At 63.3% G+C, this 52221-nt stretch carries 44 protein-coding genes and 1 tRNA gene; 28 read left to right on the plus strand and 17 right to left on the minus strand.

The genetic code is table 11. The features are described 5' to 3' along the window. Positions 1 to 240 precede the first annotated feature (240 nt). Positions 241 to 1707 carry a redoxin domain-containing protein gene (locus tag CU669_RS17590; RefSeq protein ID WP_112146909.1) on the plus strand — a complete coding sequence of 489 codons (1467 nt, stop codon included), beginning with the start codon at positions 241 to 243 and terminating at the stop codon, positions 1705 to 1707. Between the two features lie 123 nt (positions 1708 to 1830). Here CU669_RS17590 and CU669_RS17595 read toward each other — a convergent pair whose 3' ends face one another. Further along, a complete protein-coding gene (locus tag CU669_RS17595; protein WP_192884633.1) occupies positions 1831 to 3015 on the minus strand; it encodes an E22 family MetX-like putative esterase in 1185 nt (394 codons plus the stop codon). Between the two features lie 159 nt (positions 3016 to 3174). Here CU669_RS17595 and CU669_RS17600 point away from each other — a divergent pair, with 159 nt between their 5' ends. Then, on the plus strand, positions 3175 to 3480 hold the full coding sequence (locus CU669_RS17600) for a hypothetical protein (RefSeq protein ID WP_112146910.1): 306 nt from the start codon (positions 3175 to 3177) through the stop codon (positions 3478 to 3480). 99 nt (positions 3481 to 3579) lie between these two features. On the opposite strand, the gene CU669_RS21190 is transcribed toward CU669_RS17600, so the two are convergent. Both CU669_RS21190 and CU669_RS21195 read right to left on the minus strand, forming a co-directional pair. After that, positions 3580 to 4017 carry a hypothetical protein gene (locus CU669_RS21190; protein ID WP_146747778.1) on the minus strand — a complete coding sequence of 146 codons (438 nt, stop codon included), beginning with the start codon at positions 4015 to 4017 and terminating at the stop codon, positions 3580 to 3582. Further along, complete coding sequence (locus CU669_RS21195) at positions 4014 to 4688, minus strand: hypothetical protein (RefSeq protein WP_161539712.1); 675 nt, start codon at positions 4686 to 4688, stop codon at positions 4014 to 4016. The genes CU669_RS21190 and CU669_RS21195 overlap by 4 nt, the downstream gene beginning before the upstream one ends. Positions 4689 to 4907: 219 nt before the next feature. Between CU669_RS21195 and CU669_RS17605 the strand changes: the two genes are divergently transcribed. Continuing rightward, a complete protein-coding gene (locus CU669_RS17605) occupies positions 4908 to 6284 on the plus strand; it encodes an aspartate aminotransferase family protein (protein ID WP_112146943.1) in 1377 nt (458 codons plus the stop codon). Positions 6285 to 6378: 94 nt separating this feature from the next. Continuing rightward, entirely contained in the window at positions 6379 to 7617 is a 1239-nt protein-coding gene (gene hemA / locus CU669_RS17610) for a 5-aminolevulinate synthase (protein WP_112146911.1), read from the plus strand. Between the two features lie 79 nt (positions 7618 to 7696). Here the strand turns inward: hemA and CU669_RS17615 are convergent, their stop codons facing one another. Next, complete coding sequence (locus CU669_RS17615) at positions 7697 to 9178, minus strand: hypothetical protein (RefSeq protein ID WP_112146944.1); 1482 nt, start codon at positions 9176 to 9178, stop codon at positions 7697 to 7699. Between the two features lie 225 nt (positions 9179 to 9403). Then, a complete protein-coding gene (locus CU669_RS17620; RefSeq protein WP_112146912.1) occupies positions 9404 to 10384 on the minus strand; it encodes an SDR family NAD(P)-dependent oxidoreductase in 981 nt (326 codons plus the stop codon). 202 nt (positions 10385 to 10586) lie between these two features. Here CU669_RS17620 and CU669_RS17625 point away from each other — a divergent pair, with 202 nt between their 5' ends. After that, entirely contained in the window at positions 10587 to 14018 is a 3432-nt protein-coding gene (locus CU669_RS17625; RefSeq protein ID WP_112146945.1) for an indolepyruvate ferredoxin oxidoreductase family protein, read from the plus strand. 49 nt (positions 14019 to 14067) lie between these two features. Continuing rightward, positions 14068 to 17664 (plus strand): tetratricopeptide repeat protein, encoded by a 3597-nt coding sequence (locus CU669_RS17630; RefSeq protein ID WP_112146913.1) that lies wholly within the window; start codon positions 14068 to 14070, stop codon positions 17662 to 17664. A 48-nt stretch (positions 17665 to 17712) separates the two neighbouring features. Here CU669_RS17630 and CU669_RS17635 read toward each other — a convergent pair whose 3' ends face one another. The 4 genes from CU669_RS17635 to CU669_RS17650 all read right to left on the minus strand — a co-directional run bounded on the left by CU669_RS17635 (position 17713) and on the right by CU669_RS17650 (position 24194). After that, positions 17713 to 19263, minus strand: a complete 1551-nt coding sequence (locus tag CU669_RS17635) for a SpoVR family protein (RefSeq protein ID WP_112146914.1) — start codon at positions 19261 to 19263, stop codon at positions 17713 to 17715. Further along, the gene (locus CU669_RS17640) at positions 19260 to 20576 is read right to left on the minus strand and encodes a YeaH/YhbH family protein (protein ID WP_112146915.1); all 1317 of its coding nucleotides are present in this window, start codon (positions 20574 to 20576) and stop codon (positions 19260 to 19262) included. Before CU669_RS17640 ends, CU669_RS17635 begins: the two co-directional genes overlap by 4 nt. Before the next feature lie 146 nt (positions 20577 to 20722). Beyond that, entirely contained in the window at positions 20723 to 22669 is a 1947-nt protein-coding gene (locus CU669_RS17645; protein WP_112146916.1) for a PrkA family serine protein kinase, read from the minus strand. A gap of 817 nt (positions 22670 to 23486) precedes the next feature. Then, on the minus strand, positions 23487 to 24194 hold the full coding sequence (locus CU669_RS17650; protein WP_112146917.1) for an SDR family oxidoreductase: 708 nt from the start codon (positions 24192 to 24194) through the stop codon (positions 23487 to 23489). Positions 24195 to 24347: 153 nt separating this feature from the next. Between CU669_RS17650 and CU669_RS17655 the strand changes: the two genes are divergently transcribed. The 6 genes from CU669_RS17655 (at position 24348) to CU669_RS17680 (ending at position 30059) form a co-directional block, all read left to right on the plus strand. After that, positions 24348 to 25328: a GNAT family N-acetyltransferase gene (locus tag CU669_RS17655; RefSeq protein WP_112146918.1), complete on the plus strand. Its 981-nt coding sequence runs from the start codon at positions 24348 to 24350 to the stop codon at positions 25326 to 25328. 178 nt (positions 25329 to 25506) lie between these two features. Then, the gene (locus CU669_RS17660) at positions 25507 to 25770 is read left to right on the plus strand and encodes a hypothetical protein (protein WP_112146919.1); all 264 of its coding nucleotides are present in this window, start codon (positions 25507 to 25509) and stop codon (positions 25768 to 25770) included. Positions 25771 to 25874: 104 nt separating this feature from the next. Then, on the plus strand, positions 25875 to 26789 hold the full coding sequence (locus tag CU669_RS17665; protein ID WP_112146920.1) for a LysR family transcriptional regulator: 915 nt from the start codon (positions 25875 to 25877) through the stop codon (positions 26787 to 26789). Between the two features lie 175 nt (positions 26790 to 26964). Further along, positions 26965 to 28821, plus strand: a complete 1857-nt coding sequence (locus tag CU669_RS17670) for a thiamine pyrophosphate-dependent enzyme (protein WP_112146921.1) — start codon at positions 26965 to 26967, stop codon at positions 28819 to 28821. 109 nt (positions 28822 to 28930) lie between these two features. After that, the gene (locus tag CU669_RS17675) at positions 28931 to 29563 is read left to right on the plus strand and encodes an indolepyruvate oxidoreductase subunit beta (protein WP_112146922.1); all 633 of its coding nucleotides are present in this window, start codon (positions 28931 to 28933) and stop codon (positions 29561 to 29563) included. Between the two features lie 88 nt (positions 29564 to 29651). Next, positions 29652 to 30059 (plus strand): response regulator, encoded by a 408-nt coding sequence (locus CU669_RS17680; protein WP_112146923.1) that lies wholly within the window; start codon positions 29652 to 29654, stop codon positions 30057 to 30059. Here CU669_RS17680 and CU669_RS17685 read toward each other — a convergent pair whose 3' ends face one another. After that, positions 30060 to 30692, minus strand: a complete 633-nt coding sequence (locus tag CU669_RS17685) for a COQ9 family protein (protein WP_112146924.1) — start codon at positions 30690 to 30692, stop codon at positions 30060 to 30062. Positions 30693 to 30869: 177 nt separating this feature from the next. On the opposite strand from CU669_RS17685, the gene rpsU reads away from it, so the two are divergent. Then, complete coding sequence (gene rpsU / locus CU669_RS17690; RefSeq protein WP_002726599.1) at positions 30870 to 31073, plus strand: 30S ribosomal protein S21; 204 nt, start codon at positions 30870 to 30872, stop codon at positions 31071 to 31073. Between the two features lie 189 nt (positions 31074 to 31262). Further along, positions 31263 to 33311 carry a methyl-accepting chemotaxis protein gene (locus tag CU669_RS17695; protein WP_112146925.1) on the plus strand — a complete coding sequence of 683 codons (2049 nt, stop codon included), beginning with the start codon at positions 31263 to 31265 and terminating at the stop codon, positions 33309 to 33311. Positions 33312 to 33314: 3 nt separating this feature from the next. Here the strand turns inward: CU669_RS17695 and CU669_RS17700 are convergent, their stop codons facing one another. Both CU669_RS17700 and CU669_RS17705 read right to left on the minus strand, forming a co-directional pair. Next, positions 33315 to 33836, minus strand: a complete 522-nt coding sequence (locus CU669_RS17700; protein WP_112146926.1) for a hypothetical protein — start codon at positions 33834 to 33836, stop codon at positions 33315 to 33317. A gap of 108 nt (positions 33837 to 33944) precedes the next feature. Further along, complete coding sequence (locus CU669_RS17705; RefSeq protein WP_112146927.1) at positions 33945 to 34526, minus strand: YajG family lipoprotein; 582 nt, start codon at positions 34524 to 34526, stop codon at positions 33945 to 33947. Between the two features lie 399 nt (positions 34527 to 34925). Here CU669_RS17705 and CU669_RS17710 point away from each other — a divergent pair, with 399 nt between their 5' ends. From CU669_RS17710 to CU669_RS17745, 8 genes are all read left to right on the plus strand, one after another. After that, a complete protein-coding gene (locus CU669_RS17710) occupies positions 34926 to 36026 on the plus strand; it encodes a YeeE/YedE family protein (RefSeq protein WP_112146928.1) in 1101 nt (366 codons plus the stop codon). A 16-nt stretch (positions 36027 to 36042) separates the two neighbouring features. After that, a complete protein-coding gene (gene soxY / locus CU669_RS17715; protein ID WP_112146929.1) occupies positions 36043 to 36498 on the plus strand; it encodes a thiosulfate oxidation carrier protein SoxY in 456 nt (151 codons plus the stop codon). 21 nt (positions 36499 to 36519) lie between these two features. Next, on the plus strand, positions 36520 to 36840 hold the full coding sequence (gene soxZ, locus CU669_RS17720) for a thiosulfate oxidation carrier complex protein SoxZ (protein WP_112146930.1): 321 nt from the start codon (positions 36520 to 36522) through the stop codon (positions 36838 to 36840). A gap of 40 nt (positions 36841 to 36880) precedes the next feature. Then, positions 36881 to 37174 carry a c-type cytochrome gene (locus CU669_RS17725; protein ID WP_112146931.1) on the plus strand — a complete coding sequence of 98 codons (294 nt, stop codon included), beginning with the start codon at positions 36881 to 36883 and terminating at the stop codon, positions 37172 to 37174. Between the two features lie 10 nt (positions 37175 to 37184). Continuing rightward, entirely contained in the window at positions 37185 to 38456 is a 1272-nt protein-coding gene (locus tag CU669_RS17730) for an FCSD flavin-binding domain-containing protein (protein WP_205119493.1), read from the plus strand. Between the two features lie 59 nt (positions 38457 to 38515). After that, positions 38516 to 39211, plus strand: a complete 696-nt coding sequence (locus tag CU669_RS17735; protein ID WP_112146932.1) for a c-type cytochrome — start codon at positions 38516 to 38518, stop codon at positions 39209 to 39211. 11 nt (positions 39212 to 39222) lie between these two features. Beyond that, positions 39223 to 39771 carry a NapC/NirT family cytochrome c gene (locus CU669_RS17740; protein WP_112146933.1) on the plus strand — a complete coding sequence of 183 codons (549 nt, stop codon included), beginning with the start codon at positions 39223 to 39225 and terminating at the stop codon, positions 39769 to 39771. Positions 39772 to 39839: 68 nt separating this feature from the next. Then, positions 39840 to 41162, plus strand: coding sequence for a methyl-accepting chemotaxis protein (locus CU669_RS17745; protein ID WP_239988769.1), 1323 nt, complete (start codon positions 39840 to 39842; stop codon positions 41160 to 41162). Positions 41163 to 41166: 4 nt separating this feature from the next. Here CU669_RS17745 and CU669_RS17750 read toward each other — a convergent pair whose 3' ends face one another. Both CU669_RS17750 and CU669_RS17755 read right to left on the minus strand, forming a co-directional pair. Continuing rightward, on the minus strand, positions 41167 to 42312 hold the full coding sequence (locus tag CU669_RS17750) for a PP2C family protein-serine/threonine phosphatase (RefSeq protein WP_112146934.1): 1146 nt from the start codon (positions 42310 to 42312) through the stop codon (positions 41167 to 41169). After that, positions 42309 to 42914 (minus strand): ATP-binding protein, encoded by a 606-nt coding sequence (locus CU669_RS17755; protein ID WP_161539713.1) that lies wholly within the window; start codon positions 42912 to 42914, stop codon positions 42309 to 42311. Before CU669_RS17755 ends, CU669_RS17750 begins: the two co-directional genes overlap by 4 nt. A gap of 144 nt (positions 42915 to 43058) precedes the next feature. On the opposite strand from CU669_RS17755, the gene CU669_RS17760 reads away from it, so the two are divergent. The 3 genes from CU669_RS17760 to CU669_RS21460 all read left to right on the plus strand — a co-directional run bounded on the left by CU669_RS17760 (position 43059) and on the right by CU669_RS21460 (position 46018). Continuing rightward, positions 43059 to 43406, plus strand: a complete 348-nt coding sequence (locus CU669_RS17760; RefSeq protein WP_112146936.1) for an STAS domain-containing protein — start codon at positions 43059 to 43061, stop codon at positions 43404 to 43406. A gap of 49 nt (positions 43407 to 43455) precedes the next feature. Further along, positions 43456 to 43791 carry a PilZ domain-containing protein gene (locus CU669_RS17765; protein WP_112146937.1) on the plus strand — a complete coding sequence of 112 codons (336 nt, stop codon included), beginning with the start codon at positions 43456 to 43458 and terminating at the stop codon, positions 43789 to 43791. Positions 43792 to 43957: 166 nt separating this feature from the next. Next, positions 43958 to 46018, plus strand: a complete 2061-nt coding sequence (locus CU669_RS21460) for a flagellar hook-basal body complex protein (RefSeq protein WP_161539714.1) — start codon at positions 43958 to 43960, stop codon at positions 46016 to 46018. A gap of 7 nt (positions 46019 to 46025) precedes the next feature. Here the strand turns inward: CU669_RS21460 and CU669_RS17775 are convergent, their stop codons facing one another. Both CU669_RS17775 and CU669_RS17780 read right to left on the minus strand, forming a co-directional pair. After that, positions 46026 to 47228, minus strand: coding sequence for a pyridoxal phosphate-dependent aminotransferase (locus CU669_RS17775; RefSeq protein WP_112146938.1), 1203 nt, complete (start codon positions 47226 to 47228; stop codon positions 46026 to 46028). After that, a complete protein-coding gene (locus CU669_RS17780) occupies positions 47228 to 48856 on the minus strand; it encodes a gamma-glutamyltransferase (RefSeq protein WP_239988770.1) in 1629 nt (542 codons plus the stop codon). Before CU669_RS17780 ends, CU669_RS17775 begins: the two co-directional genes overlap by 1 nt. Between CU669_RS17780 and CU669_RS17785 the strand changes: the two genes are divergently transcribed. Both CU669_RS17785 and CU669_RS17790 read left to right on the plus strand, forming a co-directional pair. Continuing rightward, positions 48849 to 50219: a M48 family metalloprotease gene (locus CU669_RS17785; protein WP_112146940.1), complete on the plus strand. Its 1371-nt coding sequence runs from the start codon at positions 48849 to 48851 to the stop codon at positions 50217 to 50219. The two genes, CU669_RS17780 and CU669_RS17785, sit on opposite strands and share 8 nt — an antisense overlap. 91 nt (positions 50220 to 50310) lie before the next feature. Next, positions 50311 to 50386, plus strand: a tRNA-Phe gene (locus CU669_RS17790). Positions 50387 to 50419: 33 nt separating this feature from the next. On the opposite strand, the gene CU669_RS17795 is transcribed toward CU669_RS17790, so the two are convergent. Continuing rightward, positions 50420 to 51553 (minus strand): tyrosine-type recombinase/integrase, encoded by a 1134-nt coding sequence (locus CU669_RS17795; RefSeq protein WP_205119495.1) that lies wholly within the window; start codon positions 51551 to 51553, stop codon positions 50420 to 50422. 273 nt (positions 51554 to 51826) lie between these two features. Here CU669_RS17795 and CU669_RS17800 point away from each other — a divergent pair, with 273 nt between their 5' ends. Further along, complete coding sequence (locus CU669_RS17800) at positions 51827 to 52177, plus strand: DUF262 domain-containing protein (protein ID WP_205119497.1); 351 nt, start codon at positions 51827 to 51829, stop codon at positions 52175 to 52177. Positions 52178 to 52221 lie beyond the last annotated feature (44 nt).

A 52221-nucleotide genomic window follows, 5' to 3' on the forward strand; every position in this document is an offset into this window, starting at 1 on the left:
CCTCACCACCGCATTTCCTTGCGAAAACGCCGCAGCGAGGCGCGGGTTGTAGTCCCTTCCATACATACCGTCAAGCCTATTGTGAAAGGCCGATGACAGCAATTTTGCGGTCGGGACGAAGAACCATCTTATCCCCAGGGCATCTTTCCCGCAATCAGCTTCTGCTCCCCCCTTGTATCCAGCGCCTCTGGCAACCTTATACACTGAACGGCGGAATGAACGGGGGCGGAAGCGAGCGAAATGTTTGGCATAACCCATGCGCCCGACTTCGATCATCCCGGCCTGATCTGGTTCAACACCCGAGGCCCTATTTCACTGGCCGACCTGCGCGGGCGTCTCGTCATATTGGATTTCTGGACCTTCTGCTGCGTCAACTGCCTGCATACTTTGCCGGTCCTCCGCCTGATCGAGGACACCTTCGGCGAGAATGTGGCGGTGATCGGCGTCCACAGCCCAAAATTCACCCATGAGTGCCACGCGGAGTCCGTGGCCAAGGCCATCCAGCGCTACGACATCCGCCATCCCGTGGTGCACGATCCCCAGACCATTCTATGGGACGAGTATTGTGTCCGGGCCTGGCCGTCGCTGGTTTTCATCTCGCCCGACGGCATGGTGATCGGCCAACTGACGGGAGAGCCCGACCCCGACATGCTGCTGAACGGGGTCGCCGCCATGCTGGAGCAATTCCGTCACGAGGGGCAATTGTGCCACACGCCGCTCGGCCAGATCCTGGCCGCCTCGCTGCATCAAGGCGGAGCGCTGCGCTTTCCCGGCAAGATCAAGCCCTGCCCTGATCGGGACGGCACCAAGCGTTGGGCCATCGCCGACAGCGGCCATCACCAGATCGTATTCCTGGATGACGGCGGCCGGGAATTGCGGCGCTGGGGGTCTGGTCGTCCCGGATTCGCCGATGGAAGCATCGACGCCTGTTTCAACGGCCCGGAAGGATTGATCTGCGACGAAGCCGCCATCTATGTCGCCGACACCCGCAATCATGCCATCCGCCGGATCGACATCGCTAGCGGCTTCATCACCACCCTAGCCGGTGACGGACGGCGCGGTGGAGCGCTTTGCATGGAGGGCGCACCACCGGAAACGTCCCTGGCATCGCCCTGGGATCTTGCCTTGTGGCAGGGCTCGGTCTATTTCGCCAATGCGGGCAGCCATCAGATCGGCCGCCTGGACCTGGCCGACGGCATCATTCATCTGGTGGCGGGAAGCGGGGCCGAGGACATCGTCGACGGCCCCGGCGAGCATGCCCTGCTGGCCCAGCCCAGCGGCCTCGCCCTGTGCCCCAGTGGCGACTGCCTTTATCTGACCGATGCCGAGACCTCTTCGGTGCGTCGGCTCAGCCTGGACGGCAGCGCCCGCATCAGCACCGTCACCGGCAGCGGATTGTACGAATACGGCGATGCCGATGGGGATTGCGACCATGCCAGCTTCCAGCATCCGCTGGGCCTGACCATGGCGGGCGAGCGGCTGCTGGTGGCCGACAGCTATAATTCGGCGCTGCGCATGGTGGATCTGGCCGCCGCCACCGTCACCAGCATAAAGCCCCGCTGCCGCGACGATGTCTGCATCCCCTGGGCGGAACCGGCGGGCATCGCCGCCGACGGCCCCGATCGGCTGCTGCTCAGCGACACCAACAATCACCGCATCGTCGAGATCAACCTCGCCGATCTGACCTCGCGGACCTGGTTCGGGTAAATTCTATAAATTGCCCCTCAATCGCCGGGCGCTCACTCCGCTCGCTTGGCTCCCGCGCCACGAGGCGCGCGCGCTCAACGCGCCAACTCAGTGCCAGTGAGTGAACTCACTGGCACGTCGAGACTACTGCGCCAGGAACCGGGCGATACGGTCATTGGCCTGAGCGATGCCGCCCACCCCATTGAGATGCCCCATCGGCCCGTCCAATTCCTGATACGCCACCGGCGTGCCCTGGGCGGCCAGCAGATCGCGGACCTTACGGGTCGCCTCGGCATAGAGCAGTTGGTCATTGCGCGAGGGCAGCAGCAGGGTCTTGGCGCGGATGGCGCGCAAGCCCTCTTCCAGGCTGGACTTGCCGCCCACCTGGAACAGCTCGCAGGCCCGCGCCAGATAAATCAGGTGGTTGGCGTCGGACAGAGCGGCCCGCGCCCCGGCGGCCTTGTCGAACCAGCCCTGCACCGCGTAAGCGTTGCCCATGGCCTTCGCCGGATCCTTGTCCGCCTCGGCCCATTTGCGCCCTTGGGACTCGCCCCATTCGGGCGCCAGGGCATCCAGGGTGATCAGGCGAAGCGCCATGGTCAGCCCGTCCATCGGTTCCGGCCCGCCGTAATAGTCGCCGCCGTTCCATTTGGGATCGAGGGTGATCACCTGGCGCCAGTGGCGCAGCCGCTCGATGCCGTAGGCGTCCTGGGTGGCGCCGGGAATGACGGCGATGATGCGGTCCACCATCCCCGGATAGGCCGCCGCCCATTCATAGGCCTGCATGGCCCCCATGGAAGCCCCGATCACCGCGTGCAGCTTCCTGACCCCCAGCTTGTCCAGCAGGGCCTTTTGCACATTGACGAAATCGCGGATCTGAACCTGGGGAAAGCGCATGCCGTAAGGCTTGGCGGTGGCGGGATCGATGCTGGCCGGGCCGGTGGTGACGGTGATGCCGTCCTTGGTGTTGAGATTGGCCAGGGAATCGACGCCGATCAGGAAGTATTTGTCGGTATCGAGCGCCTTGCCCGAGCCGACGATGGCGTCCCAATAGCCGCGCGCCTTGTCATCGTCCTTGTAGCGTCCCGCGAAATGGGAACTGCCCGAGAAGAAGTGCGGTACCAGGATGGCGTTGTCGCCCGCCGCATTGAGATTGCCGATGGTCTCGAAACCCACCCGGACCTTGGCGATGGTCTCGCCGCCCACGGTGGTGTAGGGGCCGTCCATCTCGAAGCTCTGCTTGGTGATAAGTCCCTCATAGGCCGAGGCCGGTGCCGCCAGCACAAGTCCCGCCACCACCGACAAAGCCGCCATCAACGAACGCGCCATTGCCCCCTCCCCCGATAAACCAGATGCGGGAAAACTATGGCCGAAGAGTTCACCCGGGTCACTCATTCGAAAGCATAGGCCGCCCATATGGGGCAAGTGCCCGATTGAAGACGGCGGAAATCCGCCCATACTGAATGGAATGGGTTCAGGGAGCAGACCATGGCGGCGAAATCACGCACCGAGATCATCGACGATATCGAAGACTGCATCGGCCGCAACGGCGGCAATTTCGGCGAATGGTATGTGGGCTTCACCGGCAGCCCCAAGGCCAAGCTGTTCAACCAGCACAAGCTGAAGGACAAGGGCGACGCCTGGATCTCGCGGCTGGCCAAGGACGAATACGAGGCCCACGAGGTCGCCGAGTTCTTCCGCACCAACCGCAAGACCAAGGGCCCCGGCGGCCAGCCCGGCGACAACGATCTCTACGTCTATGCCTATAAGATGAAGTCGCACACCAAGCCGTAGAGGCCAATTAACTATAAAAATACACAGAAAAAACACTCATATCATTAGAAGTTGACCTGCCATTGCAATGCCTCCACTCAGAGACGTGGAACTTTATGCTCAATCTCCCTCTTCAATAGCATCATCAATCATATCTTTATATGTCTTTGGAGAGGGTTCCCCACCACCCATACTAATCGAGCGGGAAACCCGTAAAGCTAGACTATGATAAATGTGCTTTTTCTGCGCAAGACCGAGCTTCCCACGCTCAACTAACTCATCTATTACATCTAGATTTTCTCTTTTAAAATCAGCAATCCGCCTCCATCCTCTAAGAGATTGGATTAGCATCATAATACCAGTACCTAACATTGCCCATTCATAATGATCAAGCGAAGATGGGTTAATAACACCTATGAAATTTGTTCGTATCAGAGGGTCAAACAACTTAAAAATTCCATAAATTGACATTCCGAGAAATGCGCCAGAAATAACCGTATTGGTGAACTGGGCGACGCCGAATGAAAGACGGAGAAAAAGGCGAAGCTGCTCCATCATGCCCCCCTTACACCAACACCATTTGAAACATTAATACTCTCCGCACTATGTGACAGATCGTCATACACCTCCTTGTAGCCACCACTTGGACCGCCACCTGATCTTTTCTGACGCACTAGAAAATCGAACACCTCCATCATTTCGTAAGAATTAGATCCGAATTCCTGAGACTTCACCCCAAGATAGACCAAACCAGCATCAGCTACCAATAAAGCTGAAATTCCAGCAAAAAACAAACACAATATATAGTCGTAAAAAAACACATCACTCCAAATAATAACACAAATTGTCATGAACAATCCCGCTCGACGCAATCTGATTCTAATAATATCATGTGTAACAGCGCACATTAATCTCTTTGTCGCCTCATCGTCATTTCTTCCCATTTCATCACAACTCCACTCCACTACAGCGCCATCTATGACTTCTCCAATATACTTGAAAATATCACCTAAATAATGCCCAACAAAAACCACATACACGGGAAATATATATAAAAACACCGATACATACAGACCAACGCGTCCCCCTTCCGTGCCCAATGCCTTTATTACAACAATAACGAGCGAGACAACTCCAGCTATTGCAAGCAATATTATCGCCAAGCCGCTTGCTTTTTTTAAGGACGACAACACGACCCTTATTAGCTTTATGATAAAGTCATCCATCATTAATCTCTTGTATTTACAAAGCCGCAACACTTAGATGTGCCACAACTGCTTATGGCAGCCCATCATCTATGCATGATTAGCAAAAACACCACTAATTGGCAATATGTTTTGGGCACGCTATCAGGGTGTGGGAAATCTGGGTGCCTTAGCCACCTCCCCCTTGCCCTCCCCTCCCCCCGGCGGTCTATGCTGCGCTCCTTCGTCATTCCGGGAGGCCCCATGGAGCCGCGCCACAGCAACCGCACCACCGCCGAACGCGACATCGATTCGGTGCTGCATCCCTATACCAACCTGATCCGCCACAAGGAGGTGGGGCCGTTGGTGATCACCCATGGCCAGGGTGTGCGGGTGTTCGACGAGGCGGGCAAGGATTACATCGAGGGGCTGGCGGGGCTGTGGTGCACCTCGCTGGGCTGGGGCGAGGAAAGGCTGGTCCAGGCCGCCAGCGCCCAGATGCGCAAGTTGCCCTTCTACCACCTGTTCAGCCACAAGACCCATGACCCGGCGGTGGCGCTGTGCGACCGCCTGCTGGGCATGGCGCCGGTTCCCATGTCCAAGGTCTTCCTGGCGGGATCGGGCTCGGAAGCCAACGACACCGCCATCAAGCTGATCCATTACCGCGCCAATGCCCTGGGCAAGCCCGCCAAGAAGAAGATCATCGCCCGTGAAAAGGCCTATCACGGCGTCACCGTGGCCACCGCCGCGCTGACCGGTCTGCCCTTCAATCACCGGGGCTTCGACCTGCCCTTCTCCGGCGTGTTGCGCGCCGGATGCCCTCATCATTACCGCTTCGCCCAGCCGGGCGAGAGCGAGGAGGCGTTCTCCACCCGGCTGGCGGCGGAGCTGGATGCCCTGATCGTGGCGGAAGGCCCCGACACGGTGGCCGCCTTCTTCGCCGAGCCGGTCATGGGAGCAGGCGGCGTCATCGTGCCGCCCGCCGGATACTTCCCCAAGATCCAGGCGGTGCTGGACAAATACGACGTGCTGCTGGTGGTCGACGAGGTCATCTGCGGCTTCGGCCGCACCGGGCGCATGTTCGGAACCGAGACCTTCGGCATCCGTCCCGACATGATGACCCTGGCCAAGGGCTTGTCCTCCGGTTACGCCCCCATCTCGGCCTTGATGGTCAACGAGCGGGTCTATGGCCCGGTGGCCGAGGAATCGGGCCGCATCGGCGTGTTCGGCCATGGCTACACCTATGGCGGCCATCCGGTCTCGGCCGCCGTGGCGGTGGAGACCCTGAACATCTATGCCGAGCGCGACATCTTGGCCCATATCGCCAAGGTCGGCCCGGTGCTGCAGGACGGATTAGCGGCGTTCCGCGACCATCCCCTGGTGGGCGAGAAGCGCGGAATCGGCCTGATCGGCGCCCTGGAACTGGTGGCCGACAAAGCGGCCAAGACGCCGTTCGATCCCAAGCTGGCGGCGGGTCCGCTGGTGGTCGCCAAGGCGCAAAACCACGGGGTCATCCTGCGCGCCATGGGCGATTCCGTCGCCTTCTCGCCGCCCTTGGTCATTTCGGAGGCGGAAATCGCCGAGTTGCTGCGCCGCTTCGGCAAAGCGCTTGACGAAGCTCATGGCGATTTGACCCGTTAGAGCATTACACCGAGTACACTTGCATGCGGCCTTTTGCATCCTCTAGGATCGCCAAGGCTCGCGCTGCCGTCAGCGGCGCGGTGGGAGGAGCGTCATGGATTACGAGCATTACTTCGCCAAGCGGATCGCCGAGCTTAAGAGCGAAGGCCGATATCGGGTCTTCGCCGATCTGGAGCGCCAGCGCGGCCGCTTTCCGGTCGCCCTCAATTACCGCGACGGCAAGACCTATGAAGTGGTGGTGTGGTGCTCCAACGATTATCTCGGCATGGGCCAGCACCCCGACGTGATCGCCGCCGCCCACGAGGCGCTGGAGCGCTGCGGCGCAGGCGCCGGTGGTACCCGCAACATCTCGGGCACCAATCATTACCATGTGATGCTGGAAGAAGAGCTGGCCGCCCATAACGGCAAGGAAGCCGCCTTGCTGTTCACCTCGGGCTATGTGGCCAACCAGACCACCCTGTCCACCCTGGGCGCCACCATGCCCGGCCTCGTGGTGTTCTCCGACGAGCTCAACCACAATTCCATGATCGAGGGCATCCGCCACGGCCGCTCGGCCAAGCATGTCTTCCGCCACAACGACCCGGAAAACCTGGAACAGCTGCTGTCGGCCTATCCGAAGGAGACCCCAAAGCTGGTGGCCTTCGAATCGGTCTATTCCATGGACGGCGACATCGCGCCGCTGGCCGAGCTGTGCGACGTGGCCGAGGCCCATAACGCCATGACCTTCCTGGACGAGGTGCACGCCGTCGGCATGTACGGCGCCGAAGGCTCGGGCGTGGCCGAACGCGACGGCGTGCGCGACCGCATCACCATCATCCAGGGCACCCTGGCCAAGGCGGTCGGCGTGGTGGGCGGCTATATCGCCGCCAGCAATTCCTGCGTCGACTATGTCCGCAGCTTCGGCCCCGGCTTCATCTTCTCATCGTCCATGCCGCCAGCGGTGGCCGCCGCCGCCCTGGCCTCCATCCGCCATCTCCGCGCCCATCCCGAACTGCGCGACAGGCATCAGGAACGCGCCGCCACCTGCAAGCATCTTCTGACCGCCCGAGGCATCCCGGTGATGCCCTCGGTCAGCCATATCGTGCCGGTGATGGTGGGCAACGCCGCCCTGTGCAAGCAGGCCAGCGACCTGCTGCTGAAGGATCACGGCATCTATGTCCAGCCCATCAATTTCCCCACCGTTCCCGTGGGCACCGAGCGCCTGCGCATCACGCCGACGCCGCTGCACGACGATGCCATGATGGCCCATCTGGTGGATTCGTTCTGCGCGGTGTGGGACCAGTTGGACCTGCAGAAGATCCATCACCCCAAGGCGGTCAAGGCCGCCGAATAGACGCGAACGGTTATTCCGGCGGGCGAGACGCCCGCGCTCCTGACGCCATGGGAGCGCGGACGCCTCGCCCGCCTGTTTTTCACGCCGCGATGAAACGGGATCGGGGCGCCGGAACCACCATGGCGGGCCGGGGAATGTCCTTCATCAGGCCGGGGCCGTTGACCATGCCGAAGCCGCCCTTGACCACGCCGCCGACCACGCGGCGGCGCCTGGCGCTCCACAGATAGCAGCCGATACCGTCCCTGGCGGTGGATTCCTGGATGCGGTCCAGGGTCTCCAGCAAGTGTTCGTCGTCCATCTTTTCTTCCGGCAGCAATTCGGACAAATCCAGGCCGACCATGGACACGCCGATCTCGGCGGCAAGGGACGACCGCTTGGCCGAAAGATGGGTGCGCACCAGGACTTCGCGGCAAAGAGAGCGGACATAGGAGACGACGGCTTCCAGTTCCGGCGTGGCGGTGCCATCGGGAATGCCGAAGATTTCCACCACCAGCCTCGTGTTGCGGATCTGTTGGGTGAGGTCGGAAAACGGCACCACGATGCTGCCGCGCTGGTCCGAGGCCAGGGACGACCAACTGATGGGAACGATGACACTGGCCTGATTGGCGGCCTCGTCACCGCTGCGGGCACCGGCCTTGATGTCGCGCACCGCATTGGCCACCACGAAACGATCCAGGGTCAGCGCCGTCTTTTCATCGCCCGGAGGATAGGCGCGAACACCCTCGATGGGCTCGGCGCCGTCGCGGTCGATACGGATGATGCGGGCGCCATAGGCCGATATGGCCTCGCCCGAGGCAACCCAAGTGGGCCGCCACAGCAGCGACAGCTTGGCGGTGGGCGGCAAAGGCCCGATCATGTCGGGATCAAAGGCGATGGATTTCCTGGCGGAAGTCGCATCCATGGACTCCCAGCCCATGTCGTCGGCCTTGATCGCCTGATCGCCACGTCCCATGGATGTCCAGCGATTAGCACTTTCGGAAACGGTTTCCGGCCCGGAGCGGGCTCGGCGTTCGTCAACCGCGGCGCGGATGCGATGGGCGTGCAGATCGCCGTCATCGGCGACGGCATCGGCCACGAACACCTCGGCGGCGACCGCCATGGGCTTCTGATTCAGCGGCGTCTCGCCGCCGAACAAATGACGGCCCAGATCATCGATGATGCCCAAGGTGCACTGCCGCGCCTGATCGGGCGACAGCCTGGGGAAAGCGAGAATCCAGGAATCCTCGCCGTCGCGGCAGAACGGATTGTCGCGGCCGACATGGCGGCGGATGACCTGTTCGACGATCATGGCGACCTTATCGGCCAGCCGCGCCCACTTGTCGCCGACGGATTCGCGAAATTCGGCCAGGGAGATGATGTGCAGCCTAGCCTGCAGGGTGGGATCATTCAGCAGTTGATCACGCAGGGTATTGGCGGCCAATTCGGTGGCCTCTGTTCTCGACCGATTGGCCTGAACCTTCGCCTTGCCCACCGGGGCTTGGCTGTCCGGCGCGTCGTCATCCCAGATGGTTCGAAGCGACTGGGCCAGACGAAGCCAAATGCTCGTTGGTTTCGCAGACATATCCGCCTCCACCCACTTGCCGTCCCATGCGGAATTATAATACAAGACGCGCCAGTTAACCAAGACAAAAGACAGGGCATTTCGCTTGGTTATTAAGCAATAACCAAAACACATAACCACAATATTATTGTTACTTTAGAATTCGACTGGTCAATTGCGGAATCGCAGCGTCAGCAATGCGACGCGCTCATGGCCGCGCAAAATCCTGGGGCGCGGTCCGAACGGTCACAGACCGTGATAGGACTTGAACCAGTCGATGAAGGCGGGCACGCCGACGCTGATGGGGGTGGTGGGGGCGAAGCCCACGTCGCGCTGGATGGCGGTGATATCGGCGGCGGTTTCCTTGACGTCGCCCGGCTGCATGGGCTCGAACTGATACTGCGCCTTGCGCCCCAGCGCGGTCTCCACCAGGCCAATGAAATCCATCAACTGCTCGGACCGGTTATTGCCGATATTGTAAAGGTGGTAGGGCGGCTTGACACCGTCGTCCTTGGGGGGATTGTCCAGCACGCCGACCACGCCGGACACGATGTCGTCGATGAAGGTGAAGTCGCGCCGCATGTCGCCGTTGTTGAAGATCTTGATGGGATCACCGGCAATAATGGCCTTGGCGAACAGATAGGCCGCCATGTCGGGCCGCCCCCACGGACCATAGACGGTGAAGAATCGCAGCCCGGTGGTGGGAATGCGGAACAGATGGCTGTAGGAATGGCTCATCAGCTCGCCCGCCCGCTTGGTGGCGGCGTAAAGCGAGATGGGCGTATCGACCCGGTCATCCACCGAGAACGGCAGCTTGGTATTGGCGCCATAGACCGAGGACGAGCTGGCATAGACGAAGTGGCGGCACTTGCCCGAATTGCGGGCCAGTTCCAGCATCACCAGATGGCCTTCGATATTGGAATGGGTGTAGTCGTGCGGCGCCGTCAGCGAGTGACGCACCCCCGCCTGGGCAGCAAGGTTGATGTAGCCGGTGATGTCGGGATTGGCCTTCGCCACCTGCCCCATGGCGTCCCGGTCGGCGATATCGGCCCTGACGAAGCGAAAGCCCGGCAACCCCATCAACGTGCGCAGCCGCAATTCCTTCAGCGCCACATCGTAATAGGGATTGAGATTGTCAACGCCGACCACCGTCTCGCCCCGCGCCAGAAGGCGCTGGCAGGTATGGAACCCGATAAATCCGGCGGCGCCGGTGACAAGAACGGTCATGGGCAGAAGGCCTCTTCCATAAGCTCGGTTCCATATAGCTTGAACGCCTCGGGAAATCATCCCCCGTATTTTGTCATCCGGCGGTAATATCCTTGCATCCGACCGGTCTGGGGCGCCCGATCATTGCTATTTTCAGGCGGCGTCTTCCCGACGCGGTCCTTCGCACCACTTGTTAAAGGGTGGGGAGAGGAGAATGGCCGCCATGACCATCGCAGCCAGCGTCACGCTCGACGATAAATATGTTCAGGATCAGGGCCGGGTTTATCTTTCCGGCATTCAGGCCCTGGTACGGCTGCCCATGATCCAGCATTTGCGGGACAAGGCCGCCGGACTGAATACCGGCGGCTTCATCTCGGGCTATCGTGGCTCGCCGCTGGGCGGTCTCGACAAGGAGTTGTGGCACGCGGAAAAGTTCCTGTCGGGCCACGACATCAAATTCCAGCCCGGGCTGAACGAGGATCTCGCCGCCACCGCCGTGTGGGGCACCCAGCAGATCGGCCTGTTCCCTCACCCCGCCAAGGATGGCGTCTTCGCCATGTGGTACGGCAAGGGTCCGGGGGTGGACCGCAGCGTCGATGTGTTCAAGCACGGCAATTCCACCGGCACCGCGCCCCATGGCGGCGTTCTGGTGCTGGCCGGTGACGATCACGGCGCCAAGTCCTCCACCCTGGCCCATCAGAGCGAGCAGGTCTTCATGGCCGCCCAGATGCCGGTGCTGAACCCGGCCGGGGTGCAGGAGCTGATCGATTACGGCCTGTTCGCCTGGGCGCTGTCGCGCTATTGCGGCCTGTGGGTGGGGATGAAGGCTATTTCCGAGACGGTGGAAAGCTCCGCCTCGGTGATCATCGACCCCTGGCGGCAATCCTTCGTCATCCCCGAGGATTTCCCCATGCCGGAGGGCGGGTTGTCCATCCGCTGGCCACACAAATTCCTCGAGCAGGAAATGCTGCTGATGCGCCACCGCATTCCGGCGGCGCTGGCCTTCGCCAAGGCCAATCGCATCGACCGGGTGGTGGTGGATTCTCCCAATGCCCGCTTCGGCATCGCAACCACCGGCAAATCCTATCTGGACGTCCTGCAGGCCCTGGCCGATCTCGGCATCGACGAGGGCCACGCCGCCGAGATCGGCATCCGCCTCTACAAGGTGGGCATGAGCTGGCCGCTGGAGCAGGACGGCATCCACGCCTTCGCCGAGGGGCTGGACGAAATCCTGGTGGTGGAGGAAAAACGCCCGGTCATCGAGGAGCAGCTCAAGGCCCAACTTTACAACTGGCGGGAAAATGTGCGGCCCCGCGTCATTGGCAAGTTCGACGAGACCGGCGCCTGGATCCTGCCCTCGGCGGGTGAACTGACCCCGGCGGGGATCGCCCGCGTCATCGCGGCCCGCATCGGCCGCTTTTACACCTCGCTTCGAGTCAAGGAACGCCTCGACTGGCTGGACGCCAAGGAGCGCCAGTTGGCCGCCATCCCCCAGGGCTTTTCCCGCATCCCCTATTTCTGCGCTGGCTGTCCCCACAACACCTCGACCAATGTGCCCGAGGGCAGCCAGGCCATGGCGGGGATCGGCTGCCATTTCATGGCCACCTGGATGGACCGCGAGACCCTGACCTACACCCATATGGGCGGCGAGGGCGCCACCTGGATCGGCCAGGCCCCCTTCACCACCCGCAAGCACATGTTCCAGAATCTGGGCGACGGCACCTATACCCATTCCGGCTCGCTGGCCATCCGCGCCGCCTTGGCCGCCAAGGTCGACATCACCTACAAGATCCTGTTCAACGACGCCGTCGCCATGACCGGCGGCCAACCGGCGGAAGGGGCGCTGAGCGTGCCCATGATCGCCTCCCAGGTGCGCGCCGAGGGGGTCAAGCGCATTGCCGTGGTCAGCGATCAGCCCGACAAATACCCGCCCGACGCCGGTTTCCCGGCCGGGGTCAGCTTCCATCACCGCGACCAGCTCGACCTGTTGCAGCGTGAGCTGCGCGACGTAACCGGCGTCTCGGTGCTGATCTACGACCAGACCTGCGCCGCCGAGAAGCGCCGCCGCCGCAAGCGCGGCCTGATGCCCGACCCGCCGGAACGCATCTTCATCAACGAGAAGGTCTGCGAGGGCTGCGGCGATTGCGGCGTCCAGTCCAATTGCGTGGCGGTGGTGCCGATAGAGACCGAATGGGGTCGGAAGCGCGCCATCGACCAGTCGTCGTGCAACAAGGATTTCAGCTGCGTCAAAGGCTTTTGCCCCAGCTTCGTCTCGGTCAAGGGCGCCCAGTTGCGCCGCCACGCCTCCATTGCCGATCAACCCTTCCCGCCCCTGCCCGATCCGGTGCTTCCCGGCGCCGACAAGCCGTTCGGCATCATCGTCACCGGCATCGGCGGCACCGGCGTCGTCACGGTGGCCGAGGTGCTGGGCATGGCCGCCCATCTGGAAGGCAAGGGCGTCACCTCGCTGGACCAGACCGGGCTGGCCCAGAAGAACGGCGCCGTCATGAGTCATGTGCGCATCTGCGACGATCCCGCCAAGCTGCACGCGGTGCGCATCGCCGCCGGTCAAGCCCGGCTGCTGCTGGCCTGCGACATGGTGGTGGCGGCGGGCTACGATACCCTGGCCAAGCTGAAGCCCGGCCAGTCCATGGCGGTGGTCAACCAGCACGAATCCATGCCTGCCACCTTCACCCATGCCCCCGACATGGATTTTCCCGGCCGCACCATGCAAGACACCATTGGCGAGCAAGTGGGCGGCGGCGGCGTGGACTTCCTCGATGCCACGAGGCTCGCCACCACCCTGCTGGGCGATGCCCTGGCCGCCAACATGTTCCTGGTGGGCTATGCTTGGCAGAAGGGCGGATTGCCCCTGTCCGAGGAAGCCATCCTGCGGGCCATCGCGCTCAATGGCGCCATGGTGGAGTTCAATACCCAAGCGTTCTTGTGGGGCCGCCGCGCCGCCGTGGGTCTGGCGGCGGTGGAACGCAGCGCCGCCCCTCCGGCAGGCAGTGGCGATCATCGCCGCATGTCGCAAAGCATCGACGAACTCATCGAACGCCGGGTCGCGCATCTGACCGCCTATCAGGACAGCGCCCTGGCGCGCCGTTTCCTGGCCCGGATCGAGCAGGTCCGCGCGATGGAACGGCGCATGGCGCCGCACTCCCAGTCCCTGACCGAGGCGGCGGCCCGCTCGCTATCGAAGCTCATGAGCTACAAGGATGAATACGAGGTCGCCCGCCTGTATTCCGACGTCTCCTTCCTGACATCGCTGAGCGAGCAATTCGAGACCTGGGACCGTCTCGAGGTCCACCTCGCCCCGCCGGTGATGGGGGCGGGCAAGCGCCGCTTCGGCCCCTGGATTCTGAAGGCCATGCCGATGCTGGCCAAGCTGAAAGCCTTGCGCGGAACCTGGGCCGATCCCTTCGGCCACACCGCCGAACGCCGCACCGAGCGTGCCCTGATCACCGAATTCGAAGGAGTGCTCGACCAGTTGATCACCGGACTGAATGCCGCCAACCATTCCCTGGCGGTGGACATCGCCTCGGCCCCCCGGCAGATCCGGGGCTTCGGGCCGATCAAGGCCAAGGCGGTGGCGGAGTATCATGGGCAGTTGACCGTTTTGCTGGGCCGCTTTCACACCATCGGACAATAATCCGCCGATTGCGCTTGATTAACGGTCCTGCTCGCGTTTGACTTTCCCCATGATGGACGTCGAGGATCTGGAACTGGGCGACGAGGATACGGAAGCGGCGGGAGACGCCGCCGCCGCCATCATCGATGCCATGATGGAAGAAGCCCAACTGGCGCGGCGTGACGGCGACCTGGTCGGCGCCATCGCCTCTTACGGCAGCATCATCGACTCCGATCCGGGGCATACCGAGGCCCGCCTGGCCATGGCCGAATGCCATCGCCTGCTGCGCCAGCCCCGCGAGGCCCTGCAATGCTGCGTCAAGCTTCTTGCGGTCGATCCCGGCCATATGGGCGCGCGGGTGGAGATGGCCGAGGCGCTGCATCAGATGGGGCGCAACGAGGAAGCCCGCGCCATCCATGACCTGCTGCTGCACGAACGCCCCGATTCGCCGCTGACCTGGTGCGGACTGGCCCGGCTGCTGGCCGACGAGGATCATGCCCCGGCGGCGGAGGCCTGCCTTCGTCGCGCCCTGGCGCTCGCTCCCGGTCATGGGCCGTCCCTTGCCGCGCTGGCCCGCCATCTCGCCCGGTTCGGCCGCCATGCCGAGGCGGTGGATGGCTTTCACGACGCCATCGCCCTGGCCCCCGACCAAGCGATGCATCACGCCGGGCTGGCCGCCTCGCTGCTGGCGCTTGGCCGCATGGACGAAGCCGCCCAGCGGGTGGAGCGCGCCTTGCTGCTGGACGAGGGTTGCGTCGAGGCGCATCTCGTGCGCGCCGATCTGAAATTGATGACCGGGCGGCTGGATGAATTCTGGGAAGACGCTCAGTGGCGTTGGCTGCAACCCGGCGTAAACCGTCCGTTCCTGCCCGGAAATCACTGGGATGGCCGGTCTATCGGCGGCAAGACGCTGCTGCTCCATGCCGGTCTCAGCCTGTCCAACTCCATCCGCATGGCGCGCTTCGTCTCCCTGCTGGCCGAGATGGGGGCTCGTGTCGTCTTGTGGATTCAGCCCGGTCTGGCGCCGCTGCTGGAAAGTCTTGACGGGGTCGACCGCGTTCTGCGCAACGACCGACCGGTGCCCCTGGACCTCGACATCGACCTGTTCGCCGCCCTGACCGATCTGCCGCGACTGCTGGGCTTCACCTTGGCCGATATTCCCGATACGCCTTGGCTGGAGGCACCGCGCCGTAAGCGCCGCCCCATCGTGGCGCCGCCCGGCGCAGCCCTCAAGGTCGGGCTCGCCTGGGCCGGCCGCGATCTCGACGCCGCCATTCCGTTTCCCCAATTGCTGCGACTGGCCGAAATCCCCGGCCTCGTGCTGTTCGCCCTGGAATTCAGCCTGGATGCACCGGTGGCGGCCCTCTCGGCCGACCCCTCGCTGGTCACCGATCTTGGCCCCACCGTGGCCGATTACGCCGATCTGGCCGGACGTATCGCCGAGTTGGACGTGGTGGTCGCCGCCGATTGCGTCACCGCCCATCTTGCGGGCTCCATGGGCAAGCCGGTGCTGCTGATGCTGCCCAGCAATGCCCATCCCCGCTGGATGCGCGATACCGACCGCTCGCCGTGGTATCCGACCATCACCCTGTTCCGCAAAGACAGCCCCGGAGATTGGCGCGCGGTGATCGAACGGGTCGGCACCGCCCTTGGCCATATGGTGGCGGAGAACCGCCGAATTCGTGACGAGCAAAGACATCGGGCAGCCAGCGCCGCCGCCATTCAACAGGCCTTTCTCGCCGCCCATCTCCGCCCCGGCGACCTGCTGGTGGACTGCCTGTCCGGCGACGGGGAATTCATTCCCGCGCGCGGCGACGTGGAAACCCTGGCGGTCGAGCCCAACGCCAAGATGACCGAGACGCTGCGCGACCGCTTCGGAATGGTGTCCACGGTGGAGATCATCCCGGCGGCTCTGGGCACCGAGGGAACCACGTTCCTCGCCTCGCCTGCTCCCAAGGGGGGGCGTCGGGTTTTCGCCGTGCCCCCCGGCATTCCCGGTCATGGCGAAACCATAAGCCTCGACCATGTCCTGGCCCAACGCCCAGGCCTCGCGGCACGACGGATCGTGCTCCGGTTGGGCCAGACCGGCTGGGAAGCCGATATCTTGGCCGGACTCAAGGACCGCCAAGCCGCCGTGATGGTGTTCGAGCACCGGCAGGGCGCCACGGCCGCCGCCCAGGCCAAGGAGGCCGGTTTCAGCCTGTGGCGCCTTGCCTCGGGCATCGCCCACGGACCGGTCGCCGCCTTCGCCGACGAGCCGGGCATGGTATTGGCGCTGGCGCCCGGCATCAACCCGGTGGAGCATTACGGCCCCCCGGACGTTCCGCCCTCGCCGCAAGACATCGCGGATGCGGCGGAAGAGGCCGAACGCCTGACCCGCGACGGCATCGCATTGCAGGCGACGCGACGGCTGGGCGACGCAGCCGCCGCCTATGCCCAGGCTCTCATGCGCGACCCATTCTGCGCCGGTGCCAACGCCAACAAGGGCGTGATGATGCATATGGCGGGCCGCCGCGACGCCGCCATATCGTGCTACCGCCGGGCGCTCGGCCAGGGCCTCACCGCCGGAGTGGCGGCCAATCTGGGCACCGCGCTGCGTGAGTTACGTCGGTTCGACGAGGCCGAGATCGCCACCCGCCAGGCCCTGGACTCAAGCCCCGACAATCCGGATTTTCTCTATGACCTTGCCTTGCTGCGGCGCGATCAAGGCCGGTTGGCCGAAGCCGCCGCGTTGCTGCGACGGCTGACGGAAAAGCGGCCGGGGGCCGACTGGACCCTGGTGCAGATCCTGCTGGCCTCCGGTCACATGGACGAAGGACTCGCCAAATTCGGCACCCGGCCGGGAATCCCATCGCCCAGGCCGGAATTGCCCGCCTGGAAGGGCGAGCACCTGGCGGCCGCCACCGTCCTGGTCCATCAGGATTGCGATCTGGCCGACGCCGTCATGATGGCCCGCTTCATTCCCCAGATCGCCGCTCGGGGCGGCTTGGTGGTGCTGCATTGCCATGCCGAACTGGCGGCGTTACTCGATGATGTGAGCGGTGTCGAACAGGTCGTCGTCGGCGACGACCTGCTGCCGACTTGCGAGCGCCGCGCCGCCCTCAGCCAGTTGGGGCGTTTGCTGCGGGGGGCTCCCACCGGAAGGCCCTCGTCCCTGTCCTATTTGAACCTTCCCGATCACGTTCGGCCAAGACGGTTCGCCAAGGATGACCGGCTGCGCGTGGGGCTGTGCTGGGGTGGCCGCCCCGCCGGGCGCGCCTGCCGCCTGACCGACCTTCTCAATCTGGCCGCCGATCCGGAACTGGCGCTGACGGCACTGGGCGGCGAGGAGCTGCTGGAGGACATCCTGACCGCGGGAACCCACACATTGGTGGAAGCAGCGACTCCGCCACCCGTGGATCTGGCCGAGACCGCGGGCATCATCGCCGCCATGGATGTGGTGGTGGGCGGCGACACGCCGGAACTGCATCTGGCCGCCGCCATGGGAAAGCCCGCCTGGGTGCTGCTGCCCGACGCCTTCAACTGGCGCTGGCCGCAAGGGCGCGAGGATAGTCCCTGGTATCCCACCGCCCGCGTCTTCCGCCAATCCGCCGACGGGTCATGGGGCCACGCGCTCTCCCGCGTCGCGGCGGGCTTGCGGGTGCTGGCGGCCAAGAAGCGGGGATAGAAGTGCGGCCGGGACGGCCGCGCTCCGCGGCGTGGCCTCCTGCCCGCCCTACATCTCGGTTATGGGCGCGACGTCGTCATAGACCTTGACCACCTGTTCGGTGGCGGGGTCGATTTCCATCAGCCGGACCTCGTAGCCCCACAGATTGGCGATGTGACGCAATACCCTGACCGCCTCGGACCCGTCCAGCAGCATGCCGCTTTCGGCGAAGTGATGCACGATGAGGCGGCGATCGCCCGCCAGATCCACGTCGACGATCTGGATGTCGGGTTCCAGATGGGCGATGTCGTAGCTGCGCGCCAGCGCCTTGCGCACTTCGCGGTAGCCGCGCTCGTTATGGATGGCGGCCACCTCCATCTCGGGGTTCTCGGCGACGTCGTGAATCTTGAACAGCTTCATCTTGCGGATCAGCGCGGGCGACAGATATTGCAGCAGAAAGCTTTCGTCGCGGTAATCGGCCCAGGCCTGGCGAAGGGTGCCGTAGGGGTCGTTATTGCCGGCGAAGTCCGGGAACCACTGGCGGTCTTCCTCGGTGGGTTCGATGCACATGCGCTTGATGTCGTTCATCATGTTGAAGCCCAGCGCATAGGGATTAAGGCCGGAATAGCGGCGGTCGTCGAAATCGGGCTGGAACACCACCGAGGTATGGGAATGCAGGATTTCCAGCATGGCCCCGTCGGACAGCAGCCCCATTTCATGCATGCGGTTGACGATGGTGTAATGGGTGAAGGTGGCGCAGCCCTCGTTCATCATCTTGGTCTGCTTCTGGGGATAGAAGTACTGGGAGATCTTGCGCACGATGCGGATCAGCTCGCGCTGCCAGGGCGCCAGCTTGGGCGCCATCTTCTCCAGGAAATACAGCAGGTTTTCCTCGGGCAGGCCCAGTTGGCGCTTGCGCTCGGCCAGTTCCTGGGAACCCTTCTTTCCCGCCGGGCCCTTGGGCACGGTCCGCCACAGGTCGTTGTACATCTTCTCCTGATAGGCCAGACGGTCGGCCACCCGCTTTTCCTCCTCGGCCAGATCGGGCGTGCGCTTGCGGGGATATTTGTGGACGCCGTGGCTCATCAGGGCGTGGGCGGCGTCCATCACCTTTTCCACCGCCTTGTTTCCGTAGCGCTCCTCGCACTGGGCCACATAGCCCTTGGCGAATTCCATGTAGTCCAGAATGCCCTTGGCGTCGGTCCACTGCTTGAACAGGCCGTTGTTCTTGAAGAAGTGGTTGTGGCCGAAAGCGGCATGGGCGATCACCAGCGTCTGCATGGCCATGGAATTCTCTTCCATGATGTAGCTGATGCAGGGGCTGGAATTGATAACGATCTCGTAGGCCAGACCGCGCATGCCCTTGCGGTACATGGTCTCGTCGCGGGCGAAATGCTTGCCGAACGACCAGTGCTTGTACATCAGCGGCATGCCGATGGAGGAATAGGCGTCCAGCATCTGCTCCGAGGTGATGACCTCGATCTGATTGGGATAGGTGGCGAGGCCCATCTCGCCCTTGGCGATCTCCTCGACGGCGTCATAGACCCGCTGGATCTTCTCGAAGTCCCAGTCGGCGCCGGTGAACAGCAGTTCGCGCTTGGCGGGGGGCTGCTTCTTCATGCCTCGCCTCCCCCACCGGCCCAGGCGGCATTGTCATGGCGCTCCTTGGCGAACAGGTCGCGGAAGACAGGGAATATCTGGCTGCGCACCCGCACGCGGCGCATGGCGAAATTGCCGCCCGGCTTGGCGAATTCCTTATAGGTCCGCCACAGGTCGGAATCGCGCCCTAGCCAATCCTTGTATTCGGCCCCCACCTCGATATAGGCGAAATACTGGCATAGCGGCAGGATGGCGGTTTCCAGCAGTCCGGCGGTCTTGGCATTGTCCGACGAGGTGTTGTCGCCGTCCGAGGCCTGGGCGCAATAGATGTTCCAGTCCGCGACGGGATAGCGGTCCTTGATCACCTTTTCCATTTCCACCAGGGCGGTCGACACCACGGTGCCGCCGGTCTCGGTGGAATAGAAGAAGGTCTCCTCGTCCACCTCCTCGGCCTCGTGGGTATGGCGGATGAACACCACTTCCACATGGCGGTAGCGCCGGTTGAGGAACAAGAACAGCAGCATGAAGAAGCGCTTGGCCAGATCCTTCATGTGCTCGGTCATGGAGCCCGACACGTCCATCAGGCAGAACATCACCGCCTGGGTCACCGGCCGGGGTACATGCTCGAAGCGGGAATAGCGCACGTCCAGCGGGTCGATATAGGGCACCCGCTTGCTCTTGGCGATCAGGCGGTCGAATTCCAGGCGCAGCGCCGACAGCCGTTCGGGGTCGTCGCCGGATTCCTCCAATGCCCTGATCTCGTCTTCCAGTTCCCGCAGTTCGGCGGGCTTGGGGCGTTTCAGGGCGATGCGCCGCGACAGCGAATTGCGCATGGTGCGCACGATGTTGAGATTGGCCGGAGACCCGGTGACCGAATAGCCCGCCCGCATGGGCGTGGTGGATTCGGTCTGCTTCATCTTCTTCTTGACCAGATCGGGCAGTTCCAGATCGTCGAGGAAGATGTCGAGGAATTCGTCGCGGCTGAGCACGAAGGCGAAATCATCCTGGCCCTCGCCGTCGGGGCTGCCCTCGTTGCCGCCGCCGTCGGCGTCCTCGTCCTCGGGTTTCTTGATGCGGTCGCCTTCGACGAAGTCCTTATTGCCCGGCACCACATAGTCGCGGATGCCGCCCTTGGCGGCGCGGTGGAAGGTGGGTTCGCGCAATCCGTCGGCGGGAATGGAAATCTTCTCGCCGTTGTCGATGTCCTGGATGGAGCGCGCCCCCGACGCCTCGCGCACCGCCTTGACGATCTGGGCGCGGGCGCGGCGCAGGAACCTCTGCCGGTTGGCGAGGCTCTTGCCCTTGGGGTTCAGACGACGGTCGATAATATTCATCTGTTCTGCCCTCAGTCGCCGGGCGGTGCCTCCGGCCCCTTGGCTTTCGCGCCACGAGGCGCGCCGGGCCTTGCCCGCAACTCCGAGCGATCAATCGCTCGTCGATCCCCCCTTGTGGGGGAGGGTTGGGGTGGGGGGCCTCGGCCTCACCCCGCCTGCTTGACCCGCATGTACCATTCCACCAAACGGCGGACCTGGCGTTCGGTATAGCCCCGGCTCATCATGCGTTCGACGAATTCCGAGTGCTTCTTCTCGGAGTCGGAGTCCTTCTTCGAGCCGAAGCTGATCACCGGCAGCAATTCCTCCACCTGGCTGAACATGCGCCGCTCGATCACTTCCCTGATCTTCTCGTAGGAGGTCCAGGACGGCGACTTGCCGCCCTGCGACGCCCGCGAGCGCAGGGCGAACTTCACCACCTCGTTGCGGAAATCCTTCGGGTTGGCGATGCCGGCCGGCTTCTCGATCTTGGAGAGTTCCTGGTTCAGCAAGTCGCGGTTGAGCATCTGGCCGGTGTCGGGATCCTTGAAGTCCTGATCCTCGATCCAGGCGTCGGCATAGTCCACATAGCGGTCGAACAGGTTCTGGCCGTAGTCGTGATAGCTTTCCAGATAGGCCTTCTGGATCTCGTTGCCGATGAACTCGGCGTAACGGGGCGCCAGTTCACCCTTGATGAATTCCATGTATTTCTTCTCGGTGTCCTCGGGGAACTGCTCGCGCTTGATGGCTTGCTCCAGCACATACATCAGGTGCACCGGGTCGGCGGAGACCTCGAAGGTGTCGTAGTTGTAGGTGGACGACAGAACCTTGAAGGCGAAGCGGGTGGAGATGCCGTCCATGCCCTCGTCGACGCCTGCCGCGTCCTTGTATTCCTGCATGGGCTTGGCCTTGGGGTCGGTCTCCTTGACGTTCTCGCCGTCATAGACCCGCATCTTGGAATAGAGGTTGGAGTTCTCGTGCTCGCGCAGGCGCGACAGCACGGCGAAGCGCGACAGCATTTCCAGCGTACCCGGCGCGCACGGCGCCTTTTCCAGTTCCGAGGTGTCGATCAGCTTGTCGTAGATCTTCAGTTCCTCGGTGACGCGCAGGCAATAGGGCACCTTGATGACGCAGATGCGGTCGATGAAGGCTTCGTTGTTGCGGTTGTTCTTGAAGGTCTGCCACTCCGCCTCGTTGGAATGGGCCAGCACGGTGCCGAGGAACGGCATGGCGCCGATATTCTCCGAGCCGATATAGTTGCTTTCCTGGGTCGCGGTCAGCAGCGGATGCAGCATCTTGATGGGGGCCTTGAACATCTCGACGAATTCCAGCAGGCCCTGGGTGCAGCGGTTGAGCCCACCTGAATAGGAATAGGCGTCGGGATCGTTCTGGCTGAACATCTCCAGCTTGCGGATATCGACCTTGCCCACCAGGGTCGAGATATCCTGGTTGTTCTCGTCGCCCGGTTCGGCCTTGGAAACCGCGATCTGCTTAAGGCGCGACGGATAGAGCTTCACCACCTTGAACTTGGAGATATCGCCGCCCAGCTCGTCCAGGCGCTTGACCGCCCAGGGGCTCATCAGGCCGGGAAGACGGCGGCGCGGAATGCCGTATTTATCTTCCAGCACCGGCCCCATGGTTTCGGGGTCGAACAGGCCCAGCGGACTTTCGAACAGCGGGCTGATCTCCTTGCCGGCCTTCAGCACATAGATGGGATGGACCTCCATCAGCGCCTTCAGCTTCTCGGCCAGGGACGACTTGCCACCGCCCACCGGGCCTAGCAGGTAGAGGATCTGCTTACGCTCCTCCAGCCCCTGGGCGGCATGGCGGAAATAGCCGACGATGCGCTCGATGGTCTCTTCCATGCCGTAGAATTCGGAAAAGGCGGGATAGACCTTGATGGTGCGGTTCATGAAGACCCGCGACAGCCGCGCATCCTTGGCGGTGTCGATGATCTCGGGCTCGCCGATGGCGGCGATCATGCGTTCCGCCGCCGAGGCGAACATCATGGGGTCGTCGCGGCAGCCTTCCAGATAGTCCAGCAAGAAGAGGTCCACTTCCTTGCGACCCTCATAGGCTCGCGAGTATCGGGCAAAGATATCGTCGGAGTTTGCCATATCACCACTCCATTCCCAGGGTCTATTCAGCCACCGCCCAAGGCGCCGAGATGCCGACCGCCGTCGGGCGGGGCCTCACATATATGTTTGGACTGGGCGTCGCAAAGTCACGGGGGGGGCGCAAAGATTTCCGCCGACGGTTCGTTGCATAGGCGGCAACGTTGGTCAGGGAACCGCCGGGGCGGTTCGAGACGGCGGTATGGAAAGCGAAAGACCACATGGCGTCGTCCTTCTCATAAGCGTCCACTCAATGCCATCCTAGGCGCTCGGTCCTTAACAAAGTCCTTTGACGCAAAAGAAACGGCCATCCTGAAGGCTGACTCCAGGATGGCCGATCATTGTGGCGGAATTGGGGGCGGGGTGTGAACGTGTCATCCCGAGCGCCCGCGCCCGCCTGCGTTTGAGGCCATCACCTTCGGTATAGGACACGAAAATCGATTCACCACCAAGGCACCAAGGACACCAAGAGGCCGACACGGTTTTTTACCTTCCGTCATGCCCGTGCTTGTCACGGGCACCCACGCCCATCCGTCCGGATTATTGCTTCATGGGGATTTCGTGCGGAACCGCGTGGATGGCCGGGACAAGCCTGGCCATGACGAAAGAGTGAGGCTTGGCCGTTTGCTCCGCCTTCTTGGTGCTCTTGGTGTCTTGGTGGTCAATACCCTCGGCAGCCAACGGATCGTGTCGCCGAATTTAAACCGGACAGCCGTGGCAGCGGCGAGGGATCTCTGTCTGGCAAGACGGTTCCATGCCGGAAAAGCCGCGCCAGAACGAGATTCCTCCTCCCGATGGTCGTCGGAATGACGGAATAGCCTCAGATATACTGCCCCGAATCCACCTTGATGACCTCGCCGGTGATGCAGCGTGCCGCGTCCGACAGCAGGAACAGCACCGCGTTGGCGATGTCGGAAGTGTCGGGCAGGATGGTCAGCGCCGCCTCGGCCAGGGCCTTGTCGCGAAACTGCTGGTCCAGCGCCAGGGTCATCTCGGTCAGCACCATGCCGGGCGCCACCGCGTTGCAGGTCACGCCCTTGGGGCCCAGCTCCTTGGCCGCCGTCTTGGTCAGCCCCACCATGCCCGCCTTGGAGGCGGCGTAGTTGCCCTGGCCCATCTTGCCGCGCAACCCGTTGATGGAGATCATGTTGACGATGCGCCCGACGCCCGCCTGTACCATGCCCGGCCCGGCGGCCCGGATGGTGTTGAAGGCGCTGGTCAGGTTGACGGTGAGCACCGAGGCCCATTCGTCGTCGCTCATCTTGAGGAGCGTGCGGTCCCGCGTGATCCCGGCATTATTGACCAGCAGGTGCACCGGCTTGCCGATCCGGGCGAAGGCTTCGTTGACGCTGGCCGAGTTTGACACGTCCACCGCGTGGGCGGTCATGCCCTGGGGCAACTCTCCGGATTCGCGATCGAAGACGTGAACCTCGGCGCCGGCGGCCGCCAGCCCGTCGGCCACAGTCCGGCCAATGCCGCGCATTCCGCCGGTTACAACCGCAACCCGACCCGAAAATTCCCACTTCATATCAACCACCTCTTGACCTGCGGATCTATTTCGGTATTATCGTACCGAATTATTCATTTAACAAGGTACCGCCCACCTGGGAAGCCGTCAAGTGTCGGCGCTGAACAACCCCAGGGCACGGCACCGAGAGAGATCGGGAGGTTCGCCAGTTCCATGAGCACCACTATCCGCGACATCACGAGCGCCGACATCGAACGGGTGATCGAACTTGATCGCCGCCTCACCGGCACGCCGCGCCGCAATTATCACGAAAAGCGCATGGCCGCCGCCGCGGCCGAGCCCAACAGCTTCGTGACCATTGCCGCCGCTGACGGTCCGGTCCTGAAGGGTTTTGTGTTTGCTCATATCCTGGACGGCGAATTCGGCGGCACCGGTCCGGTCGGCGTGGTCGAGACCATCGGCATCGATCCCGATCAGCGCGGCAACGGCTTGGGGCGCAAGCTCATGGCCGCCGTCGAGGAGGCCATGCGCAAGCGCGGCATCCGTGAACTGGTGACCCAGGCCGATTGGACCGAGCACGCCATCACCCGCTTCTTCCAGTCCGCCGGATTTGAGCTGGCTCCCCGCATCGTTCTCGAGCGCGGCACCGGCGATGTCTCCGATTTCGAGGCTCCCCTGGCCCAGCAGGTGCGCGACAGCGACGAAGTCGATCTGTCCGATCCCTCCGGCGACGATTATGCCGCCCTGTCGCGCGACCGCGTCCCGGTGCGTTCGCTGACCGAAGCCGATTATCCCTTCATCGTCTCCATCGACCGCAAGGTCACCCGCCGCGACCGTTCCACCTATTACAAGCGCAAGATTTCGGAAGTGACCAAGGAATCCGGCGTGCGCGTCTCGCTGGTGGCCGAGGTCGACGGCCTGTTCGCGGGCTTCGTCATGGCGCGGACCGAATACGGTGAGTTCGGCCGGGCCCAGGCCACCGCCATTCTCGACACGATCGGCGTCGATCCCGCCAATGCCGGACACAATGTCGGCCGCGCCCTGATGAGCCAGTTGCTGACCAACCTGTCGTCGCTGGGCGTCGAGAAGGTCCAGACCCAGGTCGCCTGGAACAGCTTCGACCTGCTGCGCTTCATGGCCCGTTGCGGCTTTACGCCGTCGCAGCGCCTCTGCTTCTGGCGCAAGCTGAATTAGCCTCCCACCTGTCCGACCCGCGCCGCGAAGCCGGAGATCCCACGATCTCCGGCTTCTTCGGTTTTTACTTATTTTTTTGAACGCTTCAAGCCCTCTTCCCCAAGCCCAAGACCCGGTTTAGAGTTTCCTTGCAGGATATCCCGACAATGACGTCGGCATCCGAAAAGGAGAATGCGCCATGAAGTTTTTTGCCGCCGCGCTGCTGATCGGCATGACCGCCCTGGGCTCGACCGCCGCTTTTGCCGGTGCGGATGACACCAAGTGGGTGGCCAAGTGCGTCAGCGACAACTCCGATGCCAAGGTTTCCGTGGAGATCGTCGCCAAGTACTGCACTTGCATGAACAACAAGATGGACGACAACGAGACCAAGACCATCACCCAGTGGGAAAAGACCCACCCGACCGAGATGAAGGCCTGCGAAAAGGAAGCTGGCTGGAAGTAAGCGGCGGCGTCTCCAATGGTGTCAGTCATGGGGGTCGACCGAAGGGTCGGCCCCCAATAATTTATACCCTCCCGGCAGCCCATAATTTTTTGTTATGGTGAGCCATGGATATCCGCCAGCTCCGATATTTTCTCGGCATCGTCGAACACGGCTCGCTCACCAAGGCCGCCGAGGCGCTACGCGTGGCCCAACCGGCCCTCAGCCTGCATTTGAAGCGGCTGGAAGAAGAAATCGGCTGCCCCTTGGTTCATCGCACCGCCCGCGGCGTGGTGCCGACCCAAAGCGGCCAGCGCCTCGCGATCCGGGCCGCCATGCTGGTGGAGCAGATGGCGGGCCTGCGGGACGAGATCCGAGGCCTGGAAGCGGCGCCCTCGGGCCCGGCCGTCATCGGCATTCCCACCTCGCTGGGCTCCATGCTGACGGTTCCGCTGGTTCTCGACGTGCGCCGCCGCTATCCGGCCATCCGGCTGCGCGTGGTTGAAGGCTTGTCCGGCCATATGCTGGAATGGGTATCTTCGGGCGAGGTGGACATGGCGCTGGTGTTCGGGTCCGAACCACCGCCGGGACTCGCCACCCGTTTCGTCGCCCGTGAACGCCTGGGACTGGTGGCGGCCGAAGGCGCCGAGGTGGTCGTCGGCCGTCACAGCATCGACCTGGCCAGCGTATTGAATCTGCCGCTGATCCTACCCGGCCAGCCCCACGGGGTGCGCGCCGAGGTGGACCGGGCCGCCGCCGCCGCCGGGATTGACCTGAACGTGGTCATGGAGATCGACGCCCTGGAACAGATCAAGGCGCTGGTGGCCGAGGGCGCGGGCTTCACCGTTCTGTCCGAGCGATACGCCCGCGCGGGGCAAGAGGCCAAGGGCTTGGTCTGCATCCCCATCGTGTCTCCGGAAATCGAGCGCACCATATCCCTGGCCCATGCCTCGGACCGGCCCTTGTCCATCGCGGCAAAGGCGGTGCATGCCATCGCGCTGGATCAGTTGGGCCGCCTGACCAAGGATGGCCGCTGGATGTGATACTGCCCAACCATGTTTCCGTATCATTCGGAAACATAATGGTGGCGATCACATGCGCATTCCGCTTCCGATTCCCCCTGGGACAGTGGTAGTTTCGTCGCCTTCCGCCGCGCCACAAGGGCGAAACAGGCCCGGCCGCGGAAGCGTTCCAAGGATGCGAGGTGAGGAGCTTTCCATGTCCGCTGCCGTAAAGGCGATGCCGCAGTCACGTCTTCTGTTGTCCGGTAACGACGCCATCGCGCGTGGCGTTTGGGAGGCAGGCGTCAAGGTCGCCGCCGCCTATCCCGGCACGCCATCCACCGAGATCCTGGAAAGCCTGTCGCAATACCCCGATCTCTACGCCGAATGGTCGGTGAACGAGAAGGTCGCCCTGGAAGTCGCCATCGGCGGCTCCATGTCCGGCGCCCGCTCGTTCTGCGCCATGAAGCATGTGGGCCTCAACGTCGCTTCCGACGCCTTCATGACGGTGACCGTGGCGGGCGTGGTCGGCGGATTGGTGATCGCCGTGGCCGACGACGTGGGCATGAGTTCGTCGCAGAACGAGCAGGACTCCCGCTTCTGGGGCCGCTTCGCCCATGTGCCGATCCTGGAACCGGCGGATTCCCAGGAAGCCTACGAGATGGCCAAATACGCCTTCGAACTGTCCGAGGCCTATAACACCCCGGTGCTGCTGCGCCTGACCACCCGTGTCTGCCACGTCAAGGCGGTGGTCCAGGTGGGCGAGCGCAATCCCATCCAGATCAGCGGCTTCAAGTCCGATGCGCGGCGCTGGGTCATGACCCCCGCCAACGCCAAGGGCCGCCTGCCCGAGCAGATCGCCCGCGAAGGCAAGTTGCAGGAACTGGCCGAGGCCTCGCCGCTCAACGTGCTGGAACCCGGCTCCGACCGCCGGATCGGCTTCGTCACCTCCGGCCCCGCCTATATGCATGTGCGCGAAAGCTTCCCCGACGCGCCGGTCCTGAAGCTGGGCTTCTCCTACCCGGTGCCCATGGCGTTGATCGAAAAGCTGGCGGCCCAGGTCGACCATCTGGTGGTGGTCGAGGAAACCGAGCCGCTGATGGAACACGACATCAAGGCGGCGGGCCTGCTGACCATCCACGGCAAGGATCTGCTGCCCCGGCTGGGCGAGCTGACCCCCAACATCCTGATCCCGGCCATCAAGACCTTCCTGGGCGAGCCCATTCCGCCCGCGACCACTTACCCGAAATTCGAGCCCTTCCCCCGCCCGCCGACCATGTGCGCCGCCTGTCCCCATATGGGCGTCTACTACTCGCTGGCCCGCATGCGCAAGAAGGTGCAGATTTCCGGCGATATCGGCTGCTACACCCTGGGTGCCGGTCATCCGTGGAACGCCCTGGACACCACCATCTCCATGGGCGCCTCCATGGGCATCGCGCTCGGCATGGACAAGGCCCGCTCGGAAGAGACCAAGGACAAGGCCGTCGTTGCCGTCATCGGCGATTCCACCTTCCTGCACATGGGCATGCAGGGCATGCTGGACATCGTCTATAATCGCGGCAACGTCACCACCCTGATCCTGGACAACCGCACCACCGGCATGACCGGCGGCCAGAACCATGCCGGAACCGGCAAGGGACTGAAGGGCGACGACGCGCCCCGCGTGGACTTCGTCAAGCTGGTGGAAGCCCTGGGCGTTGCGCCCGAGCGTATCCGCAAGATCGATCCCTATATGCTGCCGGTGGTGTTCAAGACCATCAAGCAGGAGATCGAAACCCCCGGCCCGTCGGTGATCATCACCGACCGCCCCTGCGTGCTGTCCGAGTTCTACGAGAAGATCAAGCCGTACCGCGTGGTCGACGAGGACTGCACCGGCTGCGGCAACTGCATCAATGTCGGCTGTCCGGCCATCACCGTCAGGAAGTCGGAATCCAAGACCCGCGCCGACGGCAAGGTCAATGAGCTGAAATTCACCACCATCGACACCGCCATGTGCACCGGTTGCCATATGTGCGTGGAATCGTGCGGCCCCAAGGCCATCGTCCCGGCCCAGCCGGTCGCGGTCGCCGAGTGAGGGACGAACGAGCGAACCAATGTGAGCGCGGCGCCATCGAGGCGCCCGGAGCGAAGCGGAGGAGCCAAGGGTGCGCGAGCACCCGCCCGGCGCCTGAGGGACAAAAAATATGACTGACATCATCACCAATATCCTGGTGTGCGGCACCGGCGGCCAAGGCGTCATGACGGCGGCCGAGATCCTGGCCCAAGCCGCCATCACCAAGGGATTCGACTGCAAGAAATCCGAGGTCGCGGGCATGGCCCAGCGAGGCGGCGTGGTCACCAGCCATGTCCGCTTCGGCAAGCGCGTGTGGTCGCCCGTCATCACGCCGGGCACCGCCGACATCCTGGTCGCCTTCGAGGTGGCCGAGGGCTCGCGCTGGGCCGACATGCTGCGCCCCGGCGGCATCGCCATGGTCAATACCATCCGGCTGGTGCCCCCCGTGGTCTCCATGGGCCTGTTCAAGTATCCCGACGACCCGGTGGCTCAGATGCGCGCCGCCGGAGTCACCGTCTATGACTTCGATGCCGGTGCCATCGCCCGCGACCTGGGCGATTTGAAGCTGGTCAACACCATCATGCTGGGCGCCATCGCCGACTTCCTCCCCTTCCCCGCCTCCGAGCTGGAAGAGCAGATCGTTGGCCGCTTCCGCGAGCGCAAGCCCGCCATGGTGGAGGTCAACAAGCGGGCCTTCGATGCCGGACGCGAAGCCGCCCGTCAACGCGCCGCTGGCAATAGCCCCATGGCGGCAAACTCATAAATAGACCTTTGGCCACAGTGGCTTTCCCGCCCGGTTCTGGTAAATTCGGGGACTGGGCGAGAAAGCGAAGGCCTTGGGAGAGAATGGTATGCCGACCCCCGCCGTGGATTTGACCGCATTGAAGGTTCTGATCATCGATGACCAGGAGTTCGTGCGCGCCATCGTCAAGAAGATGCTTCAGCAGGTGGGTATCGGCACCGTGGTCGAGGCCCATGACGGCAATTCCGGTCTCGAGGTCGCCGAACGTGAACTGCCGGATGTGGTGGTCTGCGATGTTCAAATGCGTCCGGTGGACGGCTTCGGCTTCGTCAAATCGCTGCGCGCCCAGCCCTTCGGCCGCGCCATGCCGGTCATCATGCTGACCGCCCATACCGATTCCACCACGGTCGCCCGCGCCAAGGAATTGGACGTGGACGCCTTCCTGGCCAAGCCGGTCCTGCCGCCTGCTCTCAAGGATAAGATCATCACGGTGATCACGAACGCTCGGACGGGCTGATCAGCGTCCCGGCATTCCCCAACGGCGTGCCGGAGGCTTCAGGCCGGTCACCCAGCCTTCCACCCTTTCCCGAATCTTTGGAATATTGCGGATATCGGCCAGACGGCGGCGCAGGAAGGCCCAGGTCTCCTCGGCATCCTCGGAGCTATCCTCAAGCCAGTACAGCAGGGTCGCGGAATAGACCGCGCTCAGCGTGGCGCGCTTGGTATACCACGCGAAATCGTGGGACTGATCGCCCACCACCCGCCAGATGGCATCGGCGGTATTCCAGGTCAGCCGGGCCGCCAAGGGCAGATTGGACGGCAGAGACAACAGCGAGGTCGCCCGCCGGATGGACTCCCGGTGCTCGCCCCACGGCTGCAATCGCAGCCGCACCGCCTGAAACACCCTCTCCCCCACCTTATCGCTGTCGAACCCCGCCTCCGCCAGGGACGCCGCCATGGCGCGGTCGGCCTTTTCGACGAAATGGGCGACGGCGTCGATGGGACCGCGCGGGAACAGCCGGGCCGACAGGGTGGGGTCCAAGTCCAAGTCGCGGGCGGCGGCGGCCATGGAGGATTTGGACCAGCCGTCGAAGGCGGCGTGGAGCAACATGGCGTCGACCATGGCGTCCATCAGTCGCTGCGCTTCCATGTCAGGCCCTCCCGTTCAGTGCTCGACATTCTCTATCCGGTATAATCGCACCCGTCGAGCATTTCCCCGTCGATAGCGCTTCACATCCACCGGGGCCTGTGGTATCAACCCTCCTCCCGAACGGTAGGAATGCCGTGCGAAGGGGGTCTTTTCAGCGTAGAGGAGCGGTGGCGCAACGTGCAAGTTCTCGTTCGTGACAACAATGTCGATCAGGCCCTGAAGGCGCTCAAGAAGAAGATGCAGCGCGAAGGGGTTTTCCGCGAGATGAAGCTTCGCCGTAATTACGAGAAGCCGTCTGAACGCCGCGCCCGTGAGAAGGCCGAGGCGGTTCGTCGCGCTCGCAAATTGGAGCGTAAGCGCCTGGAGCGCGAAGGCTTCTAAGCAGAAGCTTTTCGGTCGGCTTCATCCGGCCGTTCCAGCACCCGCTGATCCAAGACGCTTGGCGTCACGACTCTGGTCGTGGCGCCTTTAGCGTTTCCATCCCCCCTATTCCACTGTTGCCCCGAAACCGTCATGACGCTACCGTGAAAGTTGGGGAATGAAACACCTTTGGTTTCGGGGGCGGGGGCGATGCGGTTTCTCGACAATCTTCGATTTGGGCGGCGGATCGGCTTGGCATTGCTGCTGCCGGTTTTCGGGTTGCTGGCCTTTTCGGGCTATGTGATCGCCCTGCGCTGGATGGTGGTGTCCGACACCAGCGGCTTGATCCGCATGGCCTCGCTGGCCGTCAATATCAGCGCCACCGTCCATGAATTGCAGAAAGAGCGAGGCGCGTCCTCCCTCTTCGTGGCCAGCGGCCGCACTCAGTTCGCCGACAAGGTCGCCGCCCAGCGCAAGCTGTCGGACGAGGCGGCCGAACGTCTGGAACGCGATGCCGCCGACAGCGGAACCGCCGCGCTAGGCCCGATCTTCATGGAGGCCATGACCAAGGCGCGGACCGCCATGGCCTCTCGCCAGAAGCTGCGCGCCGACATCGATTCGGGTGGCATCGACCGCAACGGCCTATTCCAGGCCTATACCGCCATGATCAAGGTTCAGCTGGATCTGGTCGGACTGATGAGCCAGGTCACCCCGGACAAGGACGCCGCCGAGGCGGTCAGCGCCTATCTGGCCTTCATGGAAGCCAAGGAACGCGCCGGCCAGGAACGCGCCACCGGCGCCGGAGGCTTCGCGGGCAATTTCGACGGCGCCACCTATCGCCGGTTCGTTTCGCTGATCGCCGATCAGGAAATGCTGTTCACCCATTTCATCCGCACCGCCGCCCCTGAGCTGGTCAGCTCTTTCCGCGACACCATGAAGGATCCGGTGGTCGCCGAGATCACCGCCATGCGCGAGGCCGCCTACGCAAAGGCCCTGGGCGGCGGCGAAGGGATTCCCGCTTCCAAGTGGTTCGAGGCGTCCACCAAGCGCATCGACCTGATGAAGGGGGTCGAGGATCGTATCGCCAACGGCTTGATCGCCACCGCCCAACACAACAGCGAGTCCGCCCGCCTGCTGTTGTGGTTTCAGATCTTCGCCGTCCTGTTCGGCCTGGGCTTCACCTTCGCCGTCGCCGCCGTCCTGGCCAGGGGCATTACCCGCCCCATCAACGACCTGACCTCGGCCATGAACCGCTTGGCCCGGGGCGACACCGCCATCCACCTGGACGGGCTCGACCTTGACAGCGAACAAGGTGAAATGGCCCGCGCCGTCGAGGTCTTCCGCAACAACCGGCTGGAAGCGGAGCGCCTTGCCGCCGCCCAGGCCGAGGCCCAGCAGGCCAAGGAACGTCGGCAACAGAATGTGGATCGCCTGACAGCCGAATTCCGCGGAGAGATTTCCGGCGTGCTGGCCGCCATGGAAACGGCATCGGGCCAAATGAGCCATAGCGCGCATGCGCTGGAGAATACCGCCCGGACCATGACATCCAACACGGCCGCCGTCTCGGCCGCCGCCGATCAGGCCAGCGCCAATGTGCAGACGGTGGCCGGGGCGGCCGAGGAACTGGCGGCCTCCATCAACGAGATCAGCCGACAGGTGGCGACCTCGGCGGACGTCTCCCAAGAGGCGGTGAGCGAGGCGGAGCGGACCAACGCCCTGGTGGCCGGCCTGTCGGACGCGGCGCGCAGCATCGGCGAGGTGGTCACCATGATCGGCGACATCGCGGGTCAGACCAATCTGCTGGCACTCAACGCCACTATTGAAGCCGCCAGGGCGGGCGAAGCAGGCAAGGGCTTCGCCGTGGTGGCCAATGAGGTCAAGCACCTCGCCACCCAGACCGCCAAGGCCACCAACCAGATCACCGAGCAGGTCGGCGCCGTCCAGGCCGCCACCGATCAGGCCGTCGCCGCCATCCAATCCATCGGCCACATCATCGCGCGCATCAACCAGGTCTCGTCGGCCATCGCCGCCGCGGTGGAGGAGCAAGACGCCACCACCCGCGACATCGCCCGCAATGTGCAGGAAGCCGCCCACGGCACCCAGGAAGTATCGGCGCATGTGTCCGAGGTCACCGCCGAGGCCGCCGACACCGGCAACACCGCCGAAGACGTACTGACCGCGGTGCGCGGCCTGAGCGCGCAATCCGAAGCGCTGAATCAGGCGGTCCAGCGCTTCCTGGCCGGAGTGGAAGCGGCCTGAGGGCTACAGATTGCTCTTGGCATAGTCGCAGGCCTTGTCGGCGATGCGATCGAGCATCATGTCGTCGGTGATGCCGAAGGTCGCCGCGCCGGACATGGCGAAGCCCCGCGCATAGAACACCGGCTCGGCGATGACCCGCCGATTGGCGGTATCGGTGAACCTTACCTTCATCAGGACGGCGGAACTTCCCGGCATGAAGCCGAACAGCACCCGCTCATAGGCGGTCACCTTCTTGATATCGGTGATGACGGGTTCCATCAGCAGGCCCTTGGGCATGTCGCCATTGGCGCGAAGACCGGGAAACACCGTCTTCATGCAGGCGAGAAGCTCGGCCTCGACATCCGCGACGGCGCCGATATCACCCGGCCCGGTGCCCAGTTGCTCCACCCGCAGCGGCGCCAGGAACACCTTGGAATAGGCCCCCAAAGACTCCCCCGTCGGCTGGACCTCGCCTTCGGGCGCATGAATTTGGGTCATGCAGCCGCCAAGCAAGCTCAACACGGCGATGATGGAAAGCGTCTTCATGGATCCCCCGTTTCCGTCGGTTCACCCCCGATTCGGCGCAGTGTCGAGAGCGATTGTCAAGATTGTCGCGGCACCGCAACAGCGCAAGAACACGCCCTCCCCCCGCTCCTAACGCAGCAGGGCGAGAAACTGCGGATCGTTCAGGGTTTCATCGATGGCATCCTGCATGACCGAATTCGCCACCTTGCGCAGATCCTCCACCTCGGCGAACAAGCCGTTGCCGAGCAATTGGAAGTCGCCTTCCCGGCGTCCCGTCGTCTCCCGGTGATAAACCAGTCGGCCAGAAAATTTCTGTACCACCGAAATGCTGAACCGGGCATTGGCCTCCCGCTTGAAGAACTGGTTGCAGTCAAACCGCTCGATGCTGACCCGCAGGGCGAACTGGCTATGCCCCCCCACGAGCCCCCGCGCCTTCAGGCCGTCGGCAAACCCGGCCTTGACCACGTCCTTGACCGGCATCTCGGTGGTGATGGTCTTGAGCGGCTCTCCAAAGCCGCCACGAATGGCGCCCAGCCAATTGGGATCCTTGTTCCGGTCATCCGTGACCGCATCGATCTCCACCGTGAAGCGAGCGGCCTGCCTTGGCGCGACAACCTTGCCGGCATCATAGGTCAAGCTGGTGGGCGTGGTGCTGCATCCCGCCACAATCAGGCCAAACATCACCGCCAAGCAACGTGTCCAACCCGTCATGCTGCCCCCCTATCGCGACGGCGCATCATAGCATCACCTCCGCCGCCATGCCGAGCCGTGATAATCCCAATTGCCATCATTACCGTTTGCCCCACGGCATCGGTCGAGCCGCGCGTTCCCAGGGGGGGCGTCGGCCAAACATGCACTTTAGATGTCTTGCATATGAGACTTGATAAATTTAGTGCGGATGAAATATGCTCGGAGGGGTCGAGATGCGAATGCAGGTCGGCGCTTCCGAGCAGGTCGCTAGAACCCGCCGGGATGGGAGGACGCGAAAGGGGATCGGCCGCGGGAGGGACGCGGTCTCTCTCGGACGCATGCGTGAATGGTGGCTGCGGCGGCCTCGGCATCCGCGCTAGGGTTACGCCCATTGCGAAAATTGCGCGGGGAGGGGAAAACGTGTCCGAATTGCCAGTGACCACGATCGTCGGCGCGGGGGCTTTTGTCGCCGGGACACTCTTCGGCTGGACGGCCCAGAAGACCAATTTCTGCACCATGGGCGCCATCTCGGACATCGTCTTCATGGGTGATTGGCGGCGGTTTCGCGCCTGGATGCTGGCCGTCGCCGTGGCGCTGGCGGGAACCCAGATCCTGCACCTTACCGGCACCATTAATATCGGCAAGTCCATCTATCTGACGCCCAATTTCGGCTGGGCCGGAGCCATCCTGGGCGGGCTGATGTTCGGCTTCGGCATGACCATGGGCGGTGGCTGCGGCAACAAGACCCTGGTGCGCATCGGTGGCGGCAATCTGAAGTCGGTGGTGGTTTTCCTGGTGCTCGGCTTCTTCTCCTACATGACGCTGCGCGGGTTGATCGCCCTGGGGCGTATCCAGTTGGAAGCCTCCAACATCAATCTGGCCGATCTCGGCTTCGCCACCCAGGGCCTGCCCGACATCGTCGCCAAGCTGACCGGTCTGTCGGCCCAGACGGCGCGAGTCGCGCTGACGGCGGTGATCGGCGGCGGCCTGGCGGCGTGGTGCTTCAAGGATTCCGAATTCCGGGGATCAAGCCACGACGTGGTCGGCGGGCTGGTGATCGGGTTGATGGTGGTGGCGGGATGGGCGGTTTCCGGCGTGCTGGGCGCCGATGAATTCGACCCGGCGCCCCTGTCGTCCTTCACCTTCGTCGCCCCCATCGGCGGCGCGCTGCAATATCTGATGAGCTTCACCGGCGCCACCATCGATTTCGGCGTGGCGGCGGTGGGCGGCGTCATCTTCGGCGCCTTCCTGGCGGCCAAGGCCTCGGGCAAGTTCCAGTGGGAGAGCTTCGCCGGAACCGACGACATGCTGCGCCATCTGGTCGGCGCCGCCCTGATGGGGACCGGCGGCGTGCTGGCCTTGGGCTGCACCGTGGGCCAGGGCATCACCGGCATGTCCACCCTGGCCCTGTCGGCCCCTATCGCGCTGGCCGCCATCGTGTTCGGCGGCGTGGTCGGCATGAAGTATTTGGAAGAGGGAACCCTGTCCGGCGCCGTCAAGGCGGCGTTGGGGCGCGGTTGACGTGGTCGAGGGGGGAATGGTGAAGCCAGAATCCGGTCTGAATCGGCGCCAAGCAATGGTCGCCATGGGGGGCGCCGCCTGCGTCGGCGTTCTGCCCAATCTTGCCTGGGCCACTCCGGCCGAGGCCGAAGCCGCCGTCAAGGCGCTGATCGGCAGCACGGCGACCACCGAGGGACGAGTGCAGCTGAAGCTGCCCCAGATCGCCGAGAACGGCGCCACCGTGCAGCTTCGGGTGCTGGTGGACAGCCCCATGACCGCGGCCGATCACGTCAAGGCGATCCATATCCTGGCCGAGGGCAATCCCCTGCCGGGTGTCGCCTCGTTCCACTTCACGGCCCGTAGCGGCAAGGCCGACGTCTCCACCCGTATTCGCCTGGGCAAGACCCAGAACGTGCACGCCGTGGCGGTCATGAGCAACGGATCGGTGTGGCGGGCCAAGGAAGAAGTCAAGGTCACGGTCGGCGGCTGTTGACGCGGAAAGGGAGAAGCGGGAATGGCCAGCGCCAAGATCAAGGTGCCTGAGACCGCCAAGAAAGGCGAAGTGATCGAGATCAAGACCTCGATCACTCATGACATGGAATCGGGTCAGCGCAAGGACGCGAACGACAAGCCGATCCCGCGCCGGATCATCAACACGTTTACCTGCAAGTACAATGGCACAGAAGTATTCCGTATGGACCTGCATCCTGCGGTTTCGGCTAATCCATATATCTCGTTTTTCGTTGTCGCGACCGAAACCGGAAAGATTGAAATGTTCTGGAACGACGACAATGGGGAAATCTACACCGCGGCGTCGTCCATAACCGTCTCGTGAAGACGGCAACGACGCATATGTTCCTGGGGAGGAGATCAGCATGAAGTCTTACCTTGTAGCGATCCCGGTCTGCCTGGGCCTTGCCCTGGTGGCGGCACCCGCCGCCCGGGCCGGCTCGGCCAATGTCATGGCCGATTCCTGCGCGGGTTGCCATGGCACCGGCGGCCAAAGCCTGGGCGCCATGCCCGCCTTCAACACCAAGTCGGCCGACGAGCTGAAGAAGATGCTGCGCGACTACCGCAGCGGCGCCCGCGAGGCCACCATCATGGATCGCATCACCAAGGGCTATTCCGAAGCGCAGCTCGACGCCATCGTCGACTACTACAAGAAGTGAGGGCTAGGCCATGATGAAACTCTCTCGCAGAACCTTCACCGGTCTGGTCGGATTCGCCGGTGCGGCCTCGGCCTTCGGTCTGTCCGCTTGCGCCACCGGCCCCAAGGTGGTGGTGGTGGGCGGCGGCTTCGGCGGCGCCACCGCCGCCAAATACGTCAAGCGCTACCTGCCCGGCGCCAATGTGGTCTTGATCGACGCCGCCAAGACGCACTTCACCTGCCCGTTCTCCAACACGGTGATCGGCGGCATGAATTCCATGGCCTTCATCGAACGCAGCTTCGATGCGCTGGCCAACAAATACGGCATCACCGTGGTGACCGACATGGTCACCGCCATCGACCCCGTCACCAAGGTGGTCAAGACCAAGGGCGGCATCAGCTTCGGCTATGACAAGCTGGTGGTCTCACCCGGCGTCGATCTCAAATGGGGCGCGCTGGAAGGCTATGACGAGGCGGCGGCCGAACTGATGCCGCACGCCTGGAAAGCCGGGCCGCAGACCGCCCTGCTGCGCAAGCAACTGGAAGCCATGCCCAATGGCGGCACCGTGATGATCAGCGCGCCGGGCAATCCCTTTCGCTGCCCGCCCGGCCCCTACGAGCGGGCCAGCCTGATCGCCTATTACCTCAAGACCCAGAAGCCCAAGTCCAAGCTCATCATCCTCGATGCCAAGGACGCCTTCGCCAAGGACAAGCTGTTCAAGGAAGGCTGGGAGAAGATGTACGACAACATCATCGAATGGGTTCCCGCCGCCAAGAACGGCAAGGTCGTGAAGGTGGACGCCAAGGCGGGCGTGCTGGAAACCGATTTCGACAAGTTCAAGCCGGCGGTGGCCAATGTCATTCCGCCGCAGTCGGCGGGCGCCATCGCGCTGTCCACCGGTCTGGCGGACAAAAGCGGCTTTTGCCCGGTGGACCCCAATACCTTCGAATCCACCCTGCACAAGGACATCTTCGTCATCGGCGATGCCTGCACGGCGGGCGAGATGCCCAAGTCCGGCTATTCGGCCAGCTCGCAAGCCAAGGTCGCGGCGGGCGCCATCGCCGCCATGGTAATGGGCGACAAACCCGCCGCCATGTCGGCCATCAACACCTGCTACTCGTTGCTGGCACCCGATTACGGCATTTCCGTCTCCGGCGTCTATTCGGTCCAGGACGGCAAGATCGCCAATATCAAGGGGGCGGGTGGCGTCAGCCCTTCGGGGGCCAACTACCAGTTCCGCAAGAAGGAAGCCGACTTCGCGGGCGGCTGGTATGCCAGCATTTGCCAGGATACCTGGGGCTAATAAGAAAATGAGACTGGCCGCGCTCGACCCTGGGCGCGGCCGGAGGGAGGGAGACTCGGATGTTTGCTCGCTGTCTTGCGGCCTTTGCCGCCGTGATGATGCTGTTGACCGGGGCGGCCGCCTCGGCCGCCGAATTGGAATCGTCCATCGCCCGTGGCGGACGGCTCTACGACAACTGGTACAAGGAAAAGAAGCTGGACCGGCCGGAGGCCGCCCACGCGGCCTATCCGGCGGGGGGCAAGTATCCCAAGCAGTCGTGGCGCTGCAAGGAGTGCCACGGCTGGGACTACAAGGGCAAGGACGGCGCCGCCGCCAAGACCGACCATCTGGTCCCCATCAAGGGCATCACCGGCATGGCGGGCAAGGATCCGGCCACCATCGCGCCCCTCTTCCGCGACAAGAACCACGGCTTCGCGCCCGAGCAATTGAACGACAAGGATGTCCAGGATCTCGCCCTGTTCGTCTCCAAGGGGCAGATGGATACCGCCAAGTTCATCGATCCCGCCTCGGGCAAGCCCAAGGGCAACGCCGCCAAGGGCGAGGTCTATTTCAATACGCTCTGCGCCGGTTGCCATGGCCTGGACGGTAAGAAGGTCAGCACCGGCGTGCCGCTGGGCCAGGCCTCGGACAATCCGTGGGACATGCTGCACAAGGCGTTCAACGGCCTGCCCGCCGAAGCCATGCCGGCGCTACGCTCGCTTGACCCGAGCATCGCCTCCGATACCGTCGCCTATACCCAGTCTTTACCCAAATGAGTGGGCCGGAAATGACCGGGAATGGCGAAAAGTGCCACGGGCGCGGGCGCAAGCTCGCCCTGCTGGCCGGGGGGATCGTGGCGGGCATGGTGCTCATGCTCGGGCTGATCGCCGGATTCGAATACACCAACCGCACCGAGTTCTGCATCAACTGCCACTCAATGCAGACCAATTACAACGAACTGAAACAGTCGGTTCACTACTCCAACCGCTCGGGCGCCCATGCCCAATGCGCCGACTGCCACATCCCCAAGGAATGGGGCGCCAAGCTGACGCGCAAGCTGTTCGCCGCCAACGACATCATCGCCGAAATGAAGGGCACTCTGGATACTCCGGAGAAATACAACGCCAAGCGCGGAGAACTGGCGGAACGGGTGTGGAAATACATGGCGGCCAGCGGCTCGCGGGAATGCGTCAGCTGCCATTCCTACGAGTCCATGAATGCCGCCAAGCAGACCACCGCCGCCCGGCAAAAGCATCAGGACGCGTCCAAGGAAGGCCGCACCTGCATCGCCTGTCACAAGGGCGTCGCCCACAAGATGCCGCCCAGGGAAGAGTAGATTTCTGTTGCGGTGACGCCCCCCCCCTTTATCCTGTCGCATATGTAGATTCGAAGAAGGGAACGGCCGTGACTGAACAGGTGGATCTGGACGCGCTGGAGGCAATGATCGACCGTTTGCTGGACGGCGGCTATTGCTCCTTGCCCGGAGCCGAAGGGCGGGTCGCCGACAAGCTGAGACGGCTGGCCGATACCCTGGAGGAGCGGTCCCGCGGCATCCTGACCCAATCGGTCGGCATGTCGATCCATCTTAACAGCACGGTCACCCAGGCGCTTCACACCTTGCGCAGCATTCGGGAAATGAGCCAGCGCATGACCACCATCTCGGCTTCCACCGAGGAACTGGTGTCGACGGTCCAAGCCATCAGCCGCACCTCCGAACTGGCCGCCAGCAATGCCCATGGGGTTCAGAGCATCTCTGATGAGGGGGCTCGCAGCACCGAAACGGTGGTCGAGACCATGCGCGGCATCGTCAATACGGTGACCGAGACGGCAGAGCGCGTCACCCATCTGGCCGAGGCGTCCACCAGCATCGGCGCCATCGTCAAGCAGATCGAGCAGATCGCCCGCCAGACCAATATCCTGGCCATGAACGCGACCATCGAAGCGGCACGGGCCGGCGAGGCGGGCAAGGGCTTCAATGTGGTCGCCACCGAGGTCAAGAACCTCGCCAACCAGACCGCGCGGGCCACCCAGGATATCCGCAAGCGCATCGATCAACTCCGTGAGGAAACCGACGCCATTCTGCTGGGAATGACCAAGGGAGCCGAGACGGTGCGCCATGGCGAGATGGTGGTCATGGACTCGGTCGGCAAGATGCGGACCGTCAGTCAGGAAATCCGTGACGTCACCACCTTGATGCAGGAAATCTCGGACCATCTGGGGCAGCAACGGCAATCGGCCCAGGTGATCGCGGAAAATCTGGAAGAAGCCGCGACGCGCTCGGTCACCGATACCGACGCCATCAACGCCATGATCGATACATCGGCATTGGCCAGCGGTTCACTGGTCGATCTGCTGACGGATATCAATAAGGTGGAGATGCGCAACGCCGTCATACATCTCGCCAAGTCCGACCACATGATCTGGCGCCGCCGTCTGGCCGAGATGCTGGCCGGTCGGACCACGCTGAACCCCAACGAGTTGGCCGATCACCGGTCCTGTCGGCTGGGAAAGTGGTATTACGGCGTCCAGGATCCCGCCATTACCGGCCATGCCGCGTTCCGCGCCATGGAGAGCGCGCACGAGAAGGTTCACCACTTGGGCATCGAGGCGGCCAAGCTGTATCAGGCCGGGGATTTCGACGCCGCCATCGCGGCGGTGAGCGCCATCGAGGGGCCGTCCCAGGAGGTTCAGCGCAGGCTGGATGAACTGGCCGTCGCCTTTTCGTGACGGATTATCGGCGCTGCATGGCGACGATGGTCAGATCGTCGGGCGGTTGCCCCGGCAGCCGGTCATGAAAGCGGGAAAGAACCCCCTTGACCAGATCGCCGCCAGGGCCGATCTCGGCGCTCCAGGCCAGTAGCTCGTCCTCGGTCACGGCGACCTTGTCGTCGACCATGCTTTCCAGCAGGGCATCGCTATAGGCCAGCAAGGCGGCGCCGGGCTCCATCGAAAGAGTGATTTCGCCATAACTGGCATCGATGAAGGCGCCAAGCGGCGGCCCCGAGACAGGCAGAAAACGAGCGGCTCCATTGGCTTCGATCAGCACCGGCTGCGGCGTCAGTCCACCGGCGCAGGTCAGCGTGCCGCTCGCCGCATTCAGCTCGCAGGCCAGGGCGGCGGCGAACTGGCCGGGCGGCAACAACTGCTTCAATTCGTGATTAAGGAACTCCAGGAGCTCTCCGGGGCCGCGCAAGGCCCACGGCCGACGGGCCATCAGGGCATGCAGACGGACGGTGTTGAAGGCGGCGGCGACGCCATGGCCGGTGAAATCGGCCACAAGAAGGCCGAGATTGTTGTCATGGGTCTCGAACACGGTCCAGAAGTCGCCACCCAACTCGGACGAGGTCTCGATGATCCCGGTGACCCGGATCGCGCGACGCGCCTCGATGTCGGTCAGTTGGGACGGATGCGGATGGAGGGTCTCCTGGGTGTCGCGGGCCAGTTCCAATTCCTCGGTCATCCGGGACTGGTAGGCCTTCAGCCCGGTCACCAGGATACGGTTTTCCAGGTGAACGTTCAGGCGCGCCATGACCTCGGCCGCATTGATGGGCTTGGTGACCATGTCGGTGCCGCCCGCGGCAAAGCAATTGGTCCGGCTGTCTGGATTGTCGAAAGCGGTCACGAAGAGCACCGGCAATTCGTCGCGGCTGTACTCCATGCGCAGACGGCGGCACATCTCATAGCCGTCCATGACGGGCATCAGGACGTCCAGCAGCACGATATCCGGCTTGTCGCGGCGCACGGCTTCAAGCCCTTCGACACCGTTGAGCGCCGTCTCGATCCGCGTCACCCCGATGGATTGGACGATCGCGGACAGGACTTCTTGATTGCCGATATTGTCGTCGACAATAAGGACTCGCGCCTCGTCCAAGGTCATGGCGCGGCACCGGGAAAGCGAATCAAGCTACAGCGGCCACTTTCCTCCACGATCAGCTCCGCCGCCTCGGCGATGATGGCAAGGCCGTGCTGGCGCGGCTGGGCATCTTCGCTGGGGTCGATGAAGCGGCAGAATTCGTAACCGGCGCCCTGATCGCGGACCGAGATTTCCAAGTCGGCATCCGATCGCGCCGCTGAAATTTCCAGGCGGCGTCCCTGCCGTATCGGGTCGGCCAGCGCCTGATCAAGCATCCGGCAATAGTCGTCGAATCCCTCCATCCCCATCTTGGGACTTGGAACCGCGAGGTTGCCGTGAACCAGGGCATTGGCGACCAGTTCATGAATTGCCCGCTCCAATCCGGGGGCGTGATCGTCCAGGCTTGAAAAGCGTCTCCGCACGGCCTTGGAAAAGATCAACGCCACCTCGCATTGATAGGCGGTGGCGGTGCTCAGGACGAGGCCAAAACCGCCCAAGCTCAAATGCCGGAGAAAATGCCGTCCCGGCGCAACGGGGGCGATGTCGTCGAGTTCAATGCCGCCCGCCGCCGGTTCTTCCAGACAGGCGGCCAGGGAATCCGGTCCGAAGTGACGGGCCGCCGTCATAGTCCTGGCGCCGCCAGAAAGGCTCCAACCGCAACATCGTGCGAGTTGTTCCAGTTCTAGAGGTGGGATTTTGTCGGAGACGACCTGAATCATTATTGCCACATGACTTATGTCTCGGTCGATTTTGACGCAAAGCTGTGACATATGAAATGGGTAAGTCCGGGGCAGCGAGACGAAAAGGGTATTGGTATGGATTATGCGTTCAATTCCGAGGGCAACGGCCTTGTGGTTCTGGTCGAAGGTCGGATGACCCATGCCGATTACAAGGGATTTCGCGACATTCTGGCGCGCATCAACCAAGACAAACCCGCCACTGTCAAATTCGATCTGAGCAAGGTGTCCTTCGTCGATTCATCGGCACTCGGCATGCTGCTGATCGTGCGTGATGCCGCGGTCGAGGCCCAGCGCCAAGTCATCCTGAAAGGCGCGGCGGGACAGGTGGAAACCTTGATTCAAGTCGGCAAACTTCATAAATATTTTGCCATTGAATAGTTGTTCGCCATGGGTTTGGATAATTTTTCACTGTCGCAGTAGGTAGGATATGCCCGAACAGGCCGAGACGTCCGGCAAGGACCGCCGCCGCTATCCGCGCTTTCACGGTAGCGGGCTGATGGTCAATATCGGCGGCAAGCTGGTGAAGGTCGCAGGCATATCCGCTGGCGGCATGAAGCTGGAATCTGGCTTCAAGGTGGCCGATGGCCCCATGCGCTTCACCCTTTACCCATCCAAGGACGGGAAGGTCGATATTAATCATGGCGTCGGTGGACTCTGCGTCCTTGTCCGATACGAGGGCGAGTTCATCGCCATGCGCTTTGACCCCGCCACCTATCCCCTGATCAAGTTTGCCGCCGAGTGCACCATCCCTGATTCCGATTAGGCCGCCCCGGCAAAGTCTGCCGCCTCGGGCAGGCAGCAAGGGGCAAAGCGGCAGTTGCTGCCCAGCCGAGGCGCGAACATCTCATTGAAAAACAACACGTTTTAATCTGGCCTGACGCTTGCATCGTGTCTTGGCGGATCAGTGTCCGTCGTGGATGGAGGCGACGATGTTATTTGGTGCTTTCGGCAATGCAAGTCTGGCGATGCAGACCATGGACCATGCGATGGGAACCATTTCCCAGAACATTGCCAACATCAACACGACCGGCTACAAGCGCAAGGACACCGAATTCAAGACGGTGATGTCCGAATCCCACTCGTCGCCCGGAACAACCCAGAACAGCCCCACCGCGTCGACCGCGACCACCGGCCTCGACATCTTCGGCGTGCGCGCGGTCGACCGCTATATGATCACTCAGCAAGGCACCATCGCGTCGACCAACAACTGGACGGATCTTGGCATCAACGGACGCGGCTTCTTCGTGGTAACCGCGCCGGATACGTCCGGACAGCCGCAAGCCACTCTGTCGGAAAGCGACGCCCGCGGCACCCTGTATACCCGCGAAGGCAACTTCGTTCAGCAGGCGATCGGAACCAAGAGCTACTTCACCACGGCCGGGGGACAATTCCTGATGGGCTGGATGGCCGACGCGCAGGGAAATATTCCAGGCGTGGCGACCACCGCGTCGTCGCCGGTAACCAGTTCAAGCGGCACGACGTCCAGTGCATCCACCGGCAAGCCCTCCATGACGCCCATCTACACCCTGCCGGGACAGACCATCCCCGGCGTCGCCACCACCGCCATTCAGACGGTGATGAATCTTCCGGCCGACGCCGCCATGACCGCCAGTCCGCAAAGCTTCGTCAATACCAGCATCATCACCGACGGCACCGGCGCCGCCCAGGACTTGACCATGACCTGGACAAGGGTGGACGGCGACAATTGGACGGTGGACTTCTCGCTGCCGACCGGGCCAGCCTCGGGCAGCGTCGGAACCATCACATCCCCATCGACCACGGTCGGCGCGACCACCTTGCCGCGCATGAATGTGACCATGGATCGCTTCGGCAATATCACCTCGCCCAGCACCTCGGCCTCGGGGACCGGCTTTGCCGATTTGTCCATCGCGTGGTCGGCGGGCGCCACCCCCACGACCACGGCCGCCGTCGATCTCAATACCCAGAAGCCGAGCCTCCATGAAGTTCCCATCACCTTGACCGTCTACGACAACGCCTTTAATCCGGAAAACCTCATGGTCGGATTCGAGCGGACTTCCAGCGGCCAGTGGTATATGCGCATCAAGAATCCCACCGCCAACGGTTCGGTGACCGCGCTCAGCGAGACCGGTGGAACGACCACCACGACAACCACGACGACCAGTTCCACCATTCCCGGGTCGGTGCCGATCACCTTCGACGGCTCGGGCAAGATCATCACGCCAAGCACCATCAATTTAGGCTTCGCCTGGACTCCCAGCGTCGCGGCGACCACGCCCGCCACGGTGGCGGTGCCGACCGTGCTTCAGCCCTATACCTCGGCATTGCAGGCGGCAGCCCAGGGCGTGACGGCGCCCGGCATGCCCGCGACGGCGGCGCAGTTGACCACCTATCAGACCTCGCTCGATACCGCCATCGGCGCGGTTGCCATCGCCGCCCCCGCCACGGCGGCCGATCTGACCGCCTATTCAGCATCGATCTACACTGCCTTCGCCACCGCCAACACCACCACCGCGACGGCCGCGTCCACCGCGGCCAGCAAGGCGGGCACCAACACCATCGCCCTCGACGTCTCCAAGCTGACCCAGTATGTGGGCAGCAAGGCCACCGCCATCGACATCAAGAGCAACGATCAGGACGGCTATGCCTCCGGCGTCATGGACGGCACCGAATTCATCAAGACCGGCGAACTGATCGGCCATTTCAGCAATGGCCGCACCCGGACCCTGGCCATGGTTCCGGTGGCGACCTTTGTCGCCGCCGACAATCTCGACGCCATCTCGGGGACTTTGTTTCGTCGTACTCAGCAGGCGGGCGACATGACCATCGACTCCATTGGAGCGCAGGGCAGCGGGGCGCAGATCGTCGCCTCGGCGGTGGAGACCTCCAACGTGGATCTCGCCGACGAGTTTACCCGCATGATCATTACCCAGAAGGCCTATTCCATGAACGCCACGGTGTTCAAGACCGCCGACGAGATGTCGACCACCGCCCGCGATCTGATGAAATAGCGCTTCGCTACCGCGTCCAGGCTTTCAGCCTTTTGGCCGCCTCGGCCATGTCGGCGGCCGAGCCCGCATAGGAAAAGCGCAGGCTGCGCCCCCCCTCGAAAGGATCGAAGTCGATTCCCGGCGTCGCCGCCACGCCGGTTTCCGCCAGCATGCGGCGGCAGAAGTCGCGGCTGTCATTGGTCAGCTCGGAGACATCGGCATACAGATAAAAAGCCCCGTCCGACGGCGCCATGCGGGAAAATCCCGCCCCCGGCAATTCATTGAGCAGAATATCGCGATTGGCCCGATAGGCCGCGACGCGGGCATCCAGCTCCTCGCCGCAATCGAACACCACCTCGGCCGCCAATTGCGACAGGGTCGGCGGCGAGATGAACAGATTCTGCTGGAGGCATTCCACCGACCGGGCAAGGTCGTCGGGCAGCACCATCCAGCCCAAACGCCAGCCGGTCATGGCGTAGTATTTGGAGAAGCTGTTGACGACCACGGCATGGGGCGCAGCCCCCGCCCCTGCCCCTGCCCCTGCCCCTGCCCCCGCCCCTGCCCCCGCCCCCGCCCCTGCCAGCGTCGCCGCCCGGGCGCCGAAGGTGATGCCGTGATAGATCTCGTCGGAGATCAGGCGGATGCCGCGTCCCTCGCACCATGCCCCCAGTGCCGCAACCTCGCGGGCGTCCAACATGCTGCCGGTCGGGTTGGAAGGACTTGCCACCACCGCCCCGTCAAGCCGCCCTTCCACCTTGGACAGGGCGTCGGCCGACAATTGCCAGCGGCTGGTTGGACCCACCGGAATATTGACGCACTCGATGTTCAGGGCCTTCAGGATATTACGATAGGCGGGATAGCCGGGCGCGGCCACCGCCACCCGGTCGCCGGGTTCGAAGGCGGCCAGGAAGGACAACAAAAACCCCGCCGACGACCCGGTGGTGACGCAAATGCGCTCGGGCGGCACTTGGGCGCCGTAGGTTTCGGCGTAGTGGCGGCTGATACGGGCGCGCAGCGCCTCGGTTCCCATGGCCAGGGTATAGCCCAGCGGCTGGTCGGCCAAGGCGCAGGCGGCGGCTTCGCGCACCCGTGCCGGTGCCTGACCGGACGGCTGGCCCACTTCCAGATGGATGACGTCGCCGCCCTCGGCTTGACGCCTGGCGGCGTCGCGCATGACATCCATGACGATGAAGGGGGAAATGGCCCCCCGCTCGGCGGCCTTGAACGCCATTACCTCAGGCCCACCGCCGTCGCCATGCCGAAGCCGCGCGGATCGGTGGCCGCCTCGCAGCTTTCGGAATTCTTATAGCCGCCAGGGCAGTACAAGGCCTCTACCCGGCTTGGCATGGTCACCGGGCTGATCTGATGCCCGCGCTGTTGCAGCGAGGTGGGGTCCAGGGCATGGGGCGCGCCTTCCACGAACACCGCGTCGGGCGCGCCGGGATGGACCAGGCGGGGCGCCGAGATGGCCTCGCCCAACGGTTTGTCGTCGGCAGCCGCGCCCAGGAAGGTCAAGGCCAGCGCCGCCGGAGCGGTGCCGCCCCCCGATGCCGCCCCGACGAAATGAACTTCGTTGGCGTTGTGGTTGACGGTCACCATGGTGGTGATGGCGGGCGGCCCGTTGGGGCCTGGGGTTCCGGCCAGGACGATGCCGGTGCCCGGCGCCACCCGCCCCACGCCGAACAAGCCGTAGGTCGTGACGCCGCATGCCACCGCCGAGCCCTGGCCATCCATGGCCACGAAGCCGGTCGCCAGCGGATAGTCGGAAGGCGGCCCGCTGATGCCGGGCGCCGGGACGTGACGCTCCGGATTGTAATCGGCCAGCAGGGCCTTCAGATGGGCCTCGGAGATCAGCGCCGAGCCCTCTTCGTTGCTCCAGCCGCTGGGTCGCATCCAGCGGGCGCGGTCGGCGAAGACCCGCGCCGAGAGCTCGGCCAGCAGATGGCTTCGCTCCACCGGGGCGGTATCGGACCAGCGAGGCCACAAGGCCCCCACCAACTGGGCGGCAACCGTGCTGCCCACCGAGGGCGGCGGCGCGAAATAGGCGGTCTCGTTGCCGAGCTTCAGCGTCAGGGCGTCGCGCCAGGTGGGCCGGATGTCGCGCAGGTCTTCCAGCGTCAGGGTGCCGCCGACGCTCTGGACCGACTTGATCAGCTCGCGGGCTCCGATTCCCACGTAGAAGTCACCGGTGTTGCGCCGTAGGTTGGCGATGATCGATGCCAGATGGGGCTGAGTGATGACGTCGCCTTCGCGCAGCACACTGCCGTCGGGGCGAAAGAAGATGGCGCGGGCGGCCATATCGCGGCCCAGAATGGGAACCGCCCTGGCCAGATCATTGGCCAGGGCGCGGGTCACCGGAACGCCGGTGCGCGCCAAGCGCTCGGGCTCGACCAAAAGGCTTTCAAAGCGCAGCTTGCCGTATTTGGCGTGCAAAGCGAAGAAGCCGCGCGGATTGGCGGGGACCGCCGTGGCCACGGCGCCGCCCGAGACAGAGCCGATGGCGGGAAATTCCATCACTTCCGTCTTTTTTCTGACAGGATCGTGTACTATGCAGGAACCGCCGCCGCCCAGGCTGGCGGCGGACGGATAGGTGACGGCCAGGGTGAAGTACATGGCGGTGGCCGCGTCGGCGGCGGTTCCTCCGGCGGAGAGCACGTCGCGCCCCACCACCATGGCGCGGGGCTCATCGGCCGCCACCATGCCTGCGAAGCCCTTGACGTAGCCGACGGTTCCGACCGCCCGCTTGTCGACGGCGTCGCAGGCGCCCAGGGCGAGCAGCGCCGCCAGTACCGCGACAGGTCGGCCGAGGCCAAGGCTTGCGCGCAACGTTTTGACCGACGGGGATTGATCCTTGTTCACGCGTATCTTCCTTCTGGTGACCATCGTGCTTGCCCTGTCGGGCGTTCCCGCCCTTGCGCAGCAGCAGCAAAAGCTCCGCTTCATTCGCGACGCGGAAGTGGAAAATACCATCCGCGTCTTCGGCGCGCCAATCTTTCAGGCGGCGGGTCTTGATCCCGCCGGAATTCGCATTCTGCTGCTCAACGATTCCACTCTCAACGCCTTCGTGGCGGGCGGCCAGAACATCTTCTTCCATACCGGACTGATCATCCGCTCGGAAAATCCCGGCCAGCTGATCGGCGTCATGGCCCACGAAACCGGCCATATCGCGGGCGGCCACCTGATTCGCAATTCCGACGCCATGAGCAACGCGTCCACCGAGGCGATCCTGGCCATGCTGCTAGGCGCGGCGGCGGGCGCGGTGACCAAGAAGGGCGAAGCGGCCGGCGGCATCATGATGGGCGGTCAGGAAATGGCCATGCGCAGCCTGCTGGCCTTTTCCCGCAGCCAGGAACAACAGGCCGACCAGATGGCCATGCGCTTCCTGGAGGACAGCCGCGAATCGCCCAAGGGTCTGCTGGAATTCTTCGAGATTCTTGGCGATCAGGAGATCCTGGTCTCGGCCCGCCAGGATCCCTATGTGCGCACCCACCCGCTGACCCGCGACCGCGTGTCCTTCGTGCGGGAACATGTGGCCAAATCCCCCTATGCCAATACCCCGTGGCCACCGGAATGGGTGGAGATGCATCGGCGCATCAAGGCCAAGCTGTTCGCCTTCATCGAACCGCCCGTCAAGACCTTCCAGCGCTACAAGGAGACCGACCAGAGCATCGAGGCCCGTTATGCCCGCGCCATCGCCAATTACCGCAAGCCCGATATCGAGACGGCGCTGACCCAGATCGACGCCCTGATCAAGGAACGCCCCAAGGATCCCTATTTCTGGGAACTCAAGGGCCAGATGCTGTTCGAGAACGCCCGTGTCGCCGAATCCGTCGCGCCCTACAAGAAGGCGGTGCAATTGCTGCCCGACAGCGCCTTGCTGCGGATCGGCCTGGGATTGTCGCAGATCGAAAGCGAAGATCCCGCCCTGCTCAAGGACGCCGCCAACAACCTCGCCTATGCCGTCCGCCTGGAACCCGATGACCGTTTCGCTTGGCAACAACTGGCCATCGCCTATGGCCGCGACGACAACGAGGGCATGGCATCCTATGCCATGGCCGAATACCTGCTGCTCTCGGGCAAGCTGCCCGAAGCCAATTACCACGCCAACAAGGCGGAACAATTGCTGGGCAAGGGCGGCGCCATCTGGCTGCGCATTCAAGACATCAAGGAGCAGGCCTCCCAGGTCAAGGCCGCCAAGGAGCGGGACCGTAAATGGTGGTAAGGCGCCCGTCCGACGTTTTTCCGTCCAGGGGGGGTTGACCAAGACAGCGATATTCCTCTATAAGCGCCTCCTCTTGACCAAGAGACGCCGTGCCCAGGTAGCTCAGTTGGTAGAGCATGCGACTGAAAATCGCAGTGTCGGTGGTTCGATTCCGCCCCTGGGCACCATCTAATTCCGAACGGCCTGAAACTATTATGGTTTCAGGCCGTTTTTGTCCCACCGGCGGAATCGGAGGATGAAAGTGGGACACTTTCGTCCGTGTTCCGTTCCGGGACTAGCAGGTGCATCGCTGACGCGGCCAAGCGCTTCCGGTTCGCTTTCCGGGTATAGAGCGCCGCCTGTTTAGGGCTCTCCCAGCCATAGATCGCCATCAACTGATGTTCGGTTGCGCCGTTCTCGGCTGCGGCTGTCGCCCCCGCTTTACGCAATCCGTGTGCCGAGCAATGGGGCAGTCCTGCCTCGTTACAGCGCTTGCGGAACCAATTGCCGAATCCGTTTGCGGTGAAGGGCTTTCCGAACTCGGTGACGAGGTAGGCAAGATGTCCGGATGGCGAGGAGTCGAGGATGGCTCTGAGCTGCGGCAGGATCGGCAACTCGCGCTGCTTCGCCAAGTGCTTTAGCCCCTTCGCTTCGGTCCAAATGATCTTACTGCCACGCTCCATCTGGGGCCCCAGACGAACTACGTCCGAGCGGCGCACACCTGTATACAGCAGCAGCGCCAGTGCCAGACGGGCCTTGCCGCCAACCGGGTGGTGTTGTTCGAATTGGATGACCTCATCCAGGCTCCAGGTATGAAAGCCTTCACTCCCGCTTTTTATATAAGGGACGTCCCTGGCTGGATTGGACTGGATATGACCGATCTGAGCTTCAAGGGCCCAACCAAACACCTGGCGCAGAGCCTTCACGATGGCATTAGCTGCCTCGGGCCTATCGGCACGCTCGTCGCGTAATGCGCGGACGTGGCGAGCCTCCATGCGGGCCACTGGCTTTTGACCGTGCGGAATGCCGCCGGGCTTACTTGTGTCTCTGCATAGGCGATCAAGAATGCCGCGCCGGACATGGCGAGTCTTTTCATCCAGCCGTTTGAACTCGGCACAGGTGTAATATTTCTCGATGAGCCAACGGAGCGAACCCTGGGCAGACGGTCCCGGTCCCAGCTCTTCCTTTTTTGGCTCGCCCTCAAGTTCAGCGATGGCTGCGCGGTATTCGACCAAAAATTCCGGCGAGCCAATTTCGGTTTTCAGGCGCTTCTTGCGGCCATGCCGACGGACATAGATACGGACATTACCGTGCCTATCAGTGTCCTCGACGATGTATTTCAGCCGCAGCCTCATGGTCTCCCTAACACATGTCATCGTCCCAGGGGTTCTGGTCGTCGCCGGACAAATCTAACGATTGGTGCTTCCAGCGTCCGAGCCATTTCGAGGCGCTCGCTTCGGGCCATAAGGAGACGTTGGAGCCTTACATGGCAGGGCTCTTTCTGCTAAAAGTAATGCTGCACGGGCCGATTGCTGGAGCAGACCCGCCCCATTTTCCGCACTGCGGGAAATGTATGTTGTTCGCTGAAACTGCGTTCCTCCCACCGGAAATATTTGATCGGAGCTAAGATGGCCACAACATTTGACGACCTAGAAGTCGAAGTTGAACCGGAGGACGACACCGTAACCGTCACATATGATATTGCTACATATCCATCTGATTTCACATTATCTGGAATTGCCCAAATGTGGAAAGATGGAGATATTGAAATTCCAGATTTTCAGCGTGAGTTTGTCTGGACAATTCGCCAGTCGTCTTTATTGATTGATTCTTTTCTCTGCGGATTGCCAGTTCCTCCAGTGTTCTTCTATGTTGACGAGGAAAACAAGAATCTTGTCATAGATGGTGACCTGCCGTGGAACTTTCATCCAGCCATGGGTAGAGTCCCGACTAAAGTTACGCCGTCTGGCGCGGGTTGAGCAATGGGGCCGGGCTCGGAGCCCCGGAGGGGCTTCGATTTCGG

Origin of the sequence: Paramagnetospirillum kuznetsovii (genome assembly GCF_003284725.1) — a bacterium.
GTDB lineage: Bacteria > Pseudomonadota > Alphaproteobacteria > Rhodospirillales > Magnetospirillaceae > Phaeospirillum > Phaeospirillum kuznetsovii.

Excerpts from the sequence above, each read along its gene's own strand:
- CU669_RS17795 (WP_205119495.1), bottom strand. The coding sequence starts at position 51,553 with ATGAGGCTGCGGCTGAAATACATCGTCGAGGACACTGATAGGCACGGT.
- CU669_RS17700 (WP_112146926.1), bottom strand. The coding sequence starts at position 33,836 with ATGAAGACGCTTTCCATCATCGCCGTGTTGAGCTTGCTTGGCGGCTGC.
- CU669_RS17670 (WP_112146921.1), top strand. The coding sequence starts at position 26,965 with ATGTCCGCTGCCGTAAAGGCGATGCCGCAGTCACGTCTTCTGTTGTCC.
- CU669_RS17800 (WP_205119497.1), top strand. The coding sequence starts at position 51,827 with ATGGCCACAACATTTGACGACCTAGAAGTCGAAGTTGAACCGGAGGAC.
- CU669_RS17775 (WP_112146938.1), bottom strand. The coding sequence starts at position 47,228 with ATGGCGTTCAAGGCCGCCGAGCGGGGGGCCATTTCCCCCTTCATCGTC.
- soxY (WP_112146929.1), top strand. The coding sequence starts at position 36,043 with ATGGTGAAGCCAGAATCCGGTCTGAATCGGCGCCAAGCAATGGTCGCC.
- CU669_RS17625 (WP_112146945.1), top strand. The coding sequence starts at position 10,587 with ATGACCATCGCAGCCAGCGTCACGCTCGACGATAAATATGTTCAGGAT.
- CU669_RS17640 (WP_112146915.1), bottom strand. The coding sequence starts at position 20,576 with ATGAATATTATCGACCGTCGTCTGAACCCCAAGGGCAAGAGCCTCGCC.
- CU669_RS17725 (WP_112146931.1), top strand. The coding sequence starts at position 36,881 with ATGAAGTCTTACCTTGTAGCGATCCCGGTCTGCCTGGGCCTTGCCCTG.
- CU669_RS17650 (WP_112146917.1), bottom strand. The coding sequence starts at position 24,194 with ATGAAGTGGGAATTTTCGGGTCGGGTTGCGGTTGTAACCGGCGGAATG.
- CU669_RS21460 (WP_161539714.1), top strand. The coding sequence starts at position 43,958 with ATGTTATTTGGTGCTTTCGGCAATGCAAGTCTGGCGATGCAGACCATG.
- CU669_RS17750 (WP_112146934.1), bottom strand. The coding sequence starts at position 42,312 with ATGACCTTGGACGAGGCGCGAGTCCTTATTGTCGACGACAATATCGGC.
- soxZ (WP_112146930.1), top strand. The coding sequence starts at position 36,520 with ATGGCCAGCGCCAAGATCAAGGTGCCTGAGACCGCCAAGAAAGGCGAA.
- CU669_RS17730 (WP_205119493.1), top strand. The coding sequence starts at position 37,185 with ATGATGAAACTCTCTCGCAGAACCTTCACCGGTCTGGTCGGATTCGCC.
- CU669_RS17655 (WP_112146918.1), top strand. The coding sequence starts at position 24,348 with ATGAGCACCACTATCCGCGACATCACGAGCGCCGACATCGAACGGGTG.
- CU669_RS17760 (WP_112146936.1), top strand. The coding sequence starts at position 43,059 with ATGAAATGGGTAAGTCCGGGGCAGCGAGACGAAAAGGGTATTGGTATG.
- CU669_RS17620 (WP_112146912.1), bottom strand. The coding sequence starts at position 10,384 with ATGACCGTTCTTGTCACCGGCGCCGCCGGATTTATCGGGTTCCATACC.
- CU669_RS17605 (WP_112146943.1), top strand. The coding sequence starts at position 4,908 with ATGGAGCCGCGCCACAGCAACCGCACCACCGCCGAACGCGACATCGAT.
- CU669_RS17630 (WP_112146913.1), top strand. The coding sequence starts at position 14,068 with ATGATGGACGTCGAGGATCTGGAACTGGGCGACGAGGATACGGAAGCG.
- CU669_RS17765 (WP_112146937.1), top strand. The coding sequence starts at position 43,456 with ATGCCCGAACAGGCCGAGACGTCCGGCAAGGACCGCCGCCGCTATCCG.
- CU669_RS17705 (WP_112146927.1), bottom strand. The coding sequence starts at position 34,526 with ATGACGGGTTGGACACGTTGCTTGGCGGTGATGTTTGGCCTGATTGTG.
- CU669_RS17635 (WP_112146914.1), bottom strand. The coding sequence starts at position 19,263 with ATGAAGAAGCAGCCCCCCGCCAAGCGCGAACTGCTGTTCACCGGCGCC.
- hemA (WP_112146911.1), top strand. The coding sequence starts at position 6,379 with ATGGATTACGAGCATTACTTCGCCAAGCGGATCGCCGAGCTTAAGAGC.
- CU669_RS17695 (WP_112146925.1), top strand. The coding sequence starts at position 31,263 with ATGCGGTTTCTCGACAATCTTCGATTTGGGCGGCGGATCGGCTTGGCA.
- CU669_RS17685 (WP_112146924.1), bottom strand. The coding sequence starts at position 30,692 with ATGGAAGCGCAGCGACTGATGGACGCCATGGTCGACGCCATGTTGCTC.
- CU669_RS17615 (WP_112146944.1), bottom strand. The coding sequence starts at position 9,178 with ATGTCTGCGAAACCAACGAGCATTTGGCTTCGTCTGGCCCAGTCGCTT.
- CU669_RS17740 (WP_112146933.1), top strand. The coding sequence starts at position 39,223 with ATGACCGGGAATGGCGAAAAGTGCCACGGGCGCGGGCGCAAGCTCGCC.
- CU669_RS17660 (WP_112146919.1), top strand. The coding sequence starts at position 25,507 with ATGAAGTTTTTTGCCGCCGCGCTGCTGATCGGCATGACCGCCCTGGGC.
- CU669_RS17680 (WP_112146923.1), top strand. The coding sequence starts at position 29,652 with ATGCCGACCCCCGCCGTGGATTTGACCGCATTGAAGGTTCTGATCATC.
- CU669_RS17590 (WP_112146909.1), top strand. The coding sequence starts at position 241 with ATGTTTGGCATAACCCATGCGCCCGACTTCGATCATCCCGGCCTGATC.
- CU669_RS17735 (WP_112146932.1), top strand. The coding sequence starts at position 38,516 with ATGTTTGCTCGCTGTCTTGCGGCCTTTGCCGCCGTGATGATGCTGTTG.
- CU669_RS17665 (WP_112146920.1), top strand. The coding sequence starts at position 25,875 with ATGGATATCCGCCAGCTCCGATATTTTCTCGGCATCGTCGAACACGGC.
- CU669_RS17595 (WP_192884633.1), bottom strand. The coding sequence starts at position 3,015 with ATGGCGCGTTCGTTGATGGCGGCTTTGTCGGTGGTGGCGGGACTTGTG.
- CU669_RS17755 (WP_161539713.1), bottom strand. The coding sequence starts at position 42,914 with ATGACGGCGGCCCGTCACTTCGGACCGGATTCCCTGGCCGCCTGTCTG.
- CU669_RS17675 (WP_112146922.1), top strand. The coding sequence starts at position 28,931 with ATGACTGACATCATCACCAATATCCTGGTGTGCGGCACCGGCGGCCAA.
- CU669_RS17600 (WP_112146910.1), top strand. The coding sequence starts at position 3,175 with ATGGCGGCGAAATCACGCACCGAGATCATCGACGATATCGAAGACTGC.
- CU669_RS21190 (WP_146747778.1), bottom strand. The coding sequence starts at position 4,017 with ATGATGGAGCAGCTTCGCCTTTTTCTCCGTCTTTCATTCGGCGTCGCC.
- CU669_RS17645 (WP_112146916.1), bottom strand. The coding sequence starts at position 22,669 with ATGGCAAACTCCGACGATATCTTTGCCCGATACTCGCGAGCCTATGAG.
- CU669_RS21195 (WP_161539712.1), bottom strand. The coding sequence starts at position 4,688 with ATGATGGATGACTTTATCATAAAGCTAATAAGGGTCGTGTTGTCGTCC.